This window comes from Thioclava litoralis, assembly GCF_045278885.1.
Lineage (GTDB): Bacteria > Pseudomonadota > Alphaproteobacteria > Rhodobacterales > Rhodobacteraceae > Thioclava > Thioclava litoralis.
This window is the reverse complement of sequence record NZ_CP135443.1, coordinates 1-55,366: the sequence shown is the minus strand read 5'-3', so window position 1 is coordinate 55,366 and position 55,366 is coordinate 1. Positions and strand designations below refer to the sequence as shown.

General features: G+C 60.7%; 53 protein-coding genes, 1 tRNA gene and 1 pseudogene (1 of these 55 cut by a window edge). 34 read left to right on the top strand and 21 right to left on the bottom strand.

The genetic code is table 11. The features are described from left to right. The 5 genes from RPE78_RS00275 to RPE78_RS00255 all read right to left on the bottom strand — a co-directional run. A protein-coding gene (locus RPE78_RS00275) for a DUF3307 domain-containing protein (protein ID WP_406720911.1) crosses the window boundary here: on the bottom strand, positions 1-298 show its start. The gene continues 488 nt to the left of window position 1, outside the view; 298 of the gene's 786 nt are visible here — the first part of the coding sequence; the start codon lies at positions 296-298; the stop codon falls past the left edge of the window. Then, positions 295-885, bottom strand: coding sequence for a MarR family transcriptional regulator (locus tag RPE78_RS00270; RefSeq protein ID WP_406720910.1), 591 nt, complete (start codon positions 883-885; stop codon positions 295-297). The genes RPE78_RS00275 and RPE78_RS00270 overlap by 4 nt, the downstream gene beginning before the upstream one ends. A gap of 58 nt (positions 886-943) precedes the next feature. After that, positions 944-1,315: an SUF system Fe-S cluster assembly protein gene (locus RPE78_RS00265; RefSeq protein ID WP_339107523.1), complete on the bottom strand. Its 372-nt coding sequence runs from the start codon at positions 1,313-1,315 to the stop codon at positions 944-946. Between the two features lie 121 nt (positions 1,316-1,436). Then, positions 1,437-2,624 (bottom strand): ROK family transcriptional regulator, encoded by a 1,188-nt coding sequence (locus RPE78_RS00260; protein ID WP_339107522.1) that lies wholly within the window; start codon positions 2,622-2,624, stop codon positions 1,437-1,439. A 147-nt stretch (positions 2,625-2,771) separates the two neighbouring features. Then, positions 2,772-3,326, bottom strand: coding sequence for a TetR/AcrR family transcriptional regulator (locus tag RPE78_RS00255; protein ID WP_406720909.1), 555 nt, complete (start codon positions 3,324-3,326; stop codon positions 2,772-2,774). 381 nt (positions 3,327-3,707) lie between these two features. Here RPE78_RS00255 and RPE78_RS00250 point away from each other — a divergent pair, with 381 nt between their 5' ends. The 5 genes from RPE78_RS00250 to ugpC all read left to right on the top strand — a co-directional run bounded on the left by RPE78_RS00250 (position 3,708) and on the right by ugpC (position 10,280). Next, positions 3,708-5,897: an NADP-dependent isocitrate dehydrogenase gene (locus RPE78_RS00250; RefSeq protein WP_406720908.1), complete on the top strand. Its 2,190-nt coding sequence runs from the start codon at positions 3,708-3,710 to the stop codon at positions 5,895-5,897. A 195-nt stretch (positions 5,898-6,092) separates the two neighbouring features. Beyond that, a complete protein-coding gene (gene ugpB / locus RPE78_RS00245) occupies positions 6,093-7,409 on the top strand; it encodes a sn-glycerol-3-phosphate ABC transporter substrate-binding protein UgpB (protein WP_406720907.1) in 1,317 nt (438 codons plus the stop codon). A gap of 70 nt (positions 7,410-7,479) precedes the next feature. Continuing rightward, positions 7,480-8,364, top strand: a complete 885-nt coding sequence (gene ugpA / locus RPE78_RS00240; RefSeq protein WP_406720906.1) for a sn-glycerol-3-phosphate ABC transporter permease UgpA — start codon at positions 7,480-7,482, stop codon at positions 8,362-8,364. A 1-nt stretch (position 8,365) separates the two neighbouring features. After that, positions 8,366-9,214 (top strand): sn-glycerol-3-phosphate ABC transporter permease UgpE, encoded by an 849-nt coding sequence (ugpE, locus tag RPE78_RS00235; RefSeq protein ID WP_406720905.1) that lies wholly within the window; start codon positions 8,366-8,368, stop codon positions 9,212-9,214. A gap of 1 nt (position 9,215) precedes the next feature. After that, a complete protein-coding gene (ugpC, locus tag RPE78_RS00230) occupies positions 9,216-10,280 on the top strand; it encodes a sn-glycerol-3-phosphate ABC transporter ATP-binding protein UgpC (protein WP_406720904.1) in 1,065 nt (354 codons plus the stop codon). Positions 10,281-10,303: 23 nt separating this feature from the next. On the opposite strand, the gene RPE78_RS00225 is transcribed toward ugpC, so the two are convergent. After that, positions 10,304-10,705 carry a DUF2177 family protein gene (locus tag RPE78_RS00225; protein ID WP_406720903.1) on the bottom strand — a complete coding sequence of 134 codons (402 nt, stop codon included), beginning with the start codon at positions 10,703-10,705 and terminating at the stop codon, positions 10,304-10,306. A gap of 66 nt (positions 10,706-10,771) precedes the next feature. Then, positions 10,772-11,836 (bottom strand): dipeptidase, encoded by a 1,065-nt coding sequence (locus tag RPE78_RS00220; RefSeq protein WP_406720902.1) that lies wholly within the window; start codon positions 11,834-11,836, stop codon positions 10,772-10,774. Positions 11,837-11,971: 135 nt separating this feature from the next. Between RPE78_RS00220 and RPE78_RS00215 the strand changes: the two genes are divergently transcribed. Beyond that, positions 11,972-12,892, top strand: coding sequence for a LysR family transcriptional regulator (locus tag RPE78_RS00215; protein ID WP_339107513.1), 921 nt, complete (start codon positions 11,972-11,974; stop codon positions 12,890-12,892). A gap of 414 nt (positions 12,893-13,306) precedes the next feature. Here the strand turns inward: RPE78_RS00215 and RPE78_RS00210 are convergent, their stop codons facing one another. The 3 genes from RPE78_RS00210 to RPE78_RS00200 form a co-directional block, all read right to left on the bottom strand. Next, complete coding sequence (locus RPE78_RS00210) at positions 13,307-14,176, bottom strand: hypothetical protein (protein ID WP_406720901.1); 870 nt, start codon at positions 14,174-14,176, stop codon at positions 13,307-13,309. Positions 14,177-14,320: 144 nt separating this feature from the next. Then, on the bottom strand, positions 14,321-17,428 hold the full coding sequence (locus RPE78_RS00205; protein WP_406720900.1) for an efflux RND transporter permease subunit: 3,108 nt from the start codon (positions 17,426-17,428) through the stop codon (positions 14,321-14,323). A 6-nt stretch (positions 17,429-17,434) separates the two neighbouring features. Next, positions 17,435-18,670 (bottom strand): efflux RND transporter periplasmic adaptor subunit, encoded by a 1,236-nt coding sequence (locus RPE78_RS00200; protein WP_406720899.1) that lies wholly within the window; start codon positions 18,668-18,670, stop codon positions 17,435-17,437. Between the two features lie 386 nt (positions 18,671-19,056). Here RPE78_RS00200 and RPE78_RS00195 point away from each other — a divergent pair, with 386 nt between their 5' ends. The 10 genes from RPE78_RS00195 (at position 19,057) to RPE78_RS00150 (ending at position 28,258) form a co-directional block, all read left to right on the top strand. Continuing rightward, entirely contained in the window at positions 19,057-19,989 is a 933-nt protein-coding gene (locus tag RPE78_RS00195; RefSeq protein ID WP_339107509.1) for a siderophore ABC transporter substrate-binding protein, read from the top strand. Positions 19,990-20,004: 15 nt separating this feature from the next. Beyond that, positions 20,005-20,988 (top strand): iron chelate uptake ABC transporter family permease subunit, encoded by a 984-nt coding sequence (locus RPE78_RS00190; RefSeq protein ID WP_339107508.1) that lies wholly within the window; start codon positions 20,005-20,007, stop codon positions 20,986-20,988. After that, positions 20,981-21,988, top strand: a complete 1,008-nt coding sequence (locus RPE78_RS00185; RefSeq protein ID WP_339107507.1) for an iron chelate uptake ABC transporter family permease subunit — start codon at positions 20,981-20,983, stop codon at positions 21,986-21,988. Before RPE78_RS00190 ends, RPE78_RS00185 begins: the two co-directional genes overlap by 8 nt. Beyond that, positions 21,985-22,740 carry an ATP-binding cassette domain-containing protein gene (locus RPE78_RS00180; protein WP_339107506.1) on the top strand — a complete coding sequence of 252 codons (756 nt, stop codon included), beginning with the start codon at positions 21,985-21,987 and terminating at the stop codon, positions 22,738-22,740. The genes RPE78_RS00185 and RPE78_RS00180 overlap by 4 nt, the downstream gene beginning before the upstream one ends. Before the next feature lie 196 nt (positions 22,741-22,936). After that, complete coding sequence (locus tag RPE78_RS00175; protein WP_406720898.1) at positions 22,937-23,671, top strand: GntR family transcriptional regulator; 735 nt, start codon at positions 22,937-22,939, stop codon at positions 23,669-23,671. A gap of 122 nt (positions 23,672-23,793) precedes the next feature. Next, entirely contained in the window at positions 23,794-24,309 is a 516-nt protein-coding gene (locus RPE78_RS00170; protein ID WP_339107504.1) for an SMI1/KNR4 family protein, read from the top strand. A 236-nt stretch (positions 24,310-24,545) separates the two neighbouring features. After that, positions 24,546-25,388 (top strand): fumarylacetoacetate hydrolase family protein, encoded by an 843-nt coding sequence (locus RPE78_RS00165; protein ID WP_406720897.1) that lies wholly within the window; start codon positions 24,546-24,548, stop codon positions 25,386-25,388. Positions 25,389-25,481: 93 nt separating this feature from the next. Continuing rightward, positions 25,482-26,045: an N-acetyltransferase family protein gene (locus RPE78_RS00160; protein WP_406720896.1), complete on the top strand. Its 564-nt coding sequence runs from the start codon at positions 25,482-25,484 to the stop codon at positions 26,043-26,045. Positions 26,046-26,215: 170 nt separating this feature from the next. Continuing rightward, positions 26,216-27,148, top strand: coding sequence for a DMT family transporter (locus RPE78_RS00155; RefSeq protein WP_406720895.1), 933 nt, complete (start codon positions 26,216-26,218; stop codon positions 27,146-27,148). Positions 27,149-27,262: 114 nt separating this feature from the next. After that, positions 27,263-28,258: an LLM class flavin-dependent oxidoreductase gene (locus RPE78_RS00150; protein ID WP_406720894.1), complete on the top strand. Its 996-nt coding sequence runs from the start codon at positions 27,263-27,265 to the stop codon at positions 28,256-28,258. 28 nt (positions 28,259-28,286) lie between these two features. On the opposite strand, the gene RPE78_RS00145 is transcribed toward RPE78_RS00150, so the two are convergent. Then, positions 28,287-29,327, bottom strand: coding sequence for a hypothetical protein (locus tag RPE78_RS00145; RefSeq protein ID WP_406720893.1), 1,041 nt, complete (start codon positions 29,325-29,327; stop codon positions 28,287-28,289). A gap of 190 nt (positions 29,328-29,517) precedes the next feature. Here RPE78_RS00145 and rpsF point away from each other — a divergent pair, with 190 nt between their 5' ends. The 5 genes from rpsF (at position 29,518) to RPE78_RS00120 (ending at position 32,492) form a co-directional block, all read left to right on the top strand. Beyond that, positions 29,518-29,874 carry a 30S ribosomal protein S6 gene (rpsF, locus tag RPE78_RS00140; RefSeq protein ID WP_339107498.1) on the top strand — a complete coding sequence of 119 codons (357 nt, stop codon included), beginning with the start codon at positions 29,518-29,520 and terminating at the stop codon, positions 29,872-29,874. A gap of 21 nt (positions 29,875-29,895) precedes the next feature. Beyond that, the gene (gene rpsR / locus RPE78_RS00135) at positions 29,896-30,120 is read left to right on the top strand and encodes a 30S ribosomal protein S18 (protein WP_038073027.1); all 225 of its coding nucleotides are present in this window, start codon (positions 29,896-29,898) and stop codon (positions 30,118-30,120) included. A 13-nt stretch (positions 30,121-30,133) separates the two neighbouring features. Continuing rightward, positions 30,134-30,739 (top strand): 50S ribosomal protein L9, encoded by a 606-nt coding sequence (gene rplI, locus RPE78_RS00130; protein WP_406720892.1) that lies wholly within the window; start codon positions 30,134-30,136, stop codon positions 30,737-30,739. Between the two features lie 233 nt (positions 30,740-30,972). Beyond that, positions 30,973-32,001, top strand: a complete 1,029-nt coding sequence (locus tag RPE78_RS00125) for a YihY/virulence factor BrkB family protein (RefSeq protein ID WP_406720891.1) — start codon at positions 30,973-30,975, stop codon at positions 31,999-32,001. Between the two features lie 161 nt (positions 32,002-32,162). Continuing rightward, a complete protein-coding gene (locus RPE78_RS00120) occupies positions 32,163-32,492 on the top strand; it encodes a hypothetical protein (protein ID WP_406720890.1) in 330 nt (109 codons plus the stop codon). Here RPE78_RS00120 and RPE78_RS00115 read toward each other — a convergent pair. Together RPE78_RS00115 and tig are read right to left on the bottom strand one after the other, a co-directional pair. After that, positions 32,489-33,193, bottom strand: a complete 705-nt coding sequence (locus RPE78_RS00115; protein ID WP_406720889.1) for a DUF1624 domain-containing protein — start codon at positions 33,191-33,193, stop codon at positions 32,489-32,491. The genes RPE78_RS00120 and RPE78_RS00115 overlap by 4 nt on opposite strands. A 222-nt stretch (positions 33,194-33,415) precedes the next feature. Further along, positions 33,416-34,750, bottom strand: coding sequence for a trigger factor (tig, locus tag RPE78_RS00110; protein ID WP_339107492.1), 1,335 nt, complete (start codon positions 34,748-34,750; stop codon positions 33,416-33,418). Positions 34,751-35,491: 741 nt separating this feature from the next. Between tig and RPE78_RS00105 the strand changes: the two genes are divergently transcribed. Together RPE78_RS00105 and RPE78_RS00100 are read left to right on the top strand one after the other, a co-directional pair. Next, entirely contained in the window at positions 35,492-35,695 is a 204-nt protein-coding gene (locus RPE78_RS00105) for a hypothetical protein (RefSeq protein WP_406720888.1), read from the top strand. Positions 35,696-35,889: 194 nt separating this feature from the next. After that, positions 35,890-36,519: pseudogene (locus RPE78_RS00100) on the top strand (DUF4123 domain-containing protein). Between the two features lie 483 nt (positions 36,520-37,002). Here the strand turns inward: RPE78_RS00100 and RPE78_RS00095 are convergent. Beyond that, entirely contained in the window at positions 37,003-37,218 is a 216-nt protein-coding gene (locus RPE78_RS00095) for a hypothetical protein (RefSeq protein ID WP_406720887.1), read from the bottom strand. A 482-nt stretch (positions 37,219-37,700) separates the two neighbouring features. On the opposite strand from RPE78_RS00095, the gene RPE78_RS00090 reads away from it, so the two are divergent. From RPE78_RS00090 to RPE78_RS00070, 5 genes are all read left to right on the top strand, one after another. Then, positions 37,701-38,456: a hypothetical protein gene (locus RPE78_RS00090; protein WP_406720886.1), complete on the top strand. Its 756-nt coding sequence runs from the start codon at positions 37,701-37,703 to the stop codon at positions 38,454-38,456. 4 nt (positions 38,457-38,460) lie between these two features. Then, the gene (locus RPE78_RS00085; protein WP_406720885.1) at positions 38,461-38,661 is read left to right on the top strand and encodes a hypothetical protein; all 201 of its coding nucleotides are present in this window, start codon (positions 38,461-38,463) and stop codon (positions 38,659-38,661) included. Between the two features lie 290 nt (positions 38,662-38,951). Then, the gene (locus RPE78_RS00080) at positions 38,952-39,323 is read left to right on the top strand and encodes a hypothetical protein (RefSeq protein WP_406720884.1); all 372 of its coding nucleotides are present in this window, start codon (positions 38,952-38,954) and stop codon (positions 39,321-39,323) included. A gap of 98 nt (positions 39,324-39,421) precedes the next feature. Beyond that, entirely contained in the window at positions 39,422-39,679 is a 258-nt protein-coding gene (locus RPE78_RS00075) for a type II toxin-antitoxin system ParD family antitoxin (RefSeq protein WP_406720883.1), read from the top strand. Continuing rightward, a complete protein-coding gene (locus RPE78_RS00070; RefSeq protein WP_406720882.1) occupies positions 39,657-39,941 on the top strand; it encodes a type II toxin-antitoxin system RelE/ParE family toxin in 285 nt (94 codons plus the stop codon). Before RPE78_RS00075 ends, RPE78_RS00070 begins: the two co-directional genes overlap by 23 nt. 518 nt (positions 39,942-40,459) lie before the next feature. Here RPE78_RS00070 and lysA read toward each other — a convergent pair. The 3 genes from lysA to RPE78_RS00055 are packed head-to-tail and all read right to left on the bottom strand — an operon-like array spanning position 40,460 to position 43,901. After that, positions 40,460-41,731 (bottom strand): diaminopimelate decarboxylase, encoded by a 1,272-nt coding sequence (gene lysA / locus RPE78_RS00065; protein WP_406720881.1) that lies wholly within the window; start codon positions 41,729-41,731, stop codon positions 40,460-40,462. Between the two features lie 8 nt (positions 41,732-41,739). Then, entirely contained in the window at positions 41,740-42,615 is an 876-nt protein-coding gene (locus RPE78_RS00060) for a DMT family transporter (protein WP_406720880.1), read from the bottom strand. Between the two features lie 2 nt (positions 42,616-42,617). Continuing rightward, positions 42,618-43,901 carry a lysine N(6)-hydroxylase/L-ornithine N(5)-oxygenase family protein gene (locus tag RPE78_RS00055; RefSeq protein WP_406720879.1) on the bottom strand — a complete coding sequence of 428 codons (1,284 nt, stop codon included), beginning with the start codon at positions 43,899-43,901 and terminating at the stop codon, positions 42,618-42,620. A 150-nt stretch (positions 43,902-44,051) separates the two neighbouring features. Between RPE78_RS00055 and RPE78_RS00050 the strand changes: the two genes are divergently transcribed. Next, positions 44,052-44,978 (top strand): LysR family transcriptional regulator, encoded by a 927-nt coding sequence (locus RPE78_RS00050; protein WP_406720878.1) that lies wholly within the window; start codon positions 44,052-44,054, stop codon positions 44,976-44,978. An 864-nt stretch (positions 44,979-45,842) separates the two neighbouring features. Here RPE78_RS00050 and RPE78_RS00045 read toward each other — a convergent pair. Then, positions 45,843-45,927: transfer RNA gene (locus RPE78_RS00045), tRNA-Leu, on the bottom strand. Between the two features lie 164 nt (positions 45,928-46,091). Between RPE78_RS00045 and RPE78_RS00040 the strand changes: the two genes are divergently transcribed. Continuing rightward, positions 46,092-46,571, top strand: a complete 480-nt coding sequence (locus RPE78_RS00040) for a Hint domain-containing protein (RefSeq protein ID WP_339107491.1) — start codon at positions 46,092-46,094, stop codon at positions 46,569-46,571. A 67-nt stretch (positions 46,572-46,638) separates the two neighbouring features. Here RPE78_RS00040 and RPE78_RS00035 read toward each other — a convergent pair whose 3' ends face one another. After that, positions 46,639-48,231, bottom strand: a complete 1,593-nt coding sequence (locus tag RPE78_RS00035) for an NAD(P)H-hydrate dehydratase (RefSeq protein WP_406720877.1) — start codon at positions 48,229-48,231, stop codon at positions 46,639-46,641. A 256-nt stretch (positions 48,232-48,487) separates the two neighbouring features. Between RPE78_RS00035 and RPE78_RS00030 the strand changes: the two genes are divergently transcribed. The 4 genes from RPE78_RS00030 (at position 48,488) to RPE78_RS00015 (ending at position 52,993) form a co-directional block, all read left to right on the top strand. Further along, complete coding sequence (locus RPE78_RS00030) at positions 48,488-48,826, top strand: P-II family nitrogen regulator (protein ID WP_339107489.1); 339 nt, start codon at positions 48,488-48,490, stop codon at positions 48,824-48,826. 71 nt (positions 48,827-48,897) lie between these two features. Continuing rightward, a complete protein-coding gene (gene glnA / locus RPE78_RS00025) occupies positions 48,898-50,307 on the top strand; it encodes a type I glutamate--ammonia ligase (protein ID WP_339107488.1) in 1,410 nt (469 codons plus the stop codon). 129 nt (positions 50,308-50,436) lie between these two features. Further along, complete coding sequence (ggt, locus tag RPE78_RS00020; RefSeq protein ID WP_406720876.1) at positions 50,437-52,110, top strand: gamma-glutamyltransferase; 1,674 nt, start codon at positions 50,437-50,439, stop codon at positions 52,108-52,110. Between the two features lie 250 nt (positions 52,111-52,360). Beyond that, a complete protein-coding gene (locus tag RPE78_RS00015; protein ID WP_406720875.1) occupies positions 52,361-52,993 on the top strand; it encodes a LysE family translocator in 633 nt (210 codons plus the stop codon). Between the two features lie 98 nt (positions 52,994-53,091). Here the strand turns inward: RPE78_RS00015 and glpK are convergent, their stop codons facing one another. Further along, positions 53,092-54,585: a glycerol kinase GlpK gene (gene glpK, locus RPE78_RS00010; protein WP_406720874.1), complete on the bottom strand. Its 1,494-nt coding sequence runs from the start codon at positions 54,583-54,585 to the stop codon at positions 53,092-53,094. A 61-nt stretch (positions 54,586-54,646) separates the two neighbouring features. Beyond that, positions 54,647-55,366 (bottom strand): MIP/aquaporin family protein, encoded by a 720-nt coding sequence (locus tag RPE78_RS00005; protein ID WP_339107484.1) that lies wholly within the window; start codon positions 55,364-55,366, stop codon positions 54,647-54,649.

Genomic DNA, 55,366 nt, shown 5'->3' with positions numbered 1-55,366 from the left:
AATGCGCGGCCTGATCGGCCAAGAAGACCCGCAGTGCCGTGCCGCGCAGCCTGGGCTTGAGGGCGTCGATCAGAAAATGGCTGGCCAGGATGGCGACGAAGGCCAGCGCGCCCTGCGCGTCAGGCGCGGGCAAGAGCAGGGCGAGCAAAAGCGCATGAACGCCCATGTGGCGCGCCAATGCGGGCAGGCGGCGGGCCAGCGGGCCAGACGCTTTCTTTTCGGCCATCTTGGTGCTTTGAAAGACGAAATCCCCCAGCAGATGGGCAAGGAGAAGTGCTGCGAGACTGGCGGCGATCATGCGGCCTCCCATTGGGCCAAGGCCTCGGATATCGGGCCGAACCCCGCGCCTTGCAGGGCTTGCGCCACCGCCTGACGGGATTTGCCCAAGGCCTCCGCCGTGGCCTGTTGCGAGGGCGCGGGCAGGGCCAGCATCTCGCGCAGGGTCTCGGCCTGTTTCTGCGTCCAGCTCTTGCTGAGGGCATCGGCCAGCCGCACCGCAGCCGACCATGCGCCCCCAGCAGCATGGTGGAGTTCGGCCCCCGTTATCGCGTCCAGCAACCGCCCCGAGGCCACGAAACCCGCCCCCTGTGCGGCATTCAGATCGCCATTTTCGGGGATCACGCCCGCGCCCCGCGCCATCGCGATACGGGTGTCCAGCATCGGGTCCACCGCGCGCAGGCTGGCACGGACCAAAAGCGCCAAGCGCAGGTCCAGAAGCGCGGCCTCACAGGCCATCTGCCAGCCATCCCCTCGGTGACGGCTGATCCAGACCGCTTCGGGAACCGCCTCGGCCACGCATTCCAAAGCAGCTAGCCCCGTCTCGATCAAGGCGGGGGGCAGGTCGGAAGAGCCGACAATATCACCTGTGAGAACCGCGTAATCCATCTGCAAGCATTATCGCTTGCTTTTGGCTTTGTGCAAGTGATTTTACTTGCGTATCGGGTTACATGAAGCCCAGTTCGAGGCGCGCCTCGTCCGACATCATATCCATGCCCCATTGCGGATCGAAGGTCATTTCCACATCGACCGATTTGATCCCCTCGACGCAGGAAATGGCATCCTGCACCCAACCGGGCATCTCGCCTGCCACCGGGCAGCCGGGTGCCGTGAGGGTCATGATGATCTTCACGTCATCCTCGTCGGTGATCTCGATCGTGTAGATCAGGCCCAGATCGTAGATATTCACCGGAATTTCGGGGTCGAATACGGTCCGGCAGGCCGCCACGACCGAATCATACATGGGGTGGTCAATGGTCGAAGGCTTGATCAGAGGGGTGCCTTCCATCGGTGCGTCTTGCGTGGTTTCGGACGTCATTGGAGTTTCCCCGATATGGATGCGAATAGTTGAGTGATGATATAAGGATTGGCAACGGCTTCGTAAAGTGCGCAGACGAACACATCCTTTCCTGCTGTTCCGCCTATGGCGCCGGTAGGGCTCAGTTCAGGAAGAAGCGCGAGAAAATAGGCGCGGCGGCGGCCCCGATGGCGCGCGCGTTATGTCCGGTTCTGGCTTCCAGCACATCGGGCGGCAGCAGGCCGTTCATATCGAGCGCCGCCAGCTTTTCGCGGACCTGCCGCACCAGCTCTGCGCGGACCTCTTCGGGGAAGGCACCGTCAATGACGATGGCCTGAAAATCCACCACCGCGCAGGATTCGCGGGCCGCCTGCGCGATGGCATGGGCGCTGCGGTCCAGCCAAGGGCCCAAAAGCGTGTCATAGGGGGTCCAGTCCTGCGGCATCTGCCACATGGCGCCCGCATCCATCCCGTTGCTGCGGATGGCCGCCTCCAGCAGGAAGATCGACGCTTCATCGCGCAGCGTCGCCAATGTGCCCTGTGTCGAAAGAATGCGCAGCGCCCCCAGCATGCCGGCATTGTGGCGGTTGCCCTCGACCACGGTGCCGTTAAGGGAAATGCCTCCGGTCAGGAACGACCCGAGAAAGACATAGGCAAAATCGGCGACCTCGCGCCCGCGCCCGTAATTCTGCTCGGCGCAGCAGGCGGCGGTGCCGTCATTGATCAGGCTGACGGGCAGGGGGCTGAACCGCGCCACATCGTCAATAAGCTGGCAGCCGACCCATTCGGGAAACCGTGCCGCCGCCAGCGGCTGGTTGTCGACGGCGCGCCACAGATCCAGCGGCGCGGTGATGCCGATGCCACAAAGACGCTGGCGTTGTGCGGGGGACAGTTGCTGGGACATCTTCGCGATGCCGTCGCGCAGGAATTGCAGGATCAGCTGTGGCGTCGGGGCGGCATAGGTGGACTGGCCCTGCGCCAGAACCTGCCCGTCCAGCGCCATCATCACCAGATCCGAAGTCCGGTGGCCGATTTTCAGGCCAAAGCTGATGGCCCCGTCGGGATTGATGCCCATTGGCAGCGACGGCTTGCCGACACGCCCGCGCTGCGGTGTGCCGCGCAGCAGGAACCCGTCGGTTTCCAGCTTGCGCAGAATGGTCGAGACGGTCTGGGCGGAGAGGTCGATTCTCTTGGCGATCTCGGCCCCGGGCAGGGCCCCGTCGCGATGGATCAGGCTGAGCACCAGCCGTTCGTTATGCGCGCGCACACCGGTATGGTTCACGCCGAGGCGTTGCCCGATAAAGTCGCCAGCCTCCATGAGGTCCCCCATTCCGTGCTCTCCGGATTTACGCCTGCGCAGGCCTCCGGTGATCACTGCACCAGAATTTTGCTCTCTCTGGCCAAATTTTATAATTCGATCCGTCGGGATGGTCGAGGGAATCTGTCAACATTCCGCCAGAAACCGCCGACAGAGCCGCTAGACTTGGGGGCTCTCCCCGGAATTGGAGGGCTGCGAGGGCGTATCGCCAAGCAATGCAACCAGAATGCCCACCGCCATTTCATCCAGCAGCTCTTCCTCTTTGGTCGTCAGCAGCACGGCAGGCACCACGGGCGAGGCGATCTTCATGCCCATGAACAGCATCGCCACCATCAGGATCTCGACGCGGAATTTCTCGCCATGTTCGGCGATCAGCGGATCGATGAAAAGCCGTTTGATGGCGCTCTGGATTTCCGTCTGCACCGACTGGCAGGCCAGCGAATGGCTGATGATCGGCAGCGGTCCGTAATTGAACCCGCGCAGATCGCCATTGCGGATCCGTTCGATGATGAAGCGCGTGAAGGAGGGGCAGCGGCGCGCATCCTCGAAACACATGTCGATGGCGCGGTCGATCACGGCTTGGAAAAGCTTCAGCTTGCCGCCATAGGAGCGATGCAGATAGGCCACATCAATGCCGACATCCGCCGCGATATCGCGCAGGTTGCAGGCATCGAAGCTGCGGGCGGAAAAATGGTCATGCGCCACCTCCAGCATGCGCTCCCGGGTTGAAATGCGGCGTGGGTCTGTCGTGTTATCCATATGTGCCTTACGATAGATGCACGCCTTGGCCACGTCTTGGGTCTGCGGGCAATGAAAGGGCTGTGCAGAAGAAAAGCTTGAAATTCTAAATCCTTCGGGGGCATGCCAAGAATAACGGCGCCGCGACATTTTGTCTATCAGGCCGTGCCTGTCAGAGTTTTCTTGTGCCGCTCCGTCACACGTGGATTGCCCACCGATCTTTGGTATACGTTCGCACACATTGACTTGCAACGTGGTGCAGGTTACCCGTTTGCAAAACCTGCGCAACGGGTACAGTCTGCGCATATCTATTTCAAAACGGGCATTTGCCCAAGTCCAGATCGGAGACCGTTCTTCATGGCAAATAAGACCCCCGATATCATCTACACCATCGTTGACGAAGCGCCGCAGCTGGCATCCGGCTCGCTTCTGCCGATTATCAGCGCCTTCGCCGGTGCGGCAGGTCTGGGTGTGGAAACGCGGGATATTTCACTCGCAGGGCGCATTCTGGCGACCTTCCCCGATTACCTGACCGACGACCAGAAAATCTCGGATGATCTGGCCGAACTGGGCGAGCTGGTGAAAACCCCCGAGGCCAATGTCATCAAGCTGCCGAATATCTCGGCCTCGGTGCCGCAGCTGACCGCCGCGATCAAGGAACTGCAATCGCAGGGCTACAAGCTGCCCGACTATCCGGCAGAGCCCGCAACCGACGCCGAAAAGGACGTCCGCGCGCGTTATGACAGCATCAAGGGGTCTGCCGTGAACCCTGTGCTGCGCGAAGGCAACTCGGACCGTCGTTCGGCCAAGGCGGTCAAGAACTACGCGATGAAGCACCCCCATTCGATGGGCGAGTGGAAATCCGACAGCAAGACCACCGTCGCCTCCATGTCGGGCAATGACTTCTTTGCCAATGAAAAATCGGCCACCCTGTCGGAGGCCACCGGCGCGAAGATCGTCTTTACCGCAGAAGATGGCACCGAGACCGTTCTCAAATCGGGCCTGAAATATCAGGCGGGCGAGATCGTCGATGCGACCTTCCTGTCGGCAAAGGCGCTGCGCGACTTCGTGAAGAAAGAAGTCGAGAGCATGGAGCCGGGCGTGCTGTTCTCGGTGCACCTGAAAGCCACGATGATGAAGGTCTCGGACCCGATCATCTTCGGTCATTTCGTCTCCGTCTATCTGGAAGACTTCCTTGCCAAGCATGGCGAGACCGTGAAGGCACTGGGCTTCAACCCCAATGGCGGTATCGGTGATCTGGAAGCCCGCATCAAGGGCAATGCCGAGCTGGAGGCCGACCTGAAGGCCGCCCTCGCCGCCAAGCCGCCGATGTATATGGTGAATTCCGACAAGGGCATCACCAACCTGCACGTGCCCTCGGATGTGATCATCGACGCCTCCATGCCCGCCGTGATCCGCGCAGGCGGTATCGGCTGGGGTCCGGATGGCAAGGCCGCAGACACCAAATGCTGCATTCCGGATAACTCCTATGCCGGCGTCTATGACGAGACGATCAACTACTTCAAAGAGACCGGCAAGCTGGATGTCACCACCTGTGGCGCCGTGTCCAACGTTGGTCTGATGGCGCAGAAGGCGGAAGAATACGGCTCGCACCCGACCACCTTCGAGATCGCGGGTAAGGGTAAGGTCGAGATCGTTCTGGACAATGGCACCGTGCTGCATTCGCATAATGTCGAAGCGGGCGATATCTGGCGTTCGGCCACCGTCAAGAAAGCGCCGATCGAGGACTGGATCCGCCTCGCGATCCGCCGCACCAAGGCCACCGGCCTTGCAGCCTTCTGGCTCGATGCCAACCGCGCCCATGACGCCGAGCTGATCAAATATGTCGAGCCCGCGCTGAAAGAGGCCGGTATCGAGATCCCGATCATGGCCCCGCGTGAAGCCACCCGCTTCACCTTCGTCGAGATGCGCAAGGGCAATGACGTGGTCACCATCACCGGCAACGTGCTGCGCGACTACCTGACCGACCTCTTCCCGATCCTCGAACTGGGCACCTCGGCCAAGATGCTGTCGATCGTGTCGCTCATGCAGGGCGGTGGCCTGTTCGAGACCGGTGCCGGTGGCTCGGCCCCGAAGCACGTGCAGCAGCTGGTTGAAGAAAACCACCTGCGTTGGGACAGCCTTGGCGAGTTCTGTGCGCTTGGCGAAAGCTTCAAGTTCCTCGCCGAGAAGGGCAATGCCAAAGCGGGCGTCATGGCCGCGGCTGTGGAAGATGCGACGCAGAAGGTGCTGGAAGACAACCGCTCGCCCGAGCGTAAGGTCGGCCAGCCCGATAACCGTTCCTCGCATTACTGGTTCGCCCGCTACTGGGCCGAAGCGATGGCGGCGCAAGATGCGGATGCCGAGCTGAAGGCGCATTTCGCCCCCATCGCCAAGGCGCTGGCAGAAGGCGAAGAGGCGATCCTTGGCGAGCTGAAGGCCGCCGAGGGCAAGCCTGCCGATCTGGGGGGCTATTACCATGCCGACCCCGAGAAGGTCGCAAAAGTGATGCGCCCCTCGGCCACGCTGAATGCGATCATCGGCTGATCTAGCTGGAACGAACGGGAAAGGGGCCTTTCGGGGCCCCTTTTTCATGCGCGGCCCCTGTTTCTTGCACAGACTGCGCAGGATATAATAAGCCGGCTTGTCAAAAAAGCTTAACGGAACCTGCAAGAAGCTGTCACAAAACTGCATTAGCGCTGCCCTCAACAGATCACGATGGCCTCACGAAGGGGATAGAAGATGTTGAAGACGCTGATGATGGGCACCGCGCTTGTGGCAGCCTCCGCCAGTATGGCTGCGGCCAAAACGCAGGTGACATGGTGGCACGCGATGGGCGGCGAGCTGGGCCAGAAGCTTGAAGAGATCGTGGCCGATTATAACGCCAGCCAGGACGAATATGAGGTCATCCCGACCTATAAGGGCGATTACACCGAGACCATGACGGCGGCGATTGCGGCCTTCCGTGCCAAGCAGCAGCCCGATATCGTGCAGGTCTTCGAGGTGGGCACCGGCACCATGATGGCGGCCAAAGGCGCGGTCTATCCGGTCTATCAACTGATGAAAGACGCAGGCGCCGATTTCGACCCCGATGCCTATCTTCCGGCGGTCGCAGGCTATTACACCGACACGCAGGGCAATATGCTGTCGATGCCCTTCAACTCCTCGACCCCCGTTCTCTATTACAACAAGGACGTTTTCGCCAAGGCGGGTCTGGACCCGAATACCCCTCCCAAGACCTGGGCCGATATGGAGGCGTTTTCCAAGAAGATCGTCGAGTCGGGCGCGGCAGAATGTGGCTTTACCTCCGCTTGGATCTCTTGGGCGCAGACCGAGAATTTCTCGGCATGGCATAACCGCCCGATCGGTACGCTGGAAAACGGTTTTGGCGGTCTTGGTGCCGAGCTGACTTTGGCCGATGACCTGCGCGCCCGCCACTGGGGCAATCTGGCAAAATGGCAGAAAGAAGGCCTTTTCCGCTATGCCGGTCCGGGTGGTGGCGATGATGCGAACCCCTCGTTCCAGTCGGGCACCTGCGCGATGGTGATGAACTCCTCGGGCTCGCGCGCGGGTCTGATGGCGAATTCGGATTTCGAGGTGGGTGTGGGCATGCTGCCTTACTACGCCGATGTCGAAGGGGCGCCGCAGAACTCGATCATCGGTGGCGCGACGCTTTGGGTGCTGCAAGGCCATGATGAGGCCGAATATAAGGGCGTGGCCGATTTCTTCACCTATCTGTCCTCGCCGGAAGTGCAGGCCGATTGGCACCAGTTCTCGGGCTATCTGCCGATCACCAAAGCGGCCTATGCGCTCAGCCAGGAGCAGGGATATTACGACAAGAACCCCGGTGCGGATGTGGCGATCAAACAGGTCTCGCTGAACACCCCCACCGAGAATTCCAAAGGCCTGCGCTTTGGCAATTACGTGCAGATCCGCGGCATCATCGACGAGGAATTCGAAGCGCTTCTGGGCGGCAAGAAAACCGCGATGGAGGCTCTGCAATCGGTGGATAGCCGCGGCAACGCGCTGATCCGCGAATTCGAGAAAGCCAACCAGTAACGGCGTCCCCCTTGGCAGAAGGCCCGCGCGCGTGCGGGCCTTCTGGTGTTTCGGGGGATAAGGATCCGATATGCAAAGCAAAAAGACCCTCTTCCGGTCACGCGGGCTGCCCTATCTTCTGCTGGCGCCGCAGTTGGCGATTACCATTGTCTTCTTCCTCTGGCCTGCGGGTCAGGCGATGTGGCAAAGCTTTCTGCGTCAGGATGCCTTCGGGTTCTCGACGCAATTCGTGGGGCTGGAGAATTACCTCGCGCTGTTTCTGGACCCGAGCTATCTGAACTCCTTCAAAGTGACGGCAGTGTTTTCGGTCTCGGTGGCGGCGGTGTCGATGGGGGCGGGGCTGTTGTTTGCCGCCTGCGTCGATCGCGTGCTGCGGGCCAATCGCGCCTATACCACGCTTCTGGTCTGGCCCTATGCGGTGGCTCCGGCGGTGGCGGGCGTGCTGTGGTGGTTCATGTTCAACCCCACCATCGGGATTGTGTCCTATGCGCTTCGCCAGCTGGGCTATGACTGGAACCATGCCACCCATGCCACAGATGCGATGATCCTCGTGGTGCTGGCGGCCAGCTGGAAACAGATCAGCTATAACTTCCTGTTTTTCGTGGCAGGGCTTCAGGCCATTCCGGCCAGCCTGCGCGAGGCGGCGGCCATTGACGGGGCAGGCCCCATGAAGCGCTTCTGGAGCGTGGTCTTCCCGCTTCTGTCGCCCACCACGTTCTTCCTGCTGGTGATCAATATCACCTATACGATGTTCGATACATTCGCGGTGATTGATGCAGCCACTGCGGGCGGTCCGGCGCAGGCTACGAATATCCTTGTCTATAAGGTCTATCAGGACGGTTTCGTGGGGATGAATATGGGGGCGTCGGCCGCGCAATCGGTGGTGCTGATGGGCATCGTGATCGCGCTGACGGTGATCCAGTTCCGCTATATCGAACGTCGGGTGGAGTACTAAGATGGTTGAGAACAGACCGCTTCTGACCGTGCTGTCGCATGTCATCCTGATCCTTGGCGTGGCCGCTGTGGCCTTGCCTGTCTGGCTGGCGCTTGTGGCTTCGACCCATCCCACCTCGGCTTTTGTCTCCGGCACCGTGCCTTTGTGGTTTGGCCCCGAGGGGCTGTCGTCCTACGCGCGGATGCTGGGCGAGGGGGTGTCAACCTCGGGGACGCCGCCCATCGGGTTGATGCTCTGGAACAGCCTCATCATGGCGATGACGATCACCATCGGCAAAATCGCCATCTCGATCTCTTCGGCCTTTGCCATCTGCTATTTCCGCTTTCCGGGCAGGCAACTGGCCTTCTGGATGATCTTCATCACGCTGATGCTGCCCGTCGAGGTGCGCATTGTCCCCACCTTCGAGGTGGTGGCCAATCTGGGGCTCTTGAACTCTTACGCGGGGCTGTCGGTGCCGCTGATTGCCTCGGCCACGGCGACCTTCCTCTTCCGGCAGGTGTTCCTGACACTGCCCGACGAGCTGACCGAGGCCGCAAGGATCGACGGGGCGGGGCCTTTGAAATTCTTCTGGGATCACGCGCTGCCCTTGTCGCGCACCAATATTGCGGCGCTTTCGGTGATCCTGTTTATCTATGGCTGGAACCAGTATCTCTGGCCGCTGATCGTGACCACGGATGAGGCTCATTACACCATCGTCATGGGGATCAAGCGGATGGCCTCGGTGGTCGATGATGTGCCGCGCTGGAACGAGATCATGGCAGTGGTGGTGATGGCGATGCTGCCGCCGGTGCTGGTGGTGGTCGCAATGCAGAAGCTCTTTGTCAAAGGGCTTGTCGAGACGGAGAAATAAGATGGCCGGAATTACTTTATCCAGTGTCGTAAAGACCTATGCGGGCGCCACGGACCCCACGGTGAAGGGCGTTGATCTGAGCATCGAGGATGGCGAATTCTGCGTGCTGGTCGGGCCTTCGGGCTGCGGGAAATCCACGCTGTTGCGGATGATCGCAGGGCTCGAAACGGTGACAGGCGGCGAGATCGCCATTGGCGGGCGGGTCGTGAATGACCTTGAACCGATGGACCGCGATATCGCCATGGTGTTCCAGAATTACGCGCTTTACCCGCATATGACGGTGCGCCAGAACCTGTCCTACGGTCTGAAGAACCGCCGCATGCCCAAGCCCGAGATCGCCTCCCGCGTCGAAGAGGTCGCCCGCATCCTGCAGATCGGATCGTTCCTTGACCGCAAGCCGCGCGCGCTTTCGGGCGGGCAGCGCCAGCGGGTGGCTATGGGCCGAGCCATCGTGCGCGAGCCTTCGGTCTTTCTGTTCGACGAGCCTCTGTCGAACCTTGATGCCAAGCTGCGCGTGTCCATGCGCGGCGAGATCAAGCAGCTGCAAAAGCGCCTTGGCACGACCTCGGTTTATGTCACCCATGACCAGATGGAGGCGATGACTCTGGCTGATAAGCTGGTGGTGCTGAATGGCGGGCAGATCGAGCAGGTGGGCACGCCGCTGGAACTGTACCGCAACCCGCAGACGGTCTTTGTGGCGGGCTTTATCGGCTCGCCGGGGATGAACCTGATCGATGCGCGGATCGAGAATGGCGCGCTGATGGTGGATGACCTGATGCTGCTATCCGATGTGGCGGGGAAAGGAGAGGTAGTGGCGGGCCTGCGCCCCGAGACCATCGGCCTGCGTGCGGGCACAGGGTTCAGGACCTCCTATGTCGAGGATCTGGGCAATAGCCGCCTTGTGCATGGGATGCTGGGCGGTCAGCCCTTTGCCGCCCAAGTCGCCCCCGATACCGAGATCGCGCCGCAGATGCAGGTCACCCTTCAGGCGGGCGGGCTACATCTGTTTGACGCGCTGACGGGGCGGCGGCTGCCGCAAACGCAGCGCGCGATGGCGATGGCTTGAACAATGGCTGGGGCCGTCGGGCCTCAGCCGATCCAGCGGGCGATCATGACGCCTGCCCAGACCGAGACACCGGTCAACACAGTGCCCCAAAGCGTGTCGGTGATCACCTGCTCCCACGACCAGTCGCGCATCACCGCAAGCGAGGTGAACTCGTAGGTGCCATAGGCCAGCGCCCCCAGCACTGCGCCATTCACCAGCGCCTGAAGCGGCGCGTCATTGCGCAGCGCGGGCAGGCTGACCAGATAGATCGCCCCCGCGACATAGGCCAGATAGAAGATCGCCGCAGGCCCCATCCGGAACGGGTCGGCATAAAGATCCGAGATATGGCGGTCGAAGACCGGCTTCACGATGAACCTCAGCCCCAGAATATCAAGGCCAAGAAACACGATAGTTGTGGCAACATAGGCCGAGAGGATCTGGATCATGGGCTTTCCTTTGCTATCTTCCCAGCAACGTTACGGCAGGACGATAAGTTTCGCGGTTGCCGGAATTTACATCCCCCAACTGCGCTCCAGAAGCGCCAGCCAGTTCTCATGGGCGATCTTCACCACAAGATCCTGCCCGTAGCCATGATCCAGCATCGCCTGCAGCAGCTTCGGCAGCCCCGAAACATCGCCCAGACAGGAGGGAATATCCGCCCCGTCGAAATCCGACCCCAGCCCGATGTGATCCTCGCCCAGGATCGACAAGAGGTGGTCCAGATGGCGCAGCATCTCCTGCCAGCCGCAATCGCCGCGCATCCCGTCGGGGCGAAGGAATTGTGTGGCGTAATTCAGCCCGACCATGCCGCCGGTGTCCCTGATCTGATGCAACTGGCGGTCGGTGAGATTACGCGCCGAAGGCGTGACGGCATGGGCGTTGGAATGGGTGGCGACCAAGGGCGCATCACTCAGGCGGGCCACATCGTCAAAGCCCTTTTCGTTGAGGTGGCTCAGGTCGATCATGATCTTCAGCGCATTACATTCGCGGATCAGATCCTTGCCCGCTTGGGTCAGCCCGTCACCGGTATCGGGCGAGGCGGGATAGGCAAAGGGCACCCCATGGCCGAAGACCGTGGGCCGCGACCAAACCGGCCCCAAAGACCGCAAGCCCGCCGCATGCCAGACATGCAGCGCATCCAGATCGGGGCCAATCGCCTCGGCGCCCTCCATATGGAGAATCGCCGCGATCTTTCCGGCGGCCATTGCGGCGCGAATCTGGGCGGATGTCCTGCAAATTTGCAGATCGCCCTTGCGTTCTAGCCACATCAAATGCCCCGCCTCGGCCAAGGCCACATTCACCGCCTCAGTCATCGGCAGCATCGGCGGCAGATCAAGGCAATAGGGCGGGGTATCCATCGCGGCAAACATCTGCTCCAGATCACCGGACATGGGCGAAGGGGTGTAGATCGCGAAGAAGCCACCTGCAAAATTGCCGGCCCGCGCGCGCGGCAGGTCGATATGCCCCGTTCCGTCCTGCCCGTTCCATATCTCCTCCCGCCTGAGGGGGTGGTTCAGGAGGCGCAGTAGAAAATCATTATGGCCGTCAAATACGGGAATCTGTGGCAAAATGGACATCTTTGTCTCCGTCGAAGAGGGGCTGGACGCGGCAAGAGCGGGGCAAGCCAGTCCCGACTTGCCCCTTGAGTCGCAGTCAACACCCGTTCGCCGGACAGGAAAAGACCTGCCTGCGACAAATTGACATGCACATATATGCAGAGCTATCTTGCAGATATGCAGCATGAATTCGACTGGAATGATCTGAAGTTCTTTTTGGCGCTTTACAGATCCAAACGCATGGTGATGGCCGCGCATACGCTCGGCATCGACCAGACCACAATCGCACGGCGTGTGCGCCAGCTGGAGAAATCCATTGGCGCGCAGCTTTTCACCAAGACCCCCGAGGGCTACGAGATCACCCCTGCGGGCGAGCGTATCCTGCCCTTGGCGCTGGAGGTCGAGCGTGCCACAGGACGGGCGCGCGAAGAGATCGGCGGCGAGGCGGGGCAGCTTTCGGGGACAGTGCGGGTCGGGGCACCTGACGGTCTGGGCATCCACTTCGTGGCGCCGGTGCTGACGCGGTTTCAGGAAGACTATCCCGATATCCAGATCGAGCTTCTGGTGCGTTCGCGGACATTCCGGCTGTCGCGGCAGGAAGCTCATCTAACGTTTTCAATGGCTTTGCCAACATCGGGGCGGCTTCTGGCACGGCGGATGACGGAATACCACTTGGGGTTTTATGCCTCGCGCGATTATCTCGCGCAGCATGGTACCCCCAAGACACTGGAGGATGTGAAGGACCATAACTATGTGGGCTATGTCGACGAGCTGCTGCCCACCGATGCCATGCGCTATCAGGTCGAGCTGGGCATCACCAATCCCGTGCTCTTCGGGTCGAACTCCATTCTGGCGCAGCGCGAGGCGATCCGCGAAGGCGCGGGGATCGGGGTTTTGCCCGCCTATGTCATCCATGACGACCCCGATCTGGTACCGATCCTTGCACCGCGCCATGTGCTCAAACGGACCATGTGGATCTTGTCGCACCAGTCGACGGAAGATCTGGCAAGGGTGCGGCTTGTATCGGAATATTTGCAGAACGCGACCCGCGCATCACGGGCGCGCTTTGTGTTGTGACGCAAGGTTTCGGGCGCAAAAACCGGCTTTTCTTTCCGTTAGGTAAATCAGATTAAGTGACGAACATCTCTGGACGTGCCCCTCGGCATCTGTTTCAAAGTTGATACACGGTTCGGACCTGTCGTGCTTGGGTCCGGATCGAGTGGGAGGAACGACAATGATGCCGGATTTGTGCTGGCTCTCGGGGAGGGGAGTTGGTGCGTGGTTCTAGGACCTTCGGTGTGATTGCTGTGGATCTGCAAGGCAGGTCATTAAGGACCGTATCGTGCCCCTGATCGGGGAGGACAGGCGCGGCGCGATACGGTCCGTTTTTTTCCAGACATCAGGTTAGCGTCATGTTTCTTCGCGCAGGTCCCCTGACCTTGCGCGTTTTTTTCATATGGCTATGTCGGTGTAGGGGCGGTCCGCGGGGCGTTACCCCGGGAAGATACGCGCCATCTCGCGGTCGAATTTGGCCCAGCTCATCGTCGCCTTATTGCCCGCATAGCCGTCATAATGCGACTGCCCGTTCGAGGTTGGCAGCCCCGCCCAGATTTTGGCAAGATTGTTCATGAAGCGTCTGCGCGTCAGATCCCCTGCCAGAAGCTGGCTCAGCCCCGCCTCTTCCAGCAACAGATCGGCAAGCCTGTCCTGCACATTGGGGCTGAAACGCACCTCTGGCCCCAGTTGCAGGCTGGCGGCCAGACGCCGCAGCGTGGTGGGAATGAACTGGTAGCGTCCGATGGCATGCGGCTGTCCCGGCGTGGCTTCGATCCATGCGTAGATTTCGCCCAGCGTCATCTGGCTGGGCACGCGGGCGGGGCGACGTTTGGCCCCGTACTGTACCGCATCATAGCCCATCGGGCCCGCCTCGGCCTGTGCAATCAGATGGCGGATCCATTCTGCCTCGGACGAGCCCTGCCGCAGGAAGGGGGCCATAGAGGTGATCGGGGCCATAGGATCGGGCAGGGCCTGCGGAGAAAGACCCCGCGGGGACAGGGCGCGGGGGCGGGCGGGGCTTGGTGCAAAGAAGCTGCTGCCCTGCGCGCCGGTAAACAGGCTGCCGCTGCTGCTGGCACCGGTCGGGGCGGGGGCGCTGTCCTCGCGTGGCAGGCTGGCCAGTTGCACCAGAGGCTGGGCGGCTTGCTTGCGTGTTTGCAAGGCGGGGATCAGGGCCTGCGAGCGTTCGACAAAAGCCCCCTGCGCGGCCAGAAGCGAAACCGGCTGCGCTGTGGCGGACGAGGCCGCACCCCCCGCAGCAAGAAGCAGGGACAGGACGATAGGCAAGGGGCCGTTCTGGCGCATGAAGAGATCCCGAAGCTCTGGATGTCCCTTCCTCTTTGGCAGCGAGATCTTCAGAATTCGTTTATAGCGGCGCCATCTTCGGGTCGCGCCATGAAAAAGGCTCCGGACATGCCGGAGCCTTGATCTTGTTCGGGCCGGGCGGGCCTAGAGCCGTTCCTTACGCGCGCTCCGGTCCGCCAGTTTGCGGATCAGCACATAGAAGCTTGGCACAAGGAACACGCCGATAAAGGTGGCGGCGATCATCCCGCCCAGCACGCCGATGCCGATGGCATTCTGGGCCGCAGCCCCCGCTCCGGACGCCCGCGCCAGCGGTAACACGCCCAGCATGAAGGCCACGGAGGTCATCAGGATCGGACGCAGACGCATCTTCGCGGCCTCGATCGTGGCTTCATAGAGCCCCTTGCCCTCGGCCTCGAGATCCTTGGCGAATTCCACGATCAGGATCGCGTTCTTCGCGGCAAGCCCCACTGTGGTCAGCAGGCCCACCTTGAAGTAGACGTCATTCGACTGGCCGAAGAACTTGGCCGCCGCCAGCGCGCCCAGCACCCCGATCGGCACCGAGAGCATGACGGAGAAGGGGATCGACCAGCTTTCATAAAGTGCCGCAAGGAACAGGAAGACCACCAGAACCGACAAGGCGTAAAGCATGGGGGCCTGATTTCCTGACTGGCGTTCCTGATAGGACATGCCGGTCCATGCGGTGGCATAGCCGCCATCCATATCGGCCACCAGTTCCTCCATCGCGCTCATGGCCTCGCCCGAGGAATAGCCCTCGGCGGCGCTGCCCTGCACCTCGATGGCCTGAGTGCCGCCATAGCGCGACAGCGACGGGGCCACGCTTTGCCAGCTGGTGGTCATGAAGGCCGAAAACGGCACCATGTCCCCATCGGTATTGCGTGCATACCATTTGCCGATGTCTTCGGGCTGCATCCGCCATTGCGCATCGCCCTGCACGATCACCGGATTGAGGTTGCCATCCTGATTGAAGTCATTGACCTGACTGGAGGCGAAGATCGTCGAGAGCATGGAGTTGATCGCCGAGATGGTCAGCCCGAAGCTTTCCGCCTTCTGCTGGTCCACATTGATCTTCAGCGCCGCTTCGTCATCGTTGTTATTGACGCGTACCGCCGTCAGGCGCGGGTCTTTATTGGCGGTTTCCACAAGGGTGTCGGCCGCCTTGCGCAGCGTGTCGATGCCGGTATTGCCCTGATCGACAAGATACATCGAGAACCCGTTCGAGTTGCCAAGCCCCTGAATGGCGGGCGGCAGCAGGAAGATGATCTGTCCGGCGCGGCTGGCACCGAATTTGCCCATCGCCCGACCTGCCAGCGCGGATGCGGCGGCATTGGCGTCGGTGCGCTGGTCGAAATCCTTCAGCTTAGCAAAAAGCAGCGCATTGTTCTGCCCCGTGCCGGTGAAGGAAAAGCCCAGCACCCCGAAGGTCGAGACCACGATGTCTTTCTCGTCATTCAGCAGGTAGCTCTCGACCTGTTCCATGACATCGCGCGTCTGGGCCTGCGTGGCGCCTTCCTGCAGGGTGATCATCACCATCACCGCCCCCTGATCCTCTGTCGGCAGGAACGAGCTGGGCAGGGTCTTGTAAAGCACCACCACACCGGCAATCGCCGCCGCCAGCAGCGCCAGCGCAATCACCGGCGCTTTCAGGAGCTTGGTGACCGCACCGGTATAGAAATGGTTCATGCGGTCGAAATTGCGGTTGAACCAGCGCGCCGGAGCAAAGCGCGCCGCGCCGTGGCTTTTCTTCAGCATGGTGGCGCAAAGCGCGGGCGTGATGATGATGGCCACCACAGCCGACAGGATCATGGCCGAGATGATCGTCACCGAGAACTGCCGGTAGATCACCCCCGTCGACCCCCCGAAGAAGGCCATTGGCAGAAACACCGCCGACAGTACCAGCGCGATGCCCACCAAGGCGCCCACGATCTGCCCCATCGATTTGATGGTCGCCTCCAGAGGCGAGAGATCGTCCTCTTCCATCACACGTTCGACGTTTTCCACCACCACGATGGCGTCATCGACCAGCAGGCCGATGGCCAGCACCATAGCAAACATGGTCAGCGTGTTGATCGAATAGCCAAAGAGCGACAGAATCCCGAACGCCCCCAGAAGCACCACCGGCACCGCGATGATCGGGATCAGGGTGGCGCGCCATTTCTGCAAGAAGACCAGAATGACCAGCAATACCAGACCGATGGCTTCAAATAGCGTATGCTCCACCTTGCCGATAGAGGCCTCGACAAAGGGCGTGGTATCATAGGCATAGCGCACCTCGACACCGGCGGGCAGGCTTTTGGCGATCTGGTCGATCTGCGCCCGCACGAGGGTTGCGGTATCCACGGCATTCGCGCCGGTCGCCAGATTGACCGCGAAACCCGAAGCGTTCTGCCCGCTGAAGCGCGAGCGGGTGCCGTAATCTTCCTGCCCCAGAACCACGCGCGCCACATCGCCCAGAAAAACGGTGCCGCCGCTGCTATCGGTCTTCAGCAGGATATTCTCGAACTGTTCGACCGTGCTCAGTTGGCTCTGGGCGGTGATCGTGGCGGTGAAGGTCTGGCCTTCGGTGGTCGGTTGCGACCCCAGAGAGCCGACCGAGACATTGGTGTTCTGCGCCTGAACCGCGTCGGTCACATCGGTGGCGGTGAGGTTATACTGGCGCAGTTTCAGCGGATCGAGCCAGATCCGCATCGCATAGCCCGACCCGAAGGAGTTGATCGAGCCGACCCCCTGCACCCGCTGCACGGGGCTTTCGATCCGGTTGGCAACCATATCGCCGAGCTGGATCTGGGTGTAGCGGTTATCCGTCGAGACCAGCGCCGCAACCATCAGGATCGAGGTCGAGGACCGGCGCACCGTCAGGCCCTGCTGGGTGACCGAATCCGGCAGCTGGCTTTCCACCTGACTGATCTTGTTCTGCACATCGTTCTGCGCATCGATCGGGTCGATGGATTCATCATAGGTCAGCGTGATGCTCGACCGGCCTTCGGAGCTTTGCGAGACCATATACAGAAGCCCGTCCAGCCCCGTCAGCGCATCTTCCAGCGTTTCGGTGACCGAGTTCTGCACGGTTTCCGCCGTCGCACCGGTATAGGTGGCCTGAATGCGCACGGTCGTCGGCGCGATCTCGGGATATTGTGCCACCGGAAGCTGGCTCAGGCCAAGCGCCCCTGCCAGCATGATCGTGATGGCGATGACCCATGCGAAAATGGGGCGGTGAATGAAGAAATTGACCATCAGCCCTTACTCGCTTGCCGCGCCGGAGGCTGCGCTCTCTGCCGGTGTTTCTGTGGTAGGGGTCTCCTGCACCACGCCTTCCTTGTCGATGGTGACAGCAACGGTGCTGACCTCGGCGCCGTTTTGCAGCTTCATCAGCCCGTCCACGACCAGCTTGTCACCATCCTTGAGCCCGTTGGTAACGATCCATTGGTTCTGGTAGGAGCCATGCGTGGTCAGCGTGACCTGCTCTGCGGTGGAGGTGTCGCCGACGATATAGGCGGTCAATGTGCCGTCGCTGGCGCGCGAGGTGGCGTTTTGCGGGATCAGGATCGCCTTGGAGGTGCCCAGCGTCATGGTCACGCGCAGGAACTGGCCGGGCAGGATCTTGGCATCGGGATTGTCGAATTGCACACGGTAATCAATGGTGCCGGTTGTGTCGGACACCACCGAAGACGGGGTGATCAGCTTGCCGTCACGGGGATAGGGTTCGCCGGTCTCCAGCGTGACCGTCGTCTGCACGTCGGAATTCAGCTTCAGGATGCCCGCCTCGACCAGATCCCGCGTGCGCTGCATCTGGGCCGAGCTTTCGGACACATCCACATAGATCGGATCCAGCCGCGTGACGGTGGTCAGCGCATCTGTCTGGTTGGCGGTGACCAAGGTGCCGATCGAGGTTTCGGGCACCTCTACGATGCCGTCAATCGGACTTTCGATCGAGGTGCGGTCCAGATTGAGCTGCGCCGTCTGCAGGCTGGCCTGTGCCGATTTCAGCGTGGCCTTGGCCGAAGCCAGCGTCGAGGCGGAATCTTCCAGCGTGGTCTGCGTCACCCCGACATCGCGGATGCGGTTATAACGGTCATAGGTGGATTGTGCCGTTTCGACAGCGGCCTGTGCGGATGCGACAGAGGCTTCGGCTGCGGCAAATTCTGCCTCGTAAGTATCTGGTTCGATGGTAAAAAGGACGGTGCCCTTGGGGACGAACGCGCCGCGCTGATAGGGGATCGAGGTGATCACCCCCTCGACGCGCGGGCGGATATCGGCCTGCTCATAGGCCACGGCGCGCCCCGGCAGGGTGACGACGAAAGGCACGTCGCTTTCGGCGACGGTGATCACGCCGACCTTCTGGGGGCCTTGTGCGGGGGCGGCCTGTGCCGCAGCGGGGACCGCCGAGACCAGCACTGCGGAGGGGGCGCAGACAAGCCCGAGCACAAGAGCGAGTGCGGTCATCGAAAAGGTGGGGGAAGAAATGACGTTCGGCACGGGTCCTGTCTTTCGTTTCTTATGGGCTGGGGGGGGCACGGAGCAGGCCGGAGACGGGCAGATATGGCCGTGCGGCCCCGGAAAGAGAAAATGTGAGCAAACTGGGCAGATCGATGCTGCATGAATTAACCTACAATATAGAACCCGACAGTTTGTATTGGGAATTCTGACAGAGGGGTCTGCGGATAAACGCACAATAGCGTGAAATCCGCCCGACGCCACGCCCTTAATTCCGTTATCCGACTATTTTTATCGGCATTGGTCTGGACGGACCTGCCAAGCTCGCTTAAGTGAGGGTCGAACCGCCGGTAACGGCGCGGGAGTCAGGTCCGTATTTTGCCCGACCTCCCGACGCGCGGGGGCGGTTGGACAATCAGGAGCCTGAGATGACATTCACGAAGTCCCTATCTGTTCTGGGCCTTGCCCTGCCTTTGGCGCTGGCCCCCTTGGCACAGGCCTTTGCCGCCGACGTGTCGGTAGAGACCGCCCGCGGGGAGGCCACGGTTGCGGCCAAGCCCAAGACGGTTGCGGTTTTTGACATGGCGGCGATGGATACGCTGGATGCCTTGGGAGTCACCCCCGCCGGACGTCCCGACAAGACCTATCTCAAGCGCCTCTCGCATCTGCAAAGCGCCACCCCTGTGGGCACGCTGTTCGAGCCCGATCTGGAGGCCCTTGCCGGTCTCAACCCCGATCTGATCATTGTGGGCGGGCGGTCCTCGACGAAATATGACGAGGTTGCGCAGGTTGCGCCGACCATCGATATGACCATCGGCACCGATATCGTCAATGAAAGCCGTGCACGGCTGAAAGCCTATGGCGAGATCTTCGGTCTGCAGGATAAAGCCAAGGCGCTGGATGCGGCGCTGGAGACCAAACTGGAGAAAGTGCAGGCCGATGCCAAGGGGCAGGGCGATGCGCTGGTCGTGATGACCAATGGTCCGAAAATCTCGGCCTTCGGTCCGGGCTCGCGGTTCGGCTGGATCCATCAGGCAATCGGCATGGCTCCTGCGGCCAAGGATCTTTCGGTGGCGCCGCATGGTGATGCGATCAGCTTCGAATTCATTGCCGAAACCAATCCCGAATGGATCTTCGTGGTGGATCGCGGTCAGGCGATCGGCGCGGATGAACAGAAAGCCTCCGACACGCTGGACAATCCGCTTGTGGCACAGACCTCGGCGGCCAAAGAGGGCCATATCGTCTATCTGAATGCTTCCGACGCCTATATCGCCGGTGGTGGTTATCAGGCGATGATGGAGATGCTGACCGAGGTCGACAAGGCCTTCGAGGCGTCTTCGGCGAAAACCTCCGCAAACTAAGGCGGTAACGGCACCATGTCCCGCACGAAGACACTTCTGGCCTGTGTGATGGCGATTGTGGTGCTGTCGGGCCTCTCCGTCTGTATCGGGGCGGCCCGCATGGATCTGGCCGATCCGTCGGGGATGCTTGTGCTGACCGTGTCACGCATCCCGCGCACGCTGGCGGCTTTGCTGACCGGCGCTGCGCTGGCGGTGGCGGGGGTGGTGATGCAGCAGATCGTGCGCAACCGCTTTGTCGAGCCGGGCACAGCCGGAACTGCCGAAAGCGCCGCGCTGGGGATCTTGCTGACCTCGATCTTCTGGCCCGACAGTCCGATCTGGGCCAAGATGCTGGCCGCTGCGGTGGCGGCGTTGCTGGGGACATGGCTCTTTGTGAAGATGATCCGCAGGCTGCCGCCGCGCGAGGTGCTTCTGGTGCCGCTGGCGGGGATCGTGCTTTCGGGCGTGATCGGGGCGGCGGTGATCTGGGTCGGCTGGGAAGCCGACATGATGCAATATATCGCGGCATGGCTGATGACGGGCGAATTTTCCGGCGTGATTGCGGGGCGCTACGAATTGCTCTGGATTGCCGGTGCTGCCGCTGTGGTGGCCTTTTTCGCCGCGGACCGTTTCGCCATTCTGGGTCTTGGCCCCGAAGCGGCCACCGCCTTGGGGCTGAGCCCGCGCGCGGTCATGCGGCTGGGGCTGGTGGTGGTGGCCGTGGTCACCGCGATGGTGGTGGTCTCTGTCGGTATGATCCCCTTTGTCGGGCTGGTCGTGCCCAATATCGCGGCGCGTCTGATGGGCGATAATCTGCGCAAATCCCTGCCGGTTGTGGCCCTTGGCGGGGCGGGGCTTGTGCTGGCCTGCGATATTCTGGGACGCCTGATCGTGGCCCCTTACGAAATTCCGGCGGGCACGATTTTGGGGGTGGTCGGGGCACTGGTCTTCCTGTGGCTGCTCTGGAAACCGCAGCGTCCCAAGCGGCGTAAACCTGTGCCGGAGAACGCGAATGTCTGATCTGGCTCTCTCCGATCCGCGCAGGTCCCTGACCCGATGGCAGATCCTGCGCGCGCCCGTCCTGTGGCTGTCGCTGCTGTTGCTGGGGGCTTGCGCGATCTGGCTTTTTCAAGGGTTAACAGGAAATTACCAGTTTATCCTCATGCTGCGTCTCAAGAAGCTTTGCGCGCTTCTGGCGGTGGGCGCGGCGGTGGCGGTCTCCACGATCGTGTTCCAGACGGTGTCGGCCAACCGCATCCTGACCCCCTCGATCATGGGGTTCGACAGCCTCTACGCGCTGATCCAGTCGCTTCTGGTGGCGGGGCTCGGGGTAACAGGCTTTGCCATGCTGGGGGCGACGCCGAAATTTCTGACCGAGACGCTGCTGATGACGCTGCTGGCGCTGATGCTGTTTGGCACCTTGCTGCGGCGCGGGGCGCGTGACATCGCGCGAATGATCCTGACGGGGGTGATCCTTGGCACGCTGTTTCGCGCAGGGGCAAGCCTTGTGGGGCGGCTTCTGGACCCCAATGCCTATGCCACTGTGCAATCTGTGACATTTGCCAATTTCTCGCGCGCGCAGACCGATGTTCTGGGGCTGGGCGGCGCCATAACGGTGCTGGCCTGCCTTGCGGCATGGTGGATCGGGCCGCGGCTTGACATTCTGGGTCTGGGGCGTGACCGCGCCATCGCGCTGGGGCTGCGCCACGGGCGCGTGGTGATCGGGGCGCTTGTGCTGGTGGCGGTTCTGGTGGCGGTCTCGACCGCGCTGGTCGGGCCGGTGGCCTTTTTCGGGCTGATCGTGGCGGGGCTGACCCATGCCATCGCGCAACGCCATGCGGGGGGCGCGCGCCATCGCTATCTGATCCCCGTGTCGATGCTGGTGGCCATGACTATTCTGGTGGTTGGCCAGACCCTGTTCGAGAGGGTGGCCGGACAACAGGCCACGCTGTCTGTGGTGGTCGAATTTCTGGGCGGCCTCTTCTTCCTCTATCTTCTGCTGAAAGGCAAAATCCGATGATCCGTGTGGAAAACCTCTCCTATCAGATCGATGGAAACGCGATCCTGAGCGATGTCTGCTGCACCATTCCTTCGGGGCAGGTGACGGCGCTGATCGGGCCGAACGGGGCGGGCAAGTCCAGCCTGCTCAAGCTGTTGGGCCGGATCGAGACATTGCAGACGGGGCGGGTGCAGATCAACGGTCTCGATCTGGCACAGACGCATTCGGGGCGGCTTGCGCGCGAGCTGTCTTTCATGAGCCAGAACCTTGCCGTGGCCTCGCGGCTGCGGGTGCGCGAGCTTGTGGCCTTCGGGCGCTGGCCGCATTGTCATGGGCGCCCCGGTCCGAAAGATCTCGAGATCTGCGAGACGGCGCTGCGCAATTTCGACCTTCTGGGGTTGGCCGACCGTTTTCTGGACGAGCTGTCGGGCGGGCAGGCGCAGCGGGCGCATCTGGCGATGACCTTCGCACAGGACACGCCCTGGATGCTGCTGGACGAGCCGTTGAACAATCTCGACATGGCGCATGCGCGCGCGCTGATGAGGCGGCTGTCGGATCTGCGCGATGCGGGGCGGTCGGTGGTGATCGTGCTGCATGACCTCAACCATGCTGCCGCTTGGGCCGATCATCTGATCGCAATGAAGAACGGCCGGATCGTGGCCGAAGGCGATGCGGACGAGGTGATCACGCCGCAGACGCTGGCGGCTCTTTACGAGACCGATGTGCAGGTTCTGCGCTATGCGGACCGCCCCTTGGTGCTGCACCACATCTAGCAAGCGGGTCTGTCCGTATTCTGCACGGCTTTTCGGCAGTTTTGGTCCGCAAGGCCCGCTATCGTCATGAAAAATTCCGAAACCGCATGAAAATCGGCGGTTTCTATTTGCCTGTCTCGCCTTCCCCCTAGATTTGCCCTATCCGCAGGCCAGCGCCGGAATGTCCGGTCTTGGGGCCGGCCTTATAGGGGTAGGAATGAACGATAAGAAAAAACAGGCCCTTCCGTCCGGTGTCGCGGCCTCGTCTGTCAAGGGCGGAATGCCTGTCACGAAAGCCGAGGCGGGCGATCATCTGGTCGAGAAAATCGCCCGCGAACTGAGCGCCGCGATCCTGTCGGGCGCGTTGAAACCGGGCGAGAGGCTGGCGGAATCGGCCATCGCCCGCCGGATGTCGCTCTCGCGTGCGCCGGTGCGCGAGGCGCTGCGCCTTCTGGAACGGTCGCGTCTGGTGGATTACCGCGCCAATCGCGGATTTATCGTGCACCAGATGGATCTTGCCGAGATCGCGGCGCTTTACGATCTGCGGATCGTCATCGAGACGGCGGCGATCCGGAGGCTTGTGGCGCGCGAGGACCCCGATCTGGCCGATCAGCTACGCCACCAGCTTGATCTTCTATATGGTCTGTCGGGCACGGGGGTGGCGCGGTCGCGCTCTGTCGATGCCGATCTGGAATTCCATCGTCTGATCTGTCGGCTCTCGGGCAATCCGCGGCTGGCAGAGGTGTTCGAGCAGATCGCCAATGAGGTGAAGCTGTGCATCAACCAGACCGGACGTGTCGAGGATGGTCCGCGCCGGATTGCCGCCTCGCATGAACATATCCTGACCCGTGTGATTGCCGCCGACCCCGAGGGAGCGGCGGCGGCGCTGACCGATCACCTGCGCGAGGCCGAGGCGATGATGCGGCAGCTATTCGCCCGCGCTGCGGAATAGGGGCCGCGGAATGTTTGCGGGTTTTTACGTGAAAAGACATAGCCTGCTGCGGGCAGGCATGCGATCCTGTCCGGGATGTTGGTCCGGGCGCTGGACGCTATCGGGGCAACCGAGGGGAAGCCATGACGGATGACGATTTCATCACGAGGATCGGCGAGATCCTCCTTGCGGCGGGCAAACAGCCTGCGCCCGAGGTTCTGAAGCTGTGTGACAGCCAGTTGGCCGAGGCCGAGGCGCGCATTGGTATGGTGCCGCCGATGCTGTTGCTCAAGCTCTATCGCGGGATTTCCAATGGGGGCTTCGGGCCGTTTCTGGGCCTTCTTGGGCTGGGGGGCGGCGCGACCGACAGGGCGGGCCATACTGCCGATCGTCTGCACCAGATTTACGCCGATCCCGACGATGGCAATCCCGCCCGTGACTGGCCGGTAGGGCTGTTGCCGATTTGCGAGGAGGATGGCGGGCAGTATATCTGTATCGATTGTTTCGACGAGAGCCTGCATCGATGGTGCCCCGAGCATTGGGACCAGAGCCTGCCGCCGCAATCGGCGATCCTGCCGCTTGATCTTGATCTGCGCGACTGGCTGGGGGCGTGGATATCCGGTCTGGCGGCCCCCGCCACGACAGAGCCGCTGCCGTAGGAACGGCCCCTTTCCGGCGGCTGCCGGAACACGTTTGTCGAAAGTCGGCATCTTCGGAAAGCACCCCGAGGGTTTCAACCGGCCCGGCCTCCGATGGGCGGTTTGCCTCCGGCCCGAGGCGATTTTGGCAAAACCCCGCGCAGTGACGCGGGGTTTCTTTCGGGAGCGGCTCTTGCCATTTTGCCCCCGCAGGGGTTTCGTAGCCTCAGGCGCTGGCCGCATATGAGGAAAAGACCATGAAGCTGCTACGACACGGGCCCGACGGGCAGGAAAAACCTGGGCTTTTGGATCAGGACGGACAGATCCGCGACCTGAGCGGGGTAATCCCCGATCTGACGCCCGAGCAGCTTGGCGCGGAGGCGCTGGCGCGTCTGGCGGCGCTTGATCCGGCCGCCCTGCCGCTGGTTCCGGCGCAGACCCGTCTGGGTGCGCCGGTCGCGGGCACGCGCAAGGTGCTGGCCATCGGGTTGAATTACGCCGATCATGCTGCCGAAACGGGGGCTGTGGCGCCGAAAGAACCGATGCTGTTTTCGAAAGCCGTCACCTCGATCTGCGGCCCGAATGACGTGACCGAATTGCCGCCGTCCTCGACGCGGCTTGATTGGGAGGTCGAACTGGGCTTCGTGATCGGTACACGCGCCAAGGCAATCGCGGCGGGGACGGGGCTGGCGCATATTGCCGGTTACGTGCTGGCCAATGACTATTCGGAACGCGAATGGCAGAAAGATCGCGCGGGGCAGTTTGTCAAAGGCAAAAGCCATGACAGCTTCTGTCCGCTGGGGCCGTGGCTTGTGACCCGTGACGAGATCGCTGACCCGCAGGATCTGTCGATGCATCTGAGCGTGAACGGTGAGACACGGCAGTCCGGTAGCACCGCCACGATGATCCATAAGGTGGTGTTTCTGGTCGAATATCTCAGCCAGTTCGTCACACTGGAACCGGGCGATGTCATCCTGACAGGCACACCTCCGGGGGTCGGGGCCGGTATGAAGCCGCCGCAATTCCTCAGGGCAGGCGATGTGGTGGAGCTGGGCATCGAGGGGCTGGGCCGGCAACGCCACGAGGTTGTGGCCCTTTGACCGCGTGCTGACGCTTGCGGGCGGGCCAGCCCCCGCCCGTTCTGTCAGCCGCAGCAGGGAACGCGCTTGCGAGAAGCGCGAGGGAGGAGAGAGATGCGCGACGCCGATATCCGTTTTCACGAAGCCGCGCCGCAGGATGCGCCCGAGATCGCGGCCCTTCACATTGCGGCATGGCATGACACCTATCGCGGTATCCTGCCACAGGATATGCTGGACAGTCTCGATCACGGGCAGCGCACCGATCTGTGGACACGGGTGATTGCGGTCAAGGCCGGACAGGCGGAAGGCGCGGTTGTTCTGGCGCGTCACGGGGCGCGGCTTCTGGGCTTTGTGTCCTATGGCCCCCAACGTGAATCCGATCTGCGCGGCAAGGGCTATGCGGGCGAGATCGAGGCGCTCTATCTCGACCGCTCGGTGCAAGGCCGCGGGCTGGGGAGACGGCTTTTGCAGATGGCGGCCGAGGGCTTGATGCGGGCCAATATTGCCGCCGCCGCCCTGTGGGTGCTGGAGGCCAATCAGTCCGCTTGCGGGTTCTATCAGGCGATGGGCGGCGAGATCTGCGGTACGCAGATCGAGATCCGCCCCGAGGCCACCTTGCAGGACCGTGCCTATGGCTGGCTGGATCTGAGCCGGATCCTTGCGGTGACGGCGGCATGAGCGTGCGCCGGAATGGGGTCGACAGGCCCGACCCGATCACGCAGCAGCCCCTGTCGCGCGATTATTTTGCTCAGCGGGCTTAGAATAAGCATCTGATATCTTGTTGTCGCGCGGATTTGCTGTTTCTTTGTGCGCTGCAGAACAGGCCAAGATATCAGGTCGGAGGAACCATGTCCCAGCAGCCCCAAACGCAGAAATGGCAGATGATCGCGGTGCTCGCCTTGCCGCCGCTGTTCTGGGCGGGCAATTTCATTGTGGCGCGCGCGGCCCGTGATCTGGTGCCGCCGCTATCGCTGGTCTGGGGGCGCTGGCTGATTGCGCTGATCGTGCTGGCCCCTTTTGCCGCGCGGCATGTCCGGCGTGACTGGCAAAGCTACTGGCGCTATCCGTGGCTGGTGCTGGGCACCAGTGTGACCTCGGTCATTGCCTTCAATACGCTGATCTATTGGGGGCTGCATTACACGCAGGCCACCAATGGCATGTTGCTGAACTCGACCATCCCCGTGCTGGTCATGCTGATCGGGGCGCTGGTCTTCCGGCAACGGCTGCGGCTGTGGCAGGCGGCGGGGCTGGCGCTGTCGCTTGTCGGGGTGGCTGTGGTGATCATGGGCGGCGACCCGCAGCGTCTGGCGCAACTGGCCTTCAACAAGGGCGACCTGTTGATTTTCGCGGCGATGGTGGCATGGGCGTTCTATACCCTCTGGCTGACGCGCCTGCCCGCCGAGATCAGCCGCGTCGGGCTTCTTGCAGTGCAGATCGTGATCGGGCTTGTCGTGCTGACGCCGTTCTGGCTTTGGGATCTGTCGCTGGGCCATCAGCCGGTTCTGGTGCCGCAAGCGGCCTTTGCCGTGCTGTTTGTGGGGATCGTGCCCTCGCTCGGGGCGTTCTTGCTGTATATGCAGGCCGTCAAGCTGGCCGGATCGGGGCGGGCCTCGCAGGCGATCCACCTGATCCCGCTTTACGGGGTGATCCTTTCAACGCTGTTTCTGGGCGAGAGCCTGCATCTTTACCATCTGGCGGGATTTGCGCTGATCCTTGGCGGTATTCTGCTGGCCGCCCGCAGTCCCAAACCGGCACAGCCGATGGTGCAGGGGGCGAAATAGGCGCGACAGGTGTTTTGTGCGGAATTGCGCAGAACTCGTGATCTCTCCGCAGTCCGGGTGGTTTTCGCGCGGGCCCTGCCTGCACAGATTAAAGAGCACTGTAGGAGATAGCCGATGATCCCTTATTCCGTTCTTGATCTGTCGCCCATCGCACAGGGGCAGACGGCCTCGGATGCGCTGCGCCATTCGGGCGAGCTGGCCGCCCATGCCGAGCGCCTGGGCTATACGCGCTACTGGCTGGCCGAACATCACAATTCGCGCGGCATCGCCTCGGCGGCAACGGCGCTGGTGATCGGCCATGTGGCGTCGAAGACCTCGACCATCCGCGTGGGCTCTGGCGGGATCATGCTGCCCAACCATGCGCCGCTGATGGTGGCCGAAGCCTTCGGCACGCTGCACGCGCTTTATGGCGACCGGATCGATCTGGGGGTGGGGCGCGCGCCCGGTACCGACCCGCGTACCATGCAGGCGTTGCGGCGCGGGCTGGAAGCGGATCGCTTTCCCGAAGATGTGGTCGAGCTGATCGGCTTTCTGGGGCCGGTGCAGGAGGGCCAGCCGGTGATGGCGGTGCCGGGGGCGGGGTCCAATATTCCGGTCTGGATTCTGGGCTCGTCTCTTTATGGGGCGCAGCTGGCCGCCCATCTGGGGCTGCCCTATGCCTTTGCCAGCCATTTCGCCCCCGATGCTTTGGATCAGGCGGTACAGATCTACCGCGAGCGTTTTCAGCCCGGCCTGACGGAAAAGCCGCATTTCATGCTGGCGCTGAACCTCTTTGCCGCCGAGACCGACGCAGAGGCGCATCTGATGCGCTCGTCGATGATGCAGGGCTTTGTGAACCTGCGCCGAGGCCAGACCGGCCCGCTGCCCGCGCCCGTGGCCGATCTGTCGAGCGTGGCCTCCGAGCCCGAGCTGCGCCAAGCCTCGCACCAGCTGTCCATGTCGGCAGTCGGCAGCCCCGAGACGGTCGAGCGCCAGCTTGCCGCCTATATCGCCCGCTACCGCCCCGATGAGGTCATCCTCAACGGCCAGATCTTCGACCACCAAGCACGGCTAAAAAGCTTCGAGATCGGCGCGAAGGCCATGCAGAATTTGGCGAAGGTGGCGGCTTAGGCGGGCGATCCCCTTTGCCAATGCCGGTCTAACGCGCGCCAATCCGGCGGATTTGATCCGCTGGCACGGTGAGTGTGAAGGCTTGTGCCCCTTGAATCTGAACAACCGCTGCGCCGTTCGGAACTTGCCACAGCACTTTTACATTGGCGATCCGCGCCCATTTTTTCGAGGCGTCCTGAATGTCGTATGTGATGCCAGCAGCATCGAGTTCGGACAGGATTGACTGGTTTAAAAGTACAATTTCACGATCTCCGGATGCGAAATGTAGCCTCTGGAAGAGAAAGCTGGAAGAGCTGTCCAGCCAGTTGGGGGCGTAGGTATGCAGATATATGGAGATGAAATAGATTGTCATACCTATGCCAACGATGCCCGCAGCCTTTTGCTTGTTCACGGGCTTTGTTCTGGCTTTGCGCACAGACGCTTCGGGAATGTCGGCCAGTTCTTCTTTATTCTCGCTGAAGTCGGAGGAGATCAATGCGTAGATCGAGGCGGAGGACCATATGCCAATTCCTAGGGCCCAAAGCACCGGCGCGGGCCAGTTGCATCCCCAGACGGGCGTCAATGTCCAGACCACACTCCCAAAGAGGAGAAAGGCGAATGCCGCGATCAGCCATACGACCGCCCTGTCAGTTTTGGAGATGTTCTCGAAATGGCTGTCCGGATAGGCAATCTTGCAAGCCAGATCGACTACAAGAATGCCTGCCCAAGACATGACGAAACTGCCGAGAACGAAAATGCTGGCGGCAATGGTGGTGGCTACGCCCCCGATCAGGATGAGGTTGATCATTTCCCCTGTGGTCGGGACGGGAAACTGGAAGTTGTTCTTGATCGCGTAGAGCAATAGCACAAAGCAGACCAAGGCAATCATCCCCCCCGACAAAACAGAGACGATCTTCGCAATCTCGGTCAGAAAACGGGCAAGGCCCGCGACACCCTCCGAGGTGACCTGTGCGAGTGTCTTTGGGGACGGAGGCGGCAGGCGGTCCGGGGGCGGCGCTTCGGGGGGAAGTGTGATATTGATCCGCAGGGGCTGCGGGATGTCAGGTTTGCGTCTGAATAATCTGAACATGGCGGTCTCTTTAAAAATGATGGTGTGAAAAAACGGGTACCGGCTTCGCGGCCAAAAGCCTTGCCAAACACCCTCCCATCGCGTATAGCGCGCGGACTTCCGCAGTTCAATCGAACCGGCGTAGCCTCTCGTGGCAGGATGCGGAAAGTGGTGCCTGCCTATGAAGCCGCCTTATGAAACAGGAGAAGCCATGCCCCTTTACGAGCATGTCCTCATCGCGCGTCAGGATCTGTCCAACGCGCAGGCCGAAGGCCTTGTCGAACATTTCTCCACGGTCCTGTCGGACAACGGCGGCAAAGTCGTCGAATCCGAATACTGGGGCGTGAAGACCATGGCCTACAAGATCAACAAAAACCGCAAAGGCCACTATGCCTTCCTGAAAACGGATGCCCCCTCGGCTGCCGTTCAGGAAATGGAGCGCCTGTGCCGTCTGCATGACGACGTCATGCGCGTGCTGACCATCAAGGTTGACGCGCACGAAGAAGGCCCGTCGGTTCAGATGCAAAAACGTGATGACCGCGAAGGCGGCCGTCGTGAGCGTCGTTGATAGAGTAGGGGACTGAAAACCATGGCAAAACCGTTTTTCCGTCGTCGTAAAGTGTGCCCGTTCTCCGGCGAGAACGCACCGAAGATCGACTACAAAGACACCCGCCTCCTGCAGCGCTACATCTCTGAGCGCGGCAAGATCGTTCCGGCACGCATCACCGCAGTGTCGGCCAAGAAGCAGCGTGAACTGGCCCGTGCAATCAAACGCGCCCGCTTCCTCGCTCTGCTGCCCTACGCTGTGAAGTAAGGAGAACATCACTATGGAAGTTATCCTTCTCGAGCGCGTCGCAAAGCTGGGCCAGATGGGTGACGTTGTCACCGTGAAGCCGGGCTACGGCCGCAACTACCTTCTGCCGCAAGGCAAGGCTCTTCGCGCCTCGGCCGCCAATATCCAGGCGTTCGAAGCCCAGAAAGCGCAACTGGAAGCCCGTAACCTCGAGACCAAGAAAGAGGCAGCCGCCCTTTCCGAAAAACTCGACGGTCAGCAGTTTGTCGTGATTCGTTCGGCTTCGGACGGCGGCAACCTCTACGGTTCGGTCACCACCCGCGATATCGCGGCTGTGGCAACCGAAGAAGGCTTCACTGTCGACCGCAAGCAAGTCGTCATCCGCCTGCCGATCAAGGTTCTTGGTCTGCACGAAGTGGAAGTCCACCTGCACCCGGAAGTTTCGGCTGTGATCTCGATCAACGTTGCACGTTCGGTGGAAGAAGCAGAACTGCAAGCTTCGGGTAAATCGATCCAAGAGCTGGCTGCTGAAGAAGAAGCCGCTGCAGAATTCGAAATCTCGAACCTGTTCGACGATATCGGTTCGGCTGGTCGTGACGACGAAGACGAAGCTCCTGCCGCAGAGGCAGAAGAGAAGTAAGTTCTCTTTTCGCGACGTTTTGAAACCGCGCCTTTCGGGGCGCGGTTTTTTTATTTCCGGCAAGAGCTTATCGGAAATGGAACCATAGCCTGCCTGATCCGTTTGAAGGCAAAGACAGAAAGTGCCCCATGCCCGCAACGCCCTCCAGACGGACCCTCGCACGGCTTTTTGTCGCAGGGCTTGCGCTCTGGCAGGCCTTTGCTAAGGTCGCCCCCCCGAAGGAGACAGCCGCCATGTCCGACAGATCCAAGCCGCAACCGGGGCGTCGTGCCTCTGACCCGCCCGAGGATGCGGCAGCCTATGGTGATCCGGCGGATCGGAATTGGGGACGGCAGGCAGCGGGCCCGTTCCATATGGGGCTGAAAGCGTGGTGGTGCGTGCTCTTGCGGACCAAAGGACAGATCACCGAAGACCGCGTGATGGCGGTGGCCGCCGGCGTGACGTTCTATTCCATCCTCGCGCTTTTTCCGGCCTTGACCGCGCTGGTCTCGATTTTCGGCTTTTTCGCGGACCGTGGCGAGGTTCTGTCGATGCTTGACGAGGTGTCGCGCTTTGTGCCGCCCGAAGCGTTGACGCTGATCCGTGGCCAGTTGGAGGCGCTGATCGGGGCGGATCAGAGCGCGCTTGGCTGGACATCGATCATCAGTATCGCGCTGGCGCTCTGGACGGCGAATGGCGGGATGAAGGCGCTGATCGAGGCGCTGAATGTCGCCTATAACGAACGTGAAAACCGCAACTTTTTCTGGATGAATATCGTCGGGCTGGGCATGACGCTCGGCGCGATCGTCTTTCTTTGTGTGCTGATCCTTGCAGCGGCTGTCTTGCCGGTGGCGCTGGCCTTCCTGCCGCAGATTCCCGGCTGGGGGTTTGTGGTGCTGGTGGCGCGCTGGCCCCTGATGGCGGGCGTTCTGGTGCTGGCCCTGTCCATGCTCTATCGCATTGCCCCCAACCGCCGCGCGCCGCGTCTGGTCTGGGTCTTGCCGGGGGCTCTGGCCGGATCGGTTCTGCTGTTGCTCTCGAGCTGGGGGTTTTCCTTCTATACCTCGAATTTCGGTAATTATTCGGCCACTTATGGCTCTATCGGCGCGGTGGTCGTGCTGATGATGTGGATCTGGATCGCGACCATTGCCGTGATGCTGGGGGCCGAGCTGAATTCAGAGGCCGAGCGCCAGACCGCGCGGGATAGCACCGTGGGCCCCCGCCAGCCACTGGGGCAGCGCGAGGCCGATGTGGCGGATAGCGTGGCGGATATCTCCTCCTGAGAGGAAATGTCATTTTGGGCGCGGTGATCATTCTATTGGCCGATAAGCGGCCAAGTTTTGCCCCAGTTTTCGCGCACCCTGTGCAGGATCGGCGGTAGACCTGCCGTATCGGCACGGGCCTGCTGTATCGGCACGGGTCTGTCGAGGCAGGGGAGACTACTGTGGCTTGGCTACGCTTTCTGACAGCGGTCATCGTGCCGACGGTGGCTTTGACGCTGGGGCTTCTGGCGGTCTACCAGCAAGGGGCAGCGGCCATTGGCCCGCGTGAACCGGAAGGGCGGTTGGCGGCCTCGCCGCGGCCTGTCGCGCATCCACGGCGGCTGGCTGCGAGGCCGGACGTTTCCGCGCCTGTTCTCTTTGGGCCTGCTGCCCGTGGAGATAGTCCCGTTCTTCTGCCCACGCGCATGACGCCTGTCCCGACGCAGGCCAGACCGGCCTATTTGCGGGTCGAAGGGGGCACATGGACGCGCAGCCAGCGCTTGCGGCGCTAGCGCATCGCGGCCACAAGCCACAGGCTGCCGAGGATCACCGGTTGGTGGATCAGATAGACGGCAAGGCTGTGCCGCCCCAGAAAGCCAAGCCGTCGCAAGCCCCTGCTATGGGGCAGATCGCGTCGCAACAGGCCTAACCCGTCTGCCAGCTTCGCACCGCCCAGCCCCAGCAGCACCATGCCCAGCCAAGGAAAGACCGGGACGAAATCCATCGCCGCCCCCCAGCGTGTTGACAGGCCGATCCACCAGAGCCACGGGGCATTCATCTGTGGCATCGCGAAGAGATACGGCATGAACAGCGCCAGTCCTCCCAGCAGAAGTGTCACAAGCGCGGGCAGTCTGAGGCAGGCCAGCGCCAGCAGCGAACAGATGGCGATGGAATGCAGGATGCCGAAATAGACATAGAAGCCCGGCATGGCGAGATAGGTCACCCCAGATACCGCTATTGCCCCTGCAACAATCGCGGCCTCGCGCCGCCAGAACCCGCGCCAGCCTATGCTGCGCCCATGTGCCAGCCAGAGGCTGACCCCCACCAGAAGCAGGAAACTGCCTGCAATGGCGCGCGCATAATCGGGCCACCACAGCGGAAGGTCCGGATGGAAGCCGAGCGCCTCCAGATCATAGCCCAGATGGAAACTGGCCATAGCGATCAGCGACAGGCTGCGGAGAAGGTCGGGCCAGATCAGGCGGGAAGAGGACATGCTACCTCGGAAATTGGGTATGGCTGGAAGATCAGCCGCGCCGCTACGAAGTCAAGGGCGGAGCCGTCACGAAATGGACAGGCGGGCCAGAGGAAGGGCAGAGCACCGCTTTGACGGGCGGACCTGTGATCGGAGAGAGAGCGTCGGCCTTACGCATCGGCCAAGAAAAACGGGCAGGTTTTGGACCCGCCCGTTTTCCGAATGATCGAAAGTCTGGAAAGCTTAGAGCTCGTCGAGCGCTTCGATGGCTTTCTGCAGGTCTTCTTTCGACACGTCCTTATCGGTGACTTCGGCTTTCTCGACGATGAAATCGACAACCTTGTCCTCGAAGATCGGCGCGCGCAGCTGTTGTTGCATCTGCGGGTTCTGCTGGATGAACTCGAAGAACTGACGCTCTTGGCCCGGATATTGACGCGCTTGCATCATCACCGCTTGGGTCATTTCGGCATCGGTCACTTCGATTTCTTGCTTGCGACCGATTTCTGCCAGCAGCAGGCCCAGACGCACGCGACGCTCGGCAAGCTTCTTGTGCTCGTCGGTCGGCTCGATCGCGCCATGATTATGGCCGTGATCTTCGGGGTGCTCTTCGTGATAGAGCTGATGCGCGATCTGGTTGGCTTCCGCATCAACCAGCGTCGGCGGCAGTTCGAAGGACACTTTGCCATCCAGCGCGTCCAGCAGGCCGCGTTTCAGGATCTGACGCGAAGCGCCTTTGTATTCCTGACCCAGACGCTCTTTGATCTGCTCTTTCAGCGCATTGAGGTCTTCGGCACCGAATTTCTTGGCCAGCTCGTCATCGATCTCGGCTTCTTTCGGGCCGCGGACTTCTTTGACGGCGCATTTGAACAGGGCTTCTTTGCCTGCCAGATGCTCGGCTTGATAGGCCTCGGGGAAGGTCACTTTGACTTCGACTTCTTCCTCTTCCTTGGCACCGACCAGCTGGTCTTCGAAGCCGGGGATGAAGGAGTTGGAGCCGAGTACCAGCGGATAGTCTTCGCCTTTGCCGCCCTCGAACGCGACATCATCCACGAAGCCTTCGAAATCGATCACGACCTGATCGCCGTCTTTCGCTTTCGAGCCTTTGCGGCGCTTTTCGAAGGATTGTGCATTTTTGGCCAGACCTTCGAGGGCTTCGGTCACGGCTTCGTCAGCGGGGGTCACGACGAGGCGCTCGAGTTTGATGTCCGATGCGTCGAATTCCGGAATTTCCGGCAGCGCTTCATAGGAAACGGTAACAACAACGTCGTCGCCTTCTTTCCAGTTCTCGCCGTCTTTCATCTCGACTTTCGGCTGCATCGCCGGACGGTCACCCGATTTCTCGAAATGCTCGTTCATTGCGCCGTCGATGGCTTCCTGCATGGTTTCGCCCATGAGGCGCGCACCGAATTGCTTTTTCAACATCGGCATCGGGACCTTGCCCTTGCGGAAGCCCTTCAGCTCGATCTCGGGCTGCGCTTCCTTGAGCTTGGTCGTGACTTTCTCTTCGAGCTCGGCGCCGGTGATGGTGATTTCGTAGCCGCGGCTGAGGCCTTCGTTGAGGGTCTCGGTGACCTGCATGTGGATTTCCTTCTTTGATGAATGCCGCGAGTCAATGCGCGGCAGGCAAGCTCAATTTCACGCGCCGTTCTATGGGGCGGCACACGTGGAAGCAAGGTGAAACTCTGTATTCACAGGCCAGGAATGTCATAAAAGAGCGCGTTCTGGCCGTTGCTGGCCGTTGCCGGGCGGAGATTGCGGCAGAAGGCTTGGCGGGAAGGTCCCGGCAACACCCTGTCAGGGCGCGTCGTGCCGCAGGGGTGGCGCGCCAGTGCGGCGTGGCAAATGGCTGAAATGGGGCCGCCCGATTCCAAGATCCACGCGGGACAGGGCATGAAACGCGCTCGATGGCCCGGAAATATCGGGGGCAGGCAAACCAGAAACGGGCCTCACAATACGCACAAGAGCGACGGGAACAGAACAAGACCAGAACCTGAATGTGCCAACTTGTGGCGAAATGCTGATCGGAGGAAAGGTTGAAAATGTCGGAAAGCACAACAATTTCAAAGTAGTGCGGGTGGAGGGACTTGAACCCCCACGCCGTTAGGCGCCAGAACCTAAATCTGACGAGTTACGAGCAAAAACAGTAGAGATAGTTCAGGAGTTTGGCAGAACGGATCGGAAACGGAAGGTGAAAATGCTAACGCATTTTCTCGGAAAATGTCGCCCTAGAAGGCGATGGTCGGGTTACGATATGCTGCGGCATGTTCCTGCTTTGATCGCCTTGCGATCCTGTATGCCTGATTATTTAATAATTTGATCATGCTGAAAGATATTTCCCCAAATACAGACCAGTCCCTGCATCACGCATCGCTACTCCGTCACATTTTGATTGGTCTGGAGATGCATTCCGATGCCAAGAAAACCGTGGATGTCGCGCTGGTGCCGAGTGAGATGATCTGCGCCAAGATCTGTGAGCGGACATTCGCCTTAAACTTGGACGAACTGATAGTATGCGCTACTTGAGCAAGCTTATAATAAACTATAAGGCGACGTGATCTCTTTTTTGAATTCTTCCCCTAGTGGAGATTAGAATTGTCAGTTGAATTTGGCTTTGATAGCGACCCCCACAGTGTGAAAGTTATTGAGGTAAAGACGTTTGAAAATATACTCCACTCGACGATCAGTTCGGGAAATGGCCCCTGGAGGTCGCTCCACCTGTGCTGACAGGGTTGCTCTTCTCTGAAAATGCAAGTGCCGAAAAAGTATACGCCCTCGTTGACGCAGCCAAAATCCCGAACTTCCAGCAAGTTTTGGAGCGGCATGACCAAGAGAGCCGTTGCCTGTTCAAGGGAGAGGCACTGGAGAAATTAGGAGAGGTCGGTCCCTGACTGGTCGAATTGAAATCTACGGATCGTCTAAGCCGCGCATTATTCACGCGGGGCAGCGGGACTAATGCCCTGTGGGATAAAGGCGCGGCAATCTTTATTCGATCAAAATCCGCAATTGATGATCTCTGGTCGCATTTCAGGAAGTTTGTGCGGTATCGTGAGGCTGACGGGCGATGGACCTATTTTCGTTTTTGGGATGCGGCCTATCTATACCAATATGCCTTAAGCCATCACGAAGACGCTGCGCCGTATCTGGCACATTTGCTTGGTGTCGGAATTGTTTGTATTCCAACCCCTTCGAAGAGCACCCTTCTCGTTGTAAAAAACTCCGCACCGGAGGCGCCGATCAGCTTGCCTCAGCGGAGCAGCGCGGGTCATTGGCCCTTCTTTCATGAAGATATGGCGCGGATCCGCTTGGAGAAGTTTGTCGACGAGATCGAGACGACGCTGCTTTCATAGATACCTGAAGTTGCGAGTTTGCCAGCAGATCGGAGGCCCAGAGGGGTGCGGCGAATGGTCGGCTCTGCGGTTCAGCTCGGTCTCTGCTGCAAGCAGTCGGTCGAACGCTATTGCGTTGCGACATTGATCCTAGGAAACTCGTTGCGGCGGTGGCACTTTGGTCTGGAAGGGCTGCTGGTTTGTTTCTTTGCGGCCTCGGGCTTTTGATCGTCGCTCCGGCAGTATCTTTGCTTTCACTCGCTATATTTCCGATAAGATCGCCATTGTATTTCGGGTTGGCCTTATTGCTGGTCGGCTTGGCTGCATCGCGAACATGGCGTGTTTTTACGCGCCTTTCCGATAGCGAGTTGGATAGCTTTGTCGCGACATTGCCGAAAAATGGGCACGGAGTTGTTCACGCGCCTGATGTAGTGGTGAATGTCAATGGTCAGGGGGTAGGGCAACTTATAGCGGACAAATCGCCTAACCTATTCGGCGGCACAATCAGTTTTTTGCAGCGATGGCTATTATTGTTTGGGGGCCGGTCGTCCTGCCGGCAATCGTGACTGGTTCATTAACGGATGTTGCGGGTAATTCGAAGGTTGCTTGGTTTGTCTCTGCTTTGCTATTAACTGCGACCGGCAGATACGCCGGGATCTTTCTGGCTATCCTGAAAATATTTTCACGGGTAAGGCGGCTGTAATTGAAGTTGGCCGGCATCTGCGCCTTCAAGGACAAGGCTTCGGGAGTGGATTTTCGTTCGTAAAACTAATTCGCTGATGAGATCTGATCTCGTGGGTGAGTTGTTTTAGTGTTTTCGTTGCGATATTTTTGATGTGGCTCCAAAATCTGGCCGAGATCGGCTCTGGATGCCCAGCAATATGATCAACGAATTTGTAGCGCATATTGCGAAACGCACTCCCCATCATGGAATGGAAATCACCTCGCCCTCGAGGCCGACTTACGCAACCTCGGGTCAATACGCCGCTTACAGTGGTTGGCACTAATGGGGCGATTGCCCGATGGCGTCGTGACTGATCGGGAACTGAAGGTGAAAATGCTAACGCATTTTCTTGGAAGATAGCGCCCTAGAAGGCGATGGTCAGGTTGCGGTGCTGGGTTTGTGTGGCGGTATGCTGGCCATATGTTCCCGCTTTGATCGCCTCGCGATCCCGTAAGCGTGATTGTTTAATAATCTGATCATGTTGAAAGATATTTCCCTAGATGCAGAACATTCCCTGCATCACGTATTTCTACACCGTTGCATTTCCATTGATCTGGAGATGAATCCCGATACCCGGAAAATCTTTGATGTCGCGCTGGTGCCCGGCGGCGAGTCTGCGCATGTCGTGCGATGCGGGAGCGTGAATGATGCGTGCGTTTCCGCTTTGTTGGAAGCCGAGGATCGGGGTTGTTTTCTACTGGGGCATAATCTCATCCACCATGATCTGGTGCAGTTGAAGGCGGCGGATGAGCGTCTGGCGCGGATCGGCCAAGCGCCGATCGACACCTTATGGCTCAATCCACTGGCGTTCCCGCAGAACCCCTATCAGAAACTGGTCAAGCATTATCAGGACGGCCGTTTGCAGGCCGCACATCGCAATGATCCGGAACTTGATGCGCGTCTGGTCTTTGAGGTTTTGACCAATCAGCTCGCTGCGCTGACAGGGCTTGCGTCGAGAGCGCCCGACCTTATGGCAGCCTATCATTGGTTGACAACGCGCCTGCCAGCCTCTGGCGGTGTCGATGCGGTCTTTCGCCTTTGCCGCAAGGCCGGCGTCCCGGATCGCGCGGAGGCGCAGGCCGCGATCCGCGCGACGCTTGGTCCCGATGTCTGCCCGACCCGCCTTGAGGATGTCCTGCGGGATCTGGCACCGGAGCAGTCCTGGCCGCTGGCCTATGCGATGGCGTGGATATCCGCATGTGCATGTCCTCGCCGTTCCAATATGTGCGGATGATAATATGCGCATGGATGCAAAACGCTGCCACGAAGGGCACCGGGAGCAGGACCGGCACCGCGCTGAAGACTGGTCCGGCTCGCCCTCGCGCAGCTACAAGCAGGCGATGCGGCATTGGCAGGATCGCTATCATGCCGAGGTCGGGGCGCGACATGGGCAAGCCAGAACCGGGCCGCGCCGCAGGCGTCTGGACCGGAAAACCTAGAAGGCCGAGACATCGCGGCTGAAGGCACAGAAGGACGAAGCGATTGCCGTCGCGCGTGCCGACGATGCCCGGCGCCTTGCCGAGGAGCAGGAGCGGCGCCTTGAGCTGAGCTTGCACGATACCGTGCAGAAGCGCTTGCGCGAAGCCGAGATGATCCATGCCATCGCCACAGGCGGAGTTGTCGAGGCGCTTCGGCAAGTCGACCCGGATCCCGTCATGCTGGAGCGGCTTGAGACGCCCGCGCAGATGGGGGGGGATGGAACCGGCACGATGCGGTTCGCAATCGCGAGATGCGCGAGGCCTTGTCCTCGGTTCTAAGCGATGGGTTGGAGGTCCTGCGCGGGCCAATCCACGGGGCCGATCTGCGCGATGGAGTCACTGGCTTTCTTCGGGGGATTGTCGGCTGGGTCTGGCGCCTTGCCGACGCGAGCCCACGCTGGATGAAATGGCCGGAGACGGTGGCCTATGTCACGCAGGGCATGCGGCACGCCTTCCAGGCCCCTTCTGCGGCGTCCTCTCTTGCGGGCGCGCTCGAAACATCCCCGGCATGGCAGAGCCTTAGAGAGAATGCGGCGGGGCGGCTGGAACAGGCAAGGGCGGTGCAGGTTCTGGTGCGCGCTTCGACGGTTTCTCTTGGGCGGGATACCAATATTGGAAAATGATAATATGTGTGTTCTCCCTTCCGCGAAGGCACGGGACCGCATCTTGCATCGAGTACCATTATTTGGTACATCCTGACGCAAGGATGAAGGAGGCACCCATGGCACGGAACACGTCCGTTTCGCTCGGCGATCACTTCGCCAGCTTCATTGATGCTCAGGTTCAGGGAGGGCGATATGGCTCGGCCAGCGATGTGGTTCGCGCCGGGCTTCGCCTTTTGGAAGAGCACGAGGTGAAGGTGAAAAGTCTGGAATCCGCCCTGATTGCCGGCGAGCAGGCCGGCGAGCCACGCCCCTTCGACCAGGAGGCCTTTCTGAGCCAGATGCACGCCAAGCATGCTGCGCGGCATGACATCTAAGACCTATCGCCTTTCACCGCTGGCCGAAGCCGATCTCGAAGACATCTGGTTTTACACGCTGGAACGATGGTCGCTCAATCAGGCCGACAAGTATGTTCGTGACCTCGTCTCCACATTTGAAGACCTCGCAGCAAGCCGGGTACAGGGCCGGAACGCGACGGTGCGGGAAGGCTACCTGAAACGCGCATGCGGGTCACATGTGATCTACTTTCGCGACCGGGGAGACTGGCTGGAAATTGTCCGCATCTTGCATGGCGCCTAGGACGTGGAACGCCACCTTTGACCGTTCTGGGCCGGAGAAAAGTGCGCCGTTAGAATATGATAATATGTGCTTATGCACCGACTTGAGGTGCAGGGCTTTCCCGCCATTCACTGTGAATCATAACTTTCTTCGGTTAGAATGAGCAATGTGCCATTCGGCAAACCGTAGCTATGAAGATCTAATCAACAAATCCGCAGTTTTGGGCCGAGAGTGCCCCCATGCGACCGGGTGCTTCAAGTTAGGGTCAAGCGGCATAATCGATTACGATTAAAAAAGATTATGCCGCTCAGCGCGCGCGATGATCGACCCGTGGACGGCCGTGGCTCTTCGGAAAGGATGGTTTCAGCCGCGCGATCTGGTTTGGCGGGGAAACAGTCCCCCGGACTGTTTCCTGATCCGCCGTACTCAGTCAGCCAGGAAAGATTGCTCATAATTCCCCATAGCCGGAGAGCGTGGATCACGCCGCCAGTGACAGCACAAGCCAATTAATGGGGTCTGAGCCTAATCCTCCCGCGACATTACGCTGCTTCGACATCCATGTCCTGAACAGACTCTGTGCGACAAAGATCATCAAACGTTTGGCGCCTGCGAATAAGTCTCGATGCCCTGCCATCGATGAGGTATTCCGCAGCGTGCAGGCGGCTGTTGTAGTTGGACGACATTGACGCGCCGTATGCGCCGGCGTCGTGGAAGACGAGGAAATCACCGACCTCAGCAGGCGGTATGTTCCGGGTCTCAACAATGCCATCAGATCGCTGAGTGAAAACATCGCCGGATTCGCATAGAGGGCCAGCGACGACAGTTGGATGCATGCCAACCGAGGCGAGGCTGCGACCGCTGTGCGATATTACAGAGATTTCGTGATAGCTTCCATAGAGCGCCGGGCGCATCAGATCGTTGAAGCCCGCATCGACGAGCGTGAAGTGATTGTCGCCCATCTGCTTTGTGGCGCGAACCTCCGCAAGCAAAAGCCCCGCCTCGGCGACAAGAAATCGTCCCGGCTCGATCTCCAGACGCACAGCATGTCCGAGCCGGTTTTCTGCTTGTTTGCGCACTTTATCCCAGAGGTTGAAATAGTGTGTCGTGTCGATGGGCTGGTCCCCATCGCGATAGGGAACGGAGAGCCCTCCACCAGCCGAGATCGCCTCGAAATCCACATCCAGTTCACTGAGCAGAGCGGTCATCGCCTCACACACGCGCTGAAGGTGCGCGTAATCGACGCCGGAGCCGATGTGCAGATGAAGTCCAACAAGGTGCAGGCGGTAACGTCCTACCAATTCTATAGCCTGACGAAGCTCATTGTGCCAGATTCCGTGCTTGCTGTTCTCACCCCCGGTGTTCGTTTTCCTGCTGTGGCCGTGACCAAAACCCGGATTGATCCGAAGCCAGACGCGATGACCAGGCGAGACCTCCCCGAGTTGATGTAACATGTCTGTCGAGCCGACATTCACCTCAACCTTGTCCTCGACGACGCGGCGGAGGGTGGCGCGATCAAAGATGTCGGCGGTATAAACGATGCCTGCAGCGTCGTCCGCGCTCTTCGCGGTAGAGAAACCCGCCCGCTGAGCGCGCTCGATTTCCCCAAGCGAAACAGCATCCACATGCACGCCCGCCTCACGCATCAGGGAGAGGATATGAATGTTGGAACATGCCTTCTGCGCATAGCGGATCACATCGAATGCGCGAAGCTGGCTAATCCTGTCGCGGATTGTCGCGGCATCGTAGACCCATAGCGGTGTTGCATGCTCGTTCGCGAGGTGGATCAGGAGATTTGTGGGAATATTTTTCATGATACAGTTTACTCACTGGCTGTCGGCCGCGGGCGTAGCCACGGCAGGATTGCGGAAAGGACGACGGGCAGGATGACGAGGCCGGCCCCTGCAATCGCGATCGGGCCGAGTGCTTCGCCCAGAAGTAGTGCGGCCACGACAACGCCGAAAACGGGTTCGAGCGCCAGGAACAGTCCACCTGTATTCGTGCTGGCCCCTTCAATCCCCTTATTCCAGCACCAGCCGGCCGCGAAACTGCATCCGACGCCGAGATAGAGGAGCGCGATTGTGCCTTCTCCCGACCACCGGATTTCCCAAGTTGTCGTAAGAAACGCCGTGAAGGGAACGAGCAGGACCGTCCCGATCACGGTGGTCAGCGCCGTGAAATTCTTCACGCCGATCTCCTTCATCCAGGGCTTGGACCAGCGCACCCAGACAGCGACAACCGCCGTCGAAAGCAGGACAAGGGCGCAACCGGCGAACTGCGCGCCCTGCGGCCAGCCCATGACCAGCAGCACGCCGGTCAAGGCGAGCGCGCCGAATGTCAGGTTGAGAGCGGTCAGGCGCTCGCCCCAAAGCAACCAGCCGACAAGGACGAACATTAACGGCTCGAAGCCGATCATCACGGCTGTGCTGGCGGCCGTGGTGTAATGCAGGCCGATGAACTGCAACAGGAATGTGACCGGAATCATCAGAAAGGCCAGCAGGGTTAGACTGCCGAGTCTGCCGCGGGGGAGCGCCCGGATCGCTGGAAAAAACACAGGTAACCAGAACACCGACGCGATCATGAAGCGGATGAGCACCACAAGCGGAGCCTCAGTCATGCCGATTGCGAACTTGCCGGCGACGAACGACGTTCCCCATAGAAACGCCGCTGCGAGCAGATAGAGGATATAGAGGGGCATGGTCAGGCGGCCCCCGCCAGATAGCTATCGCCCGACAGGTCGAGTACGGAGTTCGACTGTGGGGAGGCATAGTGCTCGCGCCCAAGCACGGAATTGATGATCGTCGCGGCCCGCCACGCATTCAGAGAAAGGTTGGGCTCTGCAACGCCGTGGCTCGTTCTCGCCGCGTTGACGACGAATACCTTGCCTACGCCGTTATAGTGGAGCGAGAAATCCAGATTAACGACCGGGTTGCCGTCGGAGAATTCGACGTCGCCGGCAATGCTCTCCAGAACGGCCGGCAAGGGATTTTGCCTGTAGCCGGTCGCAAGAACAATCTTGTCGACGGTGACCGTTTCGGTCTGATCGGTATCCAGCTGGGCGATGTCGAGGACATAGCCTCCCTGTGATGTACGGATGTTCTGGACTACGCGGGAGTGCATGACGCGGCAGGCCGGGCCGGTTTCGAGGAACCGGAGACGATAGAGGGTCTGGTAAAGCGCTTCGATGGTCTCTGGCGAAATTCCGTCGCTGGAAAGCCTGTGCTGTTCCAGCAGCTCTGCCTTCTTCGAGGGCGCGAGACCGTGGAAGTATTCGATATAGGCGGGGGTGAACCACTCATTGGCGAAATGAGATTCATCCAGCGGAGCGATACCCCGACGGGAGCTGATCCAGTGGATTTCGGAGGGTAAGACGCCCCGGTTGATCATGTCGAGCACAATTTCGGCGCCACTTTGGCCGCCACCGATGACGGCAACACGCTTGCGGGAAAGGCTGTCCCGGTTGAACAGATAGCGGCTGCTATGGAAAACATGATCGCCCACTAACCCCTCGGCCATTGCCGGGATCGCCGGCGAAGGGCCGGTTCCCACGACCAGATTGCGGGCGATGCAGGTCGTCTCGTTCGTAGTGATCCTGAGGCCGGCCTCATGCCGCTCGATGGCTTCGACGCTCTGGCCCCACAGAACGGCCGGGAGCTGCCGCGCGACCCATTGAAGATACTGATTGAACTCCACCCGCGATGTGCGCGGGAAGCCGGCGTTCACATATTCATAGAGCCGCTTGTTCGCGTGAAGGAATGCGAGGAAAGAAAAGGGATTGGTGGGATCGGCGAAGCTTACCAGATCCTTGAGAAAACTGTTCTGGATGGTTGTATTTGGCAGCAGCATCCCGGGATGCCAGGAATAGTTCTGTTGCCGCTCGAAAAACCTGTGCCGAACATCCTTCAGCGGATGCAGCAGTGCCGCAATGCTGAGATTGAACGGGCCCGCGCCGACGCCAACTATATCATAGGAAACGTGCTCCATGGTGACCTCCAAGCCATCTGTTTCGTGAGTGCACCCGCTCGGATGCAATTTCCGCTTGAGGTTTCATCACGGATGCACTGATATTAAAAATATCAGTAATTATGGATGTCTTTCATATTTGATATGCGAAAGTCTGAGGCGACCCCACACATGTCAGTCACCCTACGGCACATTGAAGTCTTTCGTGCGATCATGACAACCGGCAGTGTCACAGGTGCTGCTGACATGTTGAAGACCTCCCAGCCAACAGTGAGCCGAGAGTTGGCACGCTTCGAATATCTTATTCAAATCAAGCTGTTTGAACGTATGCGCGGGAGATTGCGGCCTACCGCACATGCGCTCCAGCTTTTTGAGGAAGTGCAACGTTCCTACTTCGGGCTGGACCGCATTATCAGCACTGCCACGTCACTTCGGCAGTTCGAGCAGGGCCAGCTCTCGATTGTGTGCCTTCCGGTGTTCTCACAATCACTTTTGCCGCAAACATGCCGGAGCTTTGTAGAGAAATTCCCCAATGTCGGTATCAGCATCACCCCTCAGGAATCGCCTTTACTGGAAGAATGGCTATCGGCGCAACGCTACGATTTCGGTCTGACAGAGATTGGAAACGCTCCACAAGGCACCGAAACGACCGCACTGATGACATTTGACGAGGTCTGCGTACTCCCTGACGGGCACTCCCTCTTGAGCAAGAAGCTGCTGTCTCCACGAGATTTCGAAGGAGAACCTTTTATCAGCCTGTCAGCCACGGACAGCTACCGCCAGCAGATCGACCAGATATTTCAAGAGGCAGGTATTACCCGCCGAATGGTCATAGAAACGCATAGTGCAGCTTCCATCTGCGCCATGGTCCGCGAAGGTGTTGGCCTTGCGATCGTCAATCCCCTCACCGCTCTGGACTATGCCAACAGCGGCGTGAACATTCGCCCGTTTTCTGTATCGATTCCATTTTCCGTTAACATCGTCCGACCGATTCATCGACCGCCATCACGAATAGTGGAACTTTTCAAAAATGCGCTGGTCGAACAAGCCAAACTCATTACCGAGCGGCTCACTGTTACTCCGAAACGTTCACGGTAACGCTGCGTTGCTGACTCCGGCCGAGCGAACGAATATAAGCCCGGCCGAAGATCAGACTTTCTGTCATCCCCCGCTGGTACTGTACCTCGTGAGCCTCGTCCCGTGTGTCACAAAGTCCTGCCTCTCGGACGGTAAAAAATCATTTTAAAACAGAACGCCGAAATCTCAGCGCAGAGCTGAGATTGCTTCTTTTGTCAGAAAGGTTTGCCTCTCATGGGAGGCGTGGCCCACGTAGCTGGCCGGGCAAACCCGTGTCGGTGATCTGCCGGGCCTTGATCAGCTGCTGTCGCGCAACGGGCTGGATGTCTCTGAGAAGGTCAATCGCGCCGTTCTGGTCGGAACGTCGCGCGGACCGCAGGACGTCATCACCCTGGAAGGTGGCCAGATCATCAAGACGACCTAGGGCGAGCTGGCATGGCAGCTTGGCGGTCAGGCTGGCTTCGACATGATCGCGGAAAACGATGCCCGCGGTATCGCGCCGGGCTCGAACCTGCTGGAAGAGATCTTCAACAAGTTCTCGCCCTGCCTGATCCTGATCGACGAATGGGTCGCCTAAGCTGTCCGAAAGCGAGATCGATACCCTGGCGCGCGCCGCAGTCGGCAAGACCCCCGCCGAACTCGACGCTGCATTGCGTGCAGCCACGGCGGATGTGCGCGACATCCAGGCCGTCACTGGCCATAAGACGCTCTCGATGGTTCAGAAATACAGCGCCCATGCGAACCAGAAGAAAGCTTCCCGACGGGCACAAGTGGCGCGAGAACAGAGAGAGAATGAAACGGGAAAGCGCTAACAAAGTGCCAAACTCGCAGCCTGGAATGTTTGGCGTAGTCAGAGGATTGCAAATTTTTGTTGTAAATTCAAAGTGGTGCGGGTGGAGGGACTTGAACCCCCACGCCGTTAGGCGCCAGAACCTAAATCTGGTGCGTCTACCAATTTCGCCACACCCGCAACAAGGTGCCTTTTAGCAACGCCTCTGGTGCATGCAAGAGGGATTTTCCATTTTTTTGCTGCGGGACGGGAAAAACTGCGTAATGTTGGTAAAGAAATGAATAACGCGGCAAATCGCGAATTTACCAACGGGCAGGCGCATCATGCAAAAGCAGGATTCTACAATGTCTTATGGCCATTACGCGGCAGAAGATCTGCTTGAGGCGCGGGCGCGGTATTCGGCCGTTGGCGTGGCGCAGGGCGCGCAGATCCGGACCTCGGAGGGCGATCTTCCGGTGGAATACCTGTGTCCGGGTGATCGCATCGTGACCCGTTCGGGAATGCGTGTGCTGCGTGCGGTGACGGTGCAGCATGCAGATCGCCATGTGCTGCGGTTTCCGGCGGGCAGTCTCGGGCAGGGGCGTCCGCAATCCGTGCTCTATCTCGGCGCGCAGACGCGTATGCCGCTGGGAGGCTGGCGGGCGCAAACGCTTTACGAGGCCGAAACCGCCTCTGTGCCGGCATCGAAGCTATGCGACGGGCAGGTGGTGCGTGTGGCACTTGAGCGGCCCGTGCGGCTTTATGCGCTGCATTTCGATACGGTCGAGACCTTCTTTGCCGAGGGGATCGAGGTCGAGGCGCAGGTCGTGCCCGCGACAGCCTGAGATCGTCTGAGGGGGCGGCGGATCAGATAGAAAAAACCGGGCAGAGGCCCGGTTTTTGTGTTTTGCGTTATGCGAAGAGCGCGCGCATCAGCGCTGGCAGTTCGTCGGGGAGGTCTTCGGCCAAGAGACCCGGACCGAATTGCCGTGCGGCCTCGACATGCATCCAGACGGCCAGTTCGGCGGCGCCCAGAATGTCGCGGTGATGCGGGTCCTGCGTCGCCAGAAGGCCGGTGATCATCCCTGCCAGCACGTCACCGGCCCCTGCCGTTGCCAGCCAGGGGGCGGCGCGCTCGCGCAGGGCGGGATGTACCGAGGCGCAGCCATCGGGGCGCGCGATCACCGTGACCGGACCTTTCAGCAACACCACCGCCCCTGCACGTTCGGCTGCGCGGCGGGTGAGGGTGAGACGGTCGCTCTGGTGTAGCTCGGCTGCCAGATCGGGGAAAAGGGTACGGAATTCGCCCTCATGCGGGGTCAGGATACAGTCTTCATGCAGGTGGTTGAACAGCACCTGCGGGTCTTCCCCGAAGCAGGACAGCGCATCGGCATCCAGCACCGTGGCCCGTTTGCCCCAGAGGGCGGCAGGAACCATTTCCTGCGCGCGTTTATGGCCCAGACCCGGCCCCAGACAGAGCGCGCGCAGGCGGTCGTCCTCCATCCAGCCGCGCAGGGTGTAGCTGTCGGGCAGGGGGCGCAGCATCAGCGCGTTGATCTGGGCGGCGGTTTCGGGCACGGCCGATTGCGGCGCGGCAATGGTCACCGCCCCCGCGCCGATCCGCAGAGCCGCGCGTGCGGCCATCCGTGCCGCCCCGCCCTGACCCAGACCGCCGGACAGCACAATGGCATGTCCGCGCTGGTATTTATGCGCCGCCTTATCGAGATGCGTGACGCTTTGGAACCAGCGCTGGAACGCTTTGGGGCGATTGCCGCGTACCGGATCAACGAGCCGCAGGGCATGGGGCTGTTTGGGCAGATCCGCAAGGGCTGCCGCATCCTTGCCTGCCCCGCCCGGCAGGCCGATATCGACGATTTCCAGCCGCTGCCCCGAAAGTGCCGACAGCACATGCCCCGGTTTCGGGAGATGGAAGGTTACGCACAGATCCGTGGCGATATGGCGACGCGATTCGTCCGTGCTCCATTCCGTCAGGGCCTCCTGATCAAGGCTGCGCGGAGGCTCGGGCGCCAGAAAGACCCCGCGATCCAGATCGAAACCGGAGGGGCAGTCGACGGCCACCACTTTCGGAATATGACGCCAGCGCGCCGTCGCGGGGCGGGGCGGACGGGCCGCGACCGCGCCGAACAGGGCCAGATATTCGGTGCCAAGCGGGCGGGTGCAGCCGATCCCGAAGAGCGCATCGACGATGATATCGGGGCGGTGGCCGGTGGCCGCCATCGCAAAGCCGTGCTGCTCGACGGCGGCGGGCAGATTGGCCAGCGCATGGGCGGCGGCCCCTTCATGGCTGTGGTTGAGTTCACGCAACACCTCGACCCGCCAGCCGCGTGCACTCAGATGCTGGCCCACAACATAGCCGTCCCCGCCATTATTGCCCGGACCGCACAAAATAACGGCACAGGGCGGCTCGGCGCTGCTTTCAAGCTCCAGAAATTGCGGCCAGTTGCGCAGGATCGCCGCAGCCACACCCGCGCCGGCACGTGCCATCAGTTTGTCTTCATCTGACAGTTTCTTGGACAAAGCGCTTTGTTCTGCGGCGCGCATTTGGGCAGTTGTGAGAATTTCGCTCAATCGTAAGCCTTTATGTTTGCAAATCGCTCATTCAATACGCAACATGGCGTAAATTTGGGCGCACTAACCGGATTCCCAAGCCAAGCTGGGACAAGATGAGCCTAGTCGATTGCGGGGGCCGAAGGAAAGTGCTGAGAAGTGCCGAGAAGGCCAAGACGAAGGAGTCGACGGAATGAAAAAGATCGAAGCGATCATCAAACCGTTCAAACTGGATGAAGTGAAAGAAGCTCTTCAAGAGGCTGGCATCCAAGGCCTGTCGGTGATTGAAGTCAAAGGGTTCGGGCGTCAGAAAGGGCATACAGAGCTCTATCGCGGCGCGGAATATGTCGTTGATTTCCTTCCTAAGGTTAAAATCGAGATGGTGATTTCCGACGATATGGTCGAGGCCGCCGTCGAGGCGATCACCTCTGCCGCCCGCACCGAGAAAATCGGCGACGGCAAGATCTTCATCTCGCCGGTCGAGGAAGCGATCCGCATCCGGACCGGTGAAACTGGCGACGACGCGATCTGATCGCGTCCCGCCCAAACGCATGTCGGACCTAAAGTCCGGTGTCTTATTGCTCAACGAAAGGGTTGCTACGAATGAGCTCTGTTAAGGACGCCCTCAAGCTGATGAAGGACGAAGAAGTCGAATACGTTGATGTTCGCTTCACCGATCCGCGCGGTAAACTCCAACACGTGACTCTGGTCGTTGATCTGGTCGACGAAGACTTCTTCGAGGAAGGCTTCATGTTCGACGGCTCGTCCATCGCGGGCTGGAAATCGATCGACCAATCCGACATGAAGCTCATCCCCGATGCTTCCTCGGTTTATATCGACCCCTTCTACGCTGAAAAAACCATGTGCGTGCACTGCGTTGTGGTCGAGCCCGACACCGGCGAAGCCTATGACCGCTGCCCGCGTCAGGTTGCGGCCAAAGCCGAAGCCTATCTGAAATCCTCGGGTATCGGCGATGCGGCCTTCTTCGGCCCCGAAGCCGAATTCTTCCTCTTTGACGACGTGCGCTACTCGGTCACGCCGGCCAAAGTGTCCTTCCAGATCGACGCGGAAGCGGCGGCATGGAACACTGACACCCCGTCGGAAATGGGCAACCTCGGCCACCGTGCGGGCCACAAGGGCGGCTACTTCCCGGTGAACCCCGTTGACGAAGCCCAAGACCTGCGTGGCGAGATGCTCTCGACCATGAAGCGTATGGGCATCAAGGTCGACAAGCACCACCACGAAGTGGCGACCTGCCAGCACGAACTGGGCATGATCTTCGGCCAGCTCACCGAGCAAGCCGATAACATCCAGAAATACAAATACGTGATCCACAACGTGGCCCACGCCTATGGCAAATCGGCGACCTTCATGCCGAAGCCGATGAAAGGCGATAACGGCTCGGGCATGCACGTGAACATGTCGATCTGGAAAGACGGCAAGCCGCTCTTTGCTGGCGACAAATACGCAGACCTGTCGCAAGAGGCGCTCTACTTCATCGGTGGTATCCTCAAGCACGCGAAAGCTCTGAACGCGCTGACCAACCCCTCGACCAACTCCTACAAGCGTCTGATCCCGGGCTTCGAAGCTCCGGTTCTGCGCGCCTATTCGGCAAGCAACCGTTCGGGCTGTGTCCGTATTCCGTGGACCAATTCGCCGAAAGCAAAGCGCGTCGAAGCCCGCTTCCCCGATCCGTCGGCAAACCCCTATCTGTGCTTCGCAGCCCTGATGATGGCGGGCCTCGACGGCATCAAGAACAAGATCGATCCGGGCCCGGCATCGGACAAGGACCTCTACGATCTTCCGCCGGAAGAGCTCGCAGAAATCCCGACCGTTTGCGGCTCGCTGCGTGAGGCTCTGGAAGCCCTCGAAGCCGATATGGACTTCCTGACCGCAGGTGACGTGTTCACCAAGGACATGCTGGAAGGCTATATCGCGCTCAAATGGGAAGAGGTCTATGCCTACGAGCATACCCCGCACCCGATCGAGTACCAGATGTATTACAGCTGCTAATCTCCGGATTGCTTTGTGACAAAGGAGAGCGCTGCCTTCGGGTGGCGCTTTTCCATTTTGAATTAAAGGCTTGCGCTGCTGTTTTGAGGTTTTAGGTTAGGTTTTGTTAACCTTGATCGAGGGTCCCGGATGTCTGCCAAAATCTCCTTTCCATCGAAAACGCCGGTCTTTGCACGGGGCGGTATGGTGCTGGCCAACCATCCGTTAGGGGCGGCTGCGGGCATCGAGGCGCTGGCGGCGGGCGGCAATGCCGCCGATGCGGCTGTGGCCACGCTGCTGACGCTTTCGGTGGTCGAGCCGATGATGGTGGGGATCTGTGGTGGCGGGCTGGTGCATCTGCGCGATGCGCAGGGCCAGCACGAGATTATCGACGGGCTGTCCTGCGCAGGCGCGGCCTCGGAGCCCGCGATGTATCGCCCGCTGTCCGATGTGCCGCCGCTACAGATGCAGACGGTGGACCGCCAGAACGAGTTTGGGGCCTCGGCGGTTGCCGTGCCGGGAAGTCTGCGGGCATGGGCGCTTTTGCACGAGCGTCACGGGCGCTTGCCCTTTGCCGATCTGTTCGGGGCTGCGATCCGTCATGCACGTCAGGGCTTTGTGGTGACCCCGTATCTGGCAGGCTCGATTGCCGAGGCGCGTCATGACCTTGCACGCACCCCCGATATGGCGGCGCTGTTCCTGCCGCAGGGCGCGCCGCTGCGCAAAGGAGACCGTCTGCTCCAGCCCGATTATGCCGCCACCTTGGAAGAGATCGCCCTGCAGGGGCCGGATGCGCTGTATCATGGCGCGCTGGGGCGGAAACTGGTGGACTATCTGGCCACGGGGCCTGTGCCGCAGGCCCGGCTGACGCTTCGGGATCTGGCCGGATACGCCCCGCAGGTGCTGGCGCCGGTGCAGGGGCACTATCGCGGCTTCGATATTTTCGGCCCGCCGCCGCCTGCCTCTTCCGGCGTGCATGTGACGCAGATGCTTAACATGCTGGAAACCCGCGATCTGGCGGCGATGGGTTTTGACAGCCCCCTACGGGCGCAGCTTCTGGCCCATGTGATGCGCGCGGCCTTTGCCGACCGTGCCCGTCATAGCGGGGATCCGCGTTTTGTGGATATTCCGGTCGGGCGACTGACCTCGAAAGACTATGCCCGCGCGCTGATGGAGGGCGTGCCGCCGGTCACGGCCGCGCAAGGCTATGAAAGCCGCGACACGACCCATATTACCATCGCCGATGGCGAGGGGATGATTGTCACGGCAACCTTCACGATCAATTCGCTCTTTGGCGCGCGGGTGATGGTGCCGGGGACGGGGATGATCCTCAATAATTATATGTGCAATTTCGACCCCAATCCGGGCCGGGCGCTTTCTGTCGCGCCGGGCAAGCGGGTGCCCACCTCGATGGCTCCGATGATCGTGGCGCGGAAGGGCCGGCCCTTTCTTGCGCTGGGGCAGCCCGGCGGCACGCGGATTTTCCCTTCGGTGCTGCAGGCGATGGTGAATATCATCGATCACGGCATGGCGCTGCAAGAGGCGGTCGAGGCCCCGCGGCTCTGGACCCAAGGCGCAGAGATCGAGCTTGAGCCGCGCTTTGCGGCGCTGGCTCCCGCGCTGGAGGCGGCGGGCCTTGCGGTCAAGCATGTGCCCCATATCGGCGGCGGGCTGAACGCGATCCGTTTCCATGCGGACGGGCAGATGGAGGGCGCGGCCTGCTGGCGCGCCGATGGCACGGTCTTGGGGCTGGGCGGTGGTCTGGCAGAGGAGGGCGTGCGCTTCTGGCCCGACCGTTCGCAGGGGAGTTCCTCGCCGAATTGACGGCCCGAAGGGACGGCTGCGCGAAAGGATGGGGCCGCGAAGGGATAGGGGGATCATCTGTGGCCTCCTTCCACATGTCCCCCACGCTGACACCAAAGCCCGTCGCGATCCTGTCGGGCTTTGGCATCACGTCTTTCGGCAGGCGGCAGATGTCGCGCCCATGCGCCCTCGGTCAGTGGCTTTCGAAAAACGCTTTACGTGGGCCGAGATCCGTGGCTGGCTCATGCAAGATGTCTTCGGGAGGATCATCATGACCTTTCATCTCTGGCTGGCCTTCGCGTCCGCCTCTCTTGCGTTGTTGTTGATACCGGGGCCGACTGTGCTGCTTGTCCTGACCTATGCCCTGAGCCAGGGGCGTCGCGTGGCGCTGGCGACGGTTGCAGGCGTCGCGCTTGGCGATTTCGTGGCAATGTCCGCCTCGCTCGCCGGTCTCGGAGCACTGGTGCTGGCCTCTTCGGGAGTGTTTCTGGCTCTGAAGTGGATCGGGGCGGCCTATCTGGTCTATCTCGGGGTCCGACTGTTTTGCAGCGCACCGGTGGCCCGCTTGGGGACGCTGGCACAGGCACAGGCAGTGCCCGCATCGCCGCGTCGCGTTTTTTTTCACGCGGTCGCGGTGACGGCGCTTAATCCGAAATCCATTGTCTTCTTCATTGCTTTCGTGCCGCAGTTCCTTGTGCCCGACAGGGCTTTGGCACCGCAATTCGCAGGGCTTATCGCAACTTTTGTGGGGTTGGCGGCGTTGAACGCGCTGGCCTATGCCCTGCTGGCCGACAGATTGCGCCGGAACATCGCGCGGCCCAATGTGCTGCCCGCCCTGACCCGACTGGGCGGCGGGGCACTTGTGGCGATGGGCATCGCGACAGCCGCTTTGCGCCGCGCCTGAGAGGGAGGCCCAAGGAGGGGCGCCCGAAAAGGGGCACACAGGAAGGCGCACAGAGGGGCGCGTAAAAAAGGCCGCCCCGAAAGGCGGCCTTGATGGGGTTATTTGAAGGCCATCGTGGCCTTCACCGCCTTCTGCCAGCCCGCGTAAAGTTTGGCCGATTGTTCGGGGGGCATCTTCGGTTCGAACACGCGGTCCACGGCGGCCATTTCCACCAGTTCCTCTTTCGAGGACCAGAAGCCCGCGGCCAGCCCTGCCAGATAGGCCGCCCCAAGGGCTGTGGTCTCGATCACGGTGGGGCGCTCGACCTCCTTGCCCAGGATATCCGACTGGATCTGCAACAGAAGATCATTGGCCACCGCGCCACCATCCACGCGCAGCTTGGCAAGCTCGATGCCGCTATCGGCCTCCATCGCCGACAGCACGTCCTTGGTCTGGTAGCACAGCGATTCCAGCGTCGCTCGGATGAAATGCTCTTTCGAGGTGCCACGGGTCAGCCCGAACACCGCGCCGCGCACTTCCGAATCCCAGTACGGCGCGCCAAGGCCCACAAAGGCGGGCACGACATAGACCCCGTCGCTATCTTCGACGCGGGCGGCATAGGTCTCGGATTCCTTGGCATTGCGGAACATGCGCAGCCCGTCGCGTAGCCACTGGATGGCGGAGCCCGCCACGAAGATCGACCCTTCCAGCGCATATTCGACCTTACCGTCAACACCCCAGGCGATGGTGGTCAACAGGCCGTTCTCGGATTTCACCGGACGCTCGCCCGTGGTCATCAGCATGAAGCAGCCGGTGCCATAGGTGTTCTTTGCCATGCCTTTTTCAAAGCAGAGCTGGCCGAATTGCGCCGCCTGCTGGTCGCCTGCCATGCCCGCGATCGGTAGCTGGATGCCCTGGAACGCGTCGCGATGGGTGGTGCCATACACCTCGGAGGAGGGGCGCACCTCGGGCAGCATCGAGGCCGGAATGGTCAGATGCTCCAGCAGCTCCTCATCCCATTTCAGCTCGAAGATATTATACATCAGCGTGCGCGAGGCGTTGGTGTAATCGGTCACATGGACCTCGCCGCCGGTCAGTTTCCAGACGAGCCATGTGTCGATGGTGCCAAACAGCAGATCGCCGGCCTCGGCCTTTTCACGCGCCCCTTCGACATTATCGAGGATCCATTTGACCTTGGTCCCCGAGAAATAGGCATCGATCAGCAGGCCGGTCTTGTCGCGGAAAGTGTCATCCAGCCCCTTGGCCTTCAGTTCCTTGCAGACATCAAGTGTCTGGCGTGACTGCCAGACAATGGCGTTATAGACGGGGCGGCCCGTTTTCTTGTCCCAGACCACGGCGGTTTCGCGCTGGTTGGTGATCCCGATCGAGGCGATCTCGTCCGAGGTCACCTCGGCGTTTGACAAGAGCTCTGCCACAACGGATTGCACCGAGGACCAGATCTCCATCGCATTATGCTCGACCCAGCCGGGCTTGGGGAAAATCTGCGCGAATTCCTTCTGGGTGGTGTGGATGATCTGGCCAGCCTTGTCGAACAGGATGGCGCGCGAGCTGGTCGTGCCCTGATCAATGGCAAGAACGTATTTCTTGGTCATGTCCTTTTCCTTCCCTTGAGAGGATGCGCCTCCTTGGGCCCCATCCCCGATCCTCATGAATTTAGCCAGCCACCGGAGAGACAAGCGCCATATACAGATAGACCCCCGCGATGGCACCACAGATCGGTGCGACAACCGGAAGCCATGCATAGCCCCAGTCGCTGTCGCGCTTGCCCTTGATCGGCATCAGGGCATGGGCGATGCGGGGGCCCAGGTCGCGGGCGGGGTTGATGGCATAGCCGGTGGGGCCTCCCAGCGACAGGCCGATGGCCAGAATGAAGAAGCCCACGATCAGCGGGTTCAGCCCCTCGGCAAAGCTGTTGGCACCGATGCAGCTCAGCCCGAAAGACAGCACCGCCGTGCCCAGAAATTCGGACAGGAAGTTCGCGGGCGTGTTGCGGATGGCGGGCTGGGTGCAGAAAACGGCCAGTTTCAGATCGGCATCCTCGGTCTCGGCCCAATGTGGCAGATACATCAGATAGGTCAGCACGCCGCCCAGAATGCCGCCTGCCATCTGGCCCGCGATATAGACGGGCACCAAGCTCCAGCTCAGCTGGCCGGTCAGGGCAAAGGCGATGGTCAATGCGGGGTTGAGATGCGCGCCGGAATATTTTCCCGCCACATAGACACCGAAGGTGACCGCCATCCCCCAGCCAAGAGCGATCACGATCCAGCCGCCGTTGAACCCCTTGGATTTTGCAAGCAATACGTTGGCCACGACGCCGCAGCCGAAAAGTGTCAGGACGGCGGTCCCGACAAGTTCACTCAGAAAGAAGTTCAT

What these genes read in the sequence shown, in the direction of transcription:
- RPE78_RS00270 (WP_406720910.1), bottom strand. Translation starts at nt 885, where the DNA reads ATGGATTACGCGGTTCTCACAGGTGATATTGTCGGCTCTTCCGACCTG.
- RPE78_RS00265 (WP_339107523.1), bottom strand. Translation starts at nt 1,315, where the DNA reads ATGACGTCCGAAACCACGCAAGACGCACCGATGGAAGGCACCCCTCTG.
- RPE78_RS00260 (WP_339107522.1), bottom strand. Translation starts at nt 2,624, where the DNA reads ATGGGGGACCTCATGGAGGCTGGCGACTTTATCGGGCAACGCCTCGGC.
- RPE78_RS00255 (WP_406720909.1), bottom strand. Translation starts at nt 3,326, where the DNA reads ATGCTGGAGGTGGCGCATGACCATTTTTCCGCCCGCAGCTTCGATGCC.
- RPE78_RS00250 (WP_406720908.1), top strand. Translation starts at nt 3,708, where the DNA reads ATGGCAAATAAGACCCCCGATATCATCTACACCATCGTTGACGAAGCG.
- ugpB (WP_406720907.1), top strand. Translation starts at nt 6,093, where the DNA reads ATGTTGAAGACGCTGATGATGGGCACCGCGCTTGTGGCAGCCTCCGCC.
- ugpA (WP_406720906.1), top strand. Translation starts at nt 7,480, where the DNA reads ATGCAAAGCAAAAAGACCCTCTTCCGGTCACGCGGGCTGCCCTATCTT.
- ugpE (WP_406720905.1), top strand. Translation starts at nt 8,366, where the DNA reads ATGGTTGAGAACAGACCGCTTCTGACCGTGCTGTCGCATGTCATCCTG.
- ugpC (WP_406720904.1), top strand. Translation starts at nt 9,216, where the DNA reads ATGGCCGGAATTACTTTATCCAGTGTCGTAAAGACCTATGCGGGCGCC.
- RPE78_RS00225 (WP_406720903.1), bottom strand. Translation starts at nt 10,705, where the DNA reads ATGATCCAGATCCTCTCGGCCTATGTTGCCACAACTATCGTGTTTCTT.
- RPE78_RS00220 (WP_406720902.1), bottom strand. Translation starts at nt 11,836, where the DNA reads ATGTCCATTTTGCCACAGATTCCCGTATTTGACGGCCATAATGATTTT.
- RPE78_RS00215 (WP_339107513.1), top strand. Translation starts at nt 11,972, where the DNA reads ATGCAGAGCTATCTTGCAGATATGCAGCATGAATTCGACTGGAATGAT.
- RPE78_RS00210 (WP_406720901.1), bottom strand. Translation starts at nt 14,176, where the DNA reads ATGCGCCAGAACGGCCCCTTGCCTATCGTCCTGTCCCTGCTTCTTGCT.
- RPE78_RS00205 (WP_406720900.1), bottom strand. Translation starts at nt 17,428, where the DNA reads ATGGTCAATTTCTTCATTCACCGCCCCATTTTCGCATGGGTCATCGCC.
- RPE78_RS00195 (WP_339107509.1), top strand. Translation starts at nt 19,057, where the DNA reads ATGACATTCACGAAGTCCCTATCTGTTCTGGGCCTTGCCCTGCCTTTG.
- RPE78_RS00190 (WP_339107508.1), top strand. Translation starts at nt 20,005, where the DNA reads ATGTCCCGCACGAAGACACTTCTGGCCTGTGTGATGGCGATTGTGGTG.
- RPE78_RS00185 (WP_339107507.1), top strand. Translation starts at nt 20,981, where the DNA reads ATGTCTGATCTGGCTCTCTCCGATCCGCGCAGGTCCCTGACCCGATGG.
- RPE78_RS00180 (WP_339107506.1), top strand. Translation starts at nt 21,985, where the DNA reads ATGATCCGTGTGGAAAACCTCTCCTATCAGATCGATGGAAACGCGATC.
- RPE78_RS00175 (WP_406720898.1), top strand. Translation starts at nt 22,937, where the DNA reads ATGAACGATAAGAAAAAACAGGCCCTTCCGTCCGGTGTCGCGGCCTCG.
- RPE78_RS00170 (WP_339107504.1), top strand. Translation starts at nt 23,794, where the DNA reads ATGACGGATGACGATTTCATCACGAGGATCGGCGAGATCCTCCTTGCG.
- RPE78_RS00165 (WP_406720897.1), top strand. Translation starts at nt 24,546, where the DNA reads ATGAAGCTGCTACGACACGGGCCCGACGGGCAGGAAAAACCTGGGCTT.
- RPE78_RS00160 (WP_406720896.1), top strand. Translation starts at nt 25,482, where the DNA reads ATGCGCGACGCCGATATCCGTTTTCACGAAGCCGCGCCGCAGGATGCG.
- RPE78_RS00155 (WP_406720895.1), top strand. Translation starts at nt 26,216, where the DNA reads ATGTCCCAGCAGCCCCAAACGCAGAAATGGCAGATGATCGCGGTGCTC.
- RPE78_RS00150 (WP_406720894.1), top strand. Translation starts at nt 27,263, where the DNA reads ATGATCCCTTATTCCGTTCTTGATCTGTCGCCCATCGCACAGGGGCAG.
- RPE78_RS00145 (WP_406720893.1), bottom strand. Translation starts at nt 29,327, where the DNA reads ATGTTCAGATTATTCAGACGCAAACCTGACATCCCGCAGCCCCTGCGG.
- rpsF (WP_339107498.1), top strand. Translation starts at nt 29,518, where the DNA reads ATGCCCCTTTACGAGCATGTCCTCATCGCGCGTCAGGATCTGTCCAAC.
- rpsR (WP_038073027.1), top strand. Translation starts at nt 29,896, where the DNA reads ATGGCAAAACCGTTTTTCCGTCGTCGTAAAGTGTGCCCGTTCTCCGGC.
- rplI (WP_406720892.1), top strand. Translation starts at nt 30,134, where the DNA reads ATGGAAGTTATCCTTCTCGAGCGCGTCGCAAAGCTGGGCCAGATGGGT.
- RPE78_RS00125 (WP_406720891.1), top strand. Translation starts at nt 30,973, where the DNA reads ATGTCCGACAGATCCAAGCCGCAACCGGGGCGTCGTGCCTCTGACCCG.
- RPE78_RS00115 (WP_406720889.1), bottom strand. Translation starts at nt 33,193, where the DNA reads ATGTCCTCTTCCCGCCTGATCTGGCCCGACCTTCTCCGCAGCCTGTCG.
- tig (WP_339107492.1), bottom strand. Translation starts at nt 34,750, where the DNA reads ATGCAGGTCACCGAGACCCTCAACGAAGGCCTCAGCCGCGGCTACGAA.
- RPE78_RS00105 (WP_406720888.1), top strand. Translation starts at nt 35,492, where the DNA reads ATGCTGAAAGATATTTCCCCAAATACAGACCAGTCCCTGCATCACGCA.
- RPE78_RS00095 (WP_406720887.1), bottom strand. Translation starts at nt 37,218, where the DNA reads ATGCCGGCCAACTTCAATTACAGCCGCCTTACCCGTGAAAATATTTTC.
- RPE78_RS00090 (WP_406720886.1), top strand. Translation starts at nt 37,701, where the DNA reads ATGTTGAAAGATATTTCCCTAGATGCAGAACATTCCCTGCATCACGTA.
- RPE78_RS00085 (WP_406720885.1), top strand. Translation starts at nt 38,461, where the DNA reads ATGCGCATGGATGCAAAACGCTGCCACGAAGGGCACCGGGAGCAGGAC.
- RPE78_RS00080 (WP_406720884.1), top strand. Translation starts at nt 38,952, where the DNA reads ATGCGCGAGGCCTTGTCCTCGGTTCTAAGCGATGGGTTGGAGGTCCTG.
- RPE78_RS00075 (WP_406720883.1), top strand. Translation starts at nt 39,422, where the DNA reads ATGGCACGGAACACGTCCGTTTCGCTCGGCGATCACTTCGCCAGCTTC.
- RPE78_RS00070 (WP_406720882.1), top strand. Translation starts at nt 39,657, where the DNA reads ATGCTGCGCGGCATGACATCTAAGACCTATCGCCTTTCACCGCTGGCC.
- lysA (WP_406720881.1), bottom strand. Translation starts at nt 41,731, where the DNA reads ATGAAAAATATTCCCACAAATCTCCTGATCCACCTCGCGAACGAGCAT.
- RPE78_RS00060 (WP_406720880.1), bottom strand. Translation starts at nt 42,615, where the DNA reads ATGCCCCTCTATATCCTCTATCTGCTCGCAGCGGCGTTTCTATGGGGA.
- RPE78_RS00055 (WP_406720879.1), bottom strand. Translation starts at nt 43,901, where the DNA reads ATGGAGCACGTTTCCTATGATATAGTTGGCGTCGGCGCGGGCCCGTTC.
- RPE78_RS00050 (WP_406720878.1), top strand. Translation starts at nt 44,052, where the DNA reads ATGTCAGTCACCCTACGGCACATTGAAGTCTTTCGTGCGATCATGACA.
- RPE78_RS00040 (WP_339107491.1), top strand. Translation starts at nt 46,092, where the DNA reads ATGTCTTATGGCCATTACGCGGCAGAAGATCTGCTTGAGGCGCGGGCG.
- RPE78_RS00035 (WP_406720877.1), bottom strand. Translation starts at nt 48,231, where the DNA reads ATGGCACGTGCCGGCGCGGGTGTGGCTGCGGCGATCCTGCGCAACTGG.
- RPE78_RS00030 (WP_339107489.1), top strand. Translation starts at nt 48,488, where the DNA reads ATGAAAAAGATCGAAGCGATCATCAAACCGTTCAAACTGGATGAAGTG.
- glnA (WP_339107488.1), top strand. Translation starts at nt 48,898, where the DNA reads ATGAGCTCTGTTAAGGACGCCCTCAAGCTGATGAAGGACGAAGAAGTC.
- ggt (WP_406720876.1), top strand. Translation starts at nt 50,437, where the DNA reads ATGTCTGCCAAAATCTCCTTTCCATCGAAAACGCCGGTCTTTGCACGG.
- RPE78_RS00015 (WP_406720875.1), top strand. Translation starts at nt 52,361, where the DNA reads ATGACCTTTCATCTCTGGCTGGCCTTCGCGTCCGCCTCTCTTGCGTTG.
- glpK (WP_406720874.1), bottom strand. Translation starts at nt 54,585, where the DNA reads ATGACCAAGAAATACGTTCTTGCCATTGATCAGGGCACGACCAGCTCG.
- RPE78_RS00005 (WP_339107484.1), bottom strand. Translation starts at nt 55,366, where the DNA reads ATGAACTTCTTTCTGAGTGAACTTGTCGGGACCGCCGTCCTGACACTT.